The organism is Aquimarina mycalae (assembly GCF_029906345.1).
In the GTDB taxonomy this organism is placed as follows: domain Bacteria; phylum Bacteroidota; class Bacteroidia; order Flavobacteriales; family Flavobacteriaceae; genus Aquimarina.
Window position 1 is genome coordinate 1 of sequence record NZ_JARYGY010000013.1, and the last position, 45,959, is coordinate 45,959.

Genomic DNA, 45,959 nt, shown 5'->3' on the forward strand with positions numbered 1-45,959 from the left:
TTATTTAATACACGCTCTTTTTAGGGGTGGGTCAATTTAAACAGGAATACCCAGGTCACTTTAAATAGGATTCAATGGGTCACTTTCGCAGGATTAAGTGGGTCAGTTTGGCAAGAATTTCCAGCTACCAACGTTCTAAGAAAATCAATATAGGATGTATTGATTATTCTGCTGGAATTTCTATATTAATCAGTGTGCCTCTGTCTTTTGTAGAATCGATCATCAACGTACCTGATAAAGGATTCAATCTGTTTCTTATATTTTTAAAACCAATACCTTCTGTCATATTATTAGCGTCAAAACCAATACCATTATCCTCAAAAAGTAATTGTAATGATGTCTGGTATTGATTAAGGTAAATGTCTATTTGATCAGCTTTAGCGTGTTTTAAGGTGTTGGTTAATAATTCCTGAATGATTTTAAACAACTCTTCCTTTAAAGGGTTTTCTATTTCATTGATCTTTTCTTCTGGATATGGATTAAATGAAATTTTTTGGAAGCAAGGTTGTGTGATAAGTCACGTACCTGATGGTATGTTTCATCAATTTGATTGAGTATTTTAGACTGTATCTTTTCGTTGGCATTGGTGTGAGAAGAAAGTTGCAATTTTATACTGGCTAAGTTTCCACCAATACTATCATGTAATTCTCTTGCAAGACGTGTACGTTCTATATTTTGTCCATCCATCGTTGCTTTAACCAAATTAAGCTCTTGATTTTTTATGAGCCCATAAACTCTTTGAGAATTTACTTCTTTCTGAGATTTGTTTAGTTCTATTTGTGTCTTTAATTTCTGGAAGTATACAAATAGTAACGCTATTACAGGAAGCAATACCACCAGAAAACCTATCAAAAAAGCTTTTTTAATAGTTCGTTGTCTCTTAATTTCACTTTCTTTTAGAAGTTGTTCTTCTTTAAGGGATAGTATTTCTTTTTCTTTTTGTAATGTTTGGTATTTGACCTCCATTTCCTTTACAATTTCCTTATTCTGATTTGTTAGAATCTGGTTAGAAATGGATAGGTATTGTGTCATTAGGTTATATGCATTTTCGTAATCCTTATCAGCAACTTTTAGATCTTTCAACACCATAATTACATCACGCTGCAGTTCAAGTTTATTCCATTGTACAGAATTCACATATGCAGAAGATAATACCATCTCTGCGGTTTCTAAATGCCCTTGATTATAATAGACGATTCCCATACGAATCACAGCATCTATGTAGAGATCATAGAAGTGGTTTTGTAAGGCAAGTTCTTTTACAGAACGAAAATATATCAATGCATGATCGAGATTGTTTTCGAATACATTAATTCTACCTAATTTTAATTGAGTTTCTAATCTGATTTTGTTGTTTTCATAAATGCGTAAACCATCTAATACATCTAGATAAATAGATTTTGCTTTTGTAGCATCTTGTTTAAAAAAATAAGTATCTGCGAGATGTTTTTTTGCGATAATTAATACACTATTGTCTCGAGTTTCTTTTATGCATTTCTCGAATATGGATTGAGCAGTAGTATATTCTTTTTGGTGTAGATATACCAGACCTAATCCAAGTTGGTGTCTGTAGTGCATGCTGCCCATTTTTGAAATAGGAGAGATAGCAATACCTTCCAGGTGATGTTTCATCGCATCATCATACAACCCTTTTTCTAGTTTTCCTTTTCCTAGAATATTATAAGATTTTGAAAGATAAAGATCACGAAAAGAATACTCGTTTTTTTCAGCAAGTATTTCGTTTTTAAGTAAGTTGCCATAATATAGTATAGAATCAGTATTCCCTGCCTGAATATGAATAGTAGCAATGGTATCTATAATTTTTATCTTTTGTAAAAAATCTTCAGTGTTCTTAAGGTCCTGATAATAATGGGTGTCTACAGTCTTAGGAATTTCACCAAAGAAAGAGAACCAATCTTTCTTTTCCTGAGCGTTGATAGAAAATGAAATAAGTACTATAAATACGTAAAAATATGTAGTAGGAATTATATTCATAACATCATACGATATTTTTTGAATCTGTATTTCTTTATTTTTCAGGGTATTTAATCACCCATGGATTTGTGGTAAAATAATTCCACTCCACGTTGGCTAAATCTGCCTCAGGATCAATAAGAACTTTCTGTTTTTTACCATTTATGGAAACCTTACTTTTTACAAATATGGAAATATCTTTTCCTTTAGTTTTGTATTCTTCTTTAAGTCTTTGTGCAAACTGCCACATCGCATCTGGTTTTGTAGATACCAATCGAAGTTGTTTTTTTGAAAGGTATTTATTTTTATCTACTCGAGTTCGTTTTGCATCAGGATCATTTTTGTCAATAATATAAAAATTTGTGTATCCTGATCTTCCTCTCAGCATCATTCTCCAGCTTAATTTATGGCCTTCTTCTGTCCATAATACATCTCCTGGAATTACCCAATGGCGTAATGGCAACCCAAGTTGGATTACAAACCATATGACAAATGCAGGAATTAAAAACCGTTTATAGGATGGAACAATTACTTCTTGCGCATTATAAAACTCCTTTTTGCGCATAAAAAGGTGATGCATTCTTTCTTTAGAAAAGAAAAACACACTAAACGCTAAAGACATATATGGGAAGATCCCAATCTGAAACACAATAGAGTTGAATAAATGGAAAAAGATACTAATGCAAAATGCGGCAACTCGGGTTCTGCGCCACAATAACAATGGAATGATGAGTAGGTCAAATAAAATTCCAAAATAAGTAATACAAATATGAATCCAATGTTGTTGCAATAATTCACCCACAATAGGATAATTTGCTCTGGAAGCCATCAGATTTTTAGCCACAGTATAATCCAGCCAATCTGGATATAATTTTGCTACAGAAGCATAGGTGTATACTATCCATAGCTGAACAATAATAATCAAGAGACACCATCGAGGCATTGCTATTTTTCGCAATGCAGGATTTCGTTTTACATCTATAGAAAAATAGTTACCCGCAGGAAGTGTACTCATCAGAATACATAATAGGAGTAATAAATAATAATGATTGTTGTAAGATGCTTTTTGCATATAATACACACCTGCCCACAGGATAGTATATCCTATCATACTCCAGCGATATTTGAAACCAATCATAATCATGATTCCTAAAATACCCATCAAGGCAAAATAGAAATACATTCCATTTCCAGGAAGTGGTTGCAGGAAATCTAAACCAATAAAATTAAATGTGAATTGAGGATCTACCAGTGTTCGTTTAACCCATCCCGTAAGAATAGCTCCAAAGGATTCTGCTGTAATTAAAAATCCAAAAAAGACCCTAAAAATAATAAGCGCACTATTATCTATTTGAGTAAATAACCAACGATTGATCATACCATAGAATTTATATAATCTCTTGAAAAATCTTCATCTTCCTGCATGGCGTTTTTTAAATCTTCGACAGAGTCAAATTTTTTCTCATCACGAATACGCTTCAGCATTTCGATCTGAATCTTTTTTTCATATAAATTAAAAGAGGCATCAAAGAAATGAGTCTCTATGGTTTGAGATGTTCCATTTACCGTAGGATTGTTACCAATATTCATCATCCCAAAATAAGTTTTGCTATTAATCTGTGATTTTACAATATAGACTCCTTTTTTAGGGATAAGTTTATAATCTTCTTCGATATGTAAATTAGCTGTAGGATACTGTAGTTTTCGCCCTAATTCTTTTCCTTTTACAATCTTACCTGTGAGCATAAAATTATACCCCAGATATTTGTTTGCTTTTCCAATATTTCCATCAAGCAAAGCTTCACGTATTTTGGTAGAGCTTACGGCTACATCATCCACATCTTGTTTGATAATTTCCTCAACCGTAAAGTCATTTTGTATACCGTAAGAGGCAAGATCTGTGATATTAGAGTTGCGATTACGCCCAAAACGATGATCATAGCCTATAATAACATGACGTACATTGAGTTTATCAACTAGCATCTGCTCTACATATTCTCCTGCCGATAAACGAGAGAATTCTTTAGTAAACGGATGAATGACAAGGCTGTCCAGACCAGTTTTTTCAAGTATTTGAATACGTTCTTCAATGGTATTGATAAGTTTGATACTAGTGTCTTTTTGTAGTACCATTCTCGGATGCGGAAAAAAAGTAAGAATCACAGATTCCAGATGGTTTCGGTGTGCCGCTTCGACTAATCGTTCAATTATTTTTTTGTGCCCAATATGGACTCCATCAAAAGTCCCGATGGTCACTACTGATGGTATTTTATTATCGTATGTTTTAGCGTCTGTATAACGTTTCATCCGTTCATTTTTATTTGTTTTCAATTAGTTAGAAGGGATTGATTATAGTACACTATGATTGTTGATGTTTGTGTTGGTGTTGGTGTATCTCATGTTAAGTAGACTGATTTTTGATAAAATCATTACGCTAGATTAAGATTTATGTTACGGTTTACTATGTAGTTTTGCGTATTTATAGGTTATTCAATATAAAATTAATGAAATGTTGTGAGAACTACTACTTATTTTCCGTTAAAGGTGTTCATGGTGTTTGCTAATCCGGCTGTAGCAAAGGATTTAATAAGTGCAATTCCTTTATCTAATCGTTCAGGCATTGCAGCTTCTTCTTCTGCATTCCATTCTCCTAGTACATAATCTACTTGTCTGCCTTTGTTAAATTCTGCTCCAACACCAAATCTAAACCTTGTATACTTCGAGGTGTTAAGCTGAGCTTCAATATCTTTTAGACCATTATGTCCGCCAGCACTTCCTTTAGCTTTTACTCTAATTGTACCAAAAGAAAGATTGATATCATCGGTTACAACCAAGAGGTTTTCAATAGGGACTTTCTCTTTTGCTAACCAGTATCGTACTGCTTTTCCACTAAGATTCATATAAGTACTGGGTTTCAATAAGAGTATTGTTCGTCCTTTAAACTTATAAGTAGTTAGATCACCTAATTTTTCGGTTTCAAAACTTAACGACTCCTCTTTGACCAATGCATCTAGAATTCTAAATCCAATGTTATGACGTGTATTATGATATTTAGGTCCTATGTTGCCAAGGCCTACAACAAGAAATTTTTTCATAAGATCTTCTTGAGTTTCTTTTTTAACATTTTGAGGGTGTTTTGAAAATATTCTTCTCAGTACAGAAAACATTGTATGCTTAATTTTATGTAAAAATAAAAAAAGCACTCTGAAAAAATACTCAGAATGCTTTTTGATTGTTTTTTTACTTAAAAAAAGATTAAGCTTCGGCAGCTGGTGCTTCAGCAGCTGGTGCTTCTCCTTCTGTTTCTTCTTCTTCGTCATCGTCTTCGACAGCAGTACGAGAAGTTTTAACCATACAGATTACAGTGTTATCAGGGTGTAGGATTGTAAAATCTTCACTTGCTACATCTGTAACATATAATTTGTTTCCAATTTTAAGTTCAGTGATATCTCCTTCGATTAAATCTGGTAATTTAGAAGCAAAACCTTTTACTTTGATACGTCTAAGGTTGTAACGTAACACACCACCATTACGAACTCCACGAGAGTTTCCAGTAGTTCTAAAAGGTAAATCTACAGTGATTGGCTTATCGTCAAAAATCTCGACAAAATCAATATGTAAGATTCTATCAGTTACAGGATGAAATTGAATATCCTGTAGGATAGCATTTATTTTTGTACCATTATCCAACGCTATTACCACGGTATGAACGTCTGGAGTGTATACTAAATCTTTGAAAGCAATTTCTGGAGCTCCAAAGTGTACAATAGTGTCTCCACCGTAAATAACACAAGGTACCTGTCCAGCATTACGTAGTGCTTTTGTTGCTTTCTTGCCTACGCTTTCTCTTTGAGATGCATTGATTGTTAATGACTTCATTTTAAAATATATTAATAGTTATTAATTTACATTATAAATTTAGAACTGATAGATTCGTTGTTATGAACTCTATTCATAACGTCTGCAAATAAATCAGCACAAGTAATTACTCTAATTTTACTACTTTCTTGTTTTAAAGGAATTGAATCAGTTACGATCAACTCTTCTAATTTAGAGTTTTCTAATCGTTCGTATGCAGAACCAGAAAGAATAGGATGTGTACAAATAGCTCTTACGCTTTTTGCACCTCTCTCGATCATAAGATCTGCAGCCTTAGTTAATGTTCCAGCGGTATCCACCATATCATCTACTAATACTACATTTTTACCAGTAACATCTCCAATCAATTCCATATGAGAAATTACATTGGCCTTAGCACGTTGTTTGTAACAAATTACTACATCACTTCTTAAAGCCTTTGAATATGCGTATGCTCTTTTAGAACCACCCATATCCGGTGATGCTATTGTAAGGTTGTCAAGGTTTAAGGATTGTAAGTATGGTAAAAATATCGTGGATGCAAATAAATGATCTACAGGTTTCTCAAAGAATCCTTGAATCTGATCTGCATGTAAATCCATGGTTATAATTCTTGTTGCTCCAGCAGTTTCTAGCATTTTAGCAATCAATTTTGCTGCAATAGGAACTCTTGGTTTATCTTTTCTGTCCTGACGAGCCCATCCATAATACGGTAATACGGCTGTAATATGTCTTGCAGATGCTCTTTTAGCAGCATCTAGCATTAGCAACATTTCCATTAAATGATCAGAACTAGGATGTGTAGAACCTATAATAAAAACTCTGGATCCTCTTACAGACTCTTCAAAAGAAGGTTGAAATTCACCATCACTATAGGTAGATGTAATTACATTACCTAATTTTGCCCCATATGCTTGTACGATTTTCTCTGCAAGCACGGTACTTTGGTTACATGCAAAAAATTTTGCTTCTGTAATTGAATTAGGCATAGGGTAAAATGTTGTTTTGTAATGAGTTAAAACTTATTTTTTAAAAACAAGGTGCAAATTTAAAAATTTATTTCTACTCTTACTCTTATTTTATTACTTATTTAATGGATGTGATGAAATATTTTTTTAATTTTGCCGTCCAATTCAATTAAAAATGCTCAAGTGGCGGAATTGGTAGACGCGCTGGATTCAAAATCCAGTTCTTTCGGGAGTGTGGGTTCGATTCCCACCTTGAGTACTAAAAAGCCCTTAGAAACAATCGTTTCTAAGGGCTTTTTTTAATCCTAGAGTTCGGGTTGTGATCGTTTTTAGATAATTAACTATAAACCACACACTAAAAATTCTAGTGTTATTTCACATTATGAATATGTACATCTCTTTGTGGATAAGGAATTGAAATCCCTGCAGTGTCTAATGCATTTTTAGCATCTTCCAATGCCCCAAAGTATACATCCCAATAATCTTCTACAGTAGCAAAAGGTCTAACGACAAGATTAACAGCATTGTCACCCAATTCACTTACTGCAACAGTAGGAGCAGGGTCTTTTAATACTTTGGGATTGTCGGTTAATACTTTCATTACGACATCTTTGGCTTTTTTCATATCATCACCATATCCTATTCCGATATTCAAATCAACTCTTAGGGTTCCTTGAGAAGTGTAATTGATAATATTTCCATTAGACAAGGTTCCGTTGGGTACAATAGCTTCTTTATTTTCTGGAGTGGATAATTTTGTAGTGAAAATTTCAATTTCTTTTACTACTCCTAGAACACCTTGCGCTTCTATTAAGTCTCCAATTTTAAAGGGTTTAAAAATCATGATTAATACACCACCAGCAAAATTTGCAAGAGAACCTTGTAGTGCCAAACCAACTGCAAGACCCGCTGCAGCAAGAATGGCTGCAAAAGAAGTGGTCTCTACACCAACAGTACCTAATACAGCTAAAATCAATACTATTTTTAGAATCCAACCAAGTAAATTAGTTAGAAATTTCTGTAGGCTTTCATCATAATTTCGAGCTGTCATAAGTTTCGAAATTCCTTTCATCATTTTTTTGATAATCCAGGAACCAATAATCCATATAAGAATAGCTCCTATAACTTTAGGGCCAAAATCTACTAAGAAATCTACGCCTTTATCCAACCATTTTTGAATATCCATTTGTCTTAATTTTTTTATTAAAGATTTGTATTGCTTAAAATTAAGAATTTATAACTTCGATATGTGTTGGTCCTTTTTAAGAATCTTAAAAAATCGACAAATGACCATTTGACTCTCTAAAAAGCGATGTTATCCTAAATTTTTTATAAGAGTTCCTACAAAACTTCTAGATTCTTCTTTTTAATTGTACATTAGACAGCAGCAAAATAACCCTAAAATTATGTCAGAATTTTGGCTTTATATAAAGCTTGGTCTAAATCATGTATTGGATTGGCAAGCTTATGATCATATTCTTTTTTTGATAGTATTAACTGTTGCATATACTTTTGATAACTGGAAAAGAATTCTCTTACTGGTAACATTATTTACTTTAGGACATACTACATCGTTGTTTTTGGCGGTGTATGATGTGGTTTCTGTAAACTCAAGATTAGTAGAGTTTTTGATTCCTATTACCATTCTTGCTGGAGCAATATTTAATGTGTTTACAGCAGGCAAAACAACTGGGAAAAATAAAATAGGAGTTTTATATGCTACTACAATTTTCTTTGGATTAATTCATGGACTAGGGTTTTCTAGTTTTTTTAATGCTGTTAGCAGTAATGTTAGTGCTAAAATTCTACCTTTAATTGAATTTGCATTAGGAATTGAACTGGCTCAACTTATAGTAGTATCCATAGTTCTTATAGTTAGTTTTATCATTCAAACAATATTTAGATTTTCTAAAAGAGATTGGATATTGGTGATTTCTTCGGTAGTAATTGGTATGGTGATCCCAATGATAATTGCAAATAAAATATGGTAATTAATTGTCACTAAGGGTTGTATTTGACACATAGTCATAATATATTCGTATTTTAATAAGTACAATTACTATCCAACTATATTATATGCCAAAAAAAAAGCAACTAAAATATGATAAAGCTTATCTTAGGATAGCAAGAGAATGGGGGAAACTATCCCATTGTGAAAGGAAAAAAGTTGGTGCGGTTATTGTTAAAGATAGAATGATTATTTCTGATGGATTTAATGGAACTCCTTCTGGTTTTGAAAATCCTTGTGAAGATGAAGAAGGGTATACAAAGTGGTATGTGCTGCACGCAGAGGCAAATGCAATTTCTAAAGTTGCTGCTTCTACACAATCTTGTAAGGGATCTACGTTATATATAACACTGTCGCCTTGCAAAGAATGTAGTAAACTAATTCATCAGGCAGGAATTAAAAGAATTGTATACCAAACAGGGTATAAAGATGATTCTGGGCTTAGATTTTTAGAAAAAGCTGGAGTAGAAATAGAAAAGATTAATGATTTAGACGATTGATGAGTTATTCAAAAAAATACTTGCCATTATTTATTGGGTTGGCGATGGGAGCTGGAGTTTTTTTAGGAAGTAAACTCGATTTTAGCAACCCATCAGCCAAGTTGTTTTCTTATAATGCTAAAAAGGAAAAATTAAACCGTCTTATTGACTATATAGATTATGAGTATGTAGACGAAATTAATACGGATAGTATCGTGGATGTTACGGTGAACAGAATTCTTGAAAATCTGGATCCTCATTCTGTATATATTCCACCAGAAGAGTTAGAAGGGATTACAGAAAGCATGCAAGGGGATTTTATAGGTATTGGCGTAAGTTATTACCCTTATAGAGATACTATTTCTGTGATACATACTATAAAAGGCGGACCCAGCGAACGCTCTGGAATTCTGGCAGGAGATCGGATACTTATGGCAGATCAGGATACACTTTTTGGTAAACGACTTAGAAGAGATAGATTGGCAGATAAGCTGAAAGGAGAATTAAATTCTCAGGTTCAGTTAAAGGTATATAGAAAAGGTACTGGAGTATTTGATGTAGTTGTAAAGCGAGGAAGAGTACCGCTAAGAAGCGTTGATGCAAGTTATATGCTGAAAGAAAACTTAGGGTATATAAAAGTGAATCGTTTTGCAGAAACAACCTATAAAGAATTTAAAAATGCATTAGATTCTTTATTAGATATGGGTGCTAAAAGTTTAGTTGTCGATCTTAGAGACAATGGAGGTGGCTTTATAGCTCCTGCGCTAAAAATGGCAGATGAGTTTTTGAAGAATGACGCGCTCATTATGTTTACTAAGAACAAAAAAGGAGCTATTGAAAATAATTATGCTACACGTAATGGAAGTTTCGAAGAAGGTGAAGTATTCGTGTTAATTAATGAAAATTCTGCATCGGCAAGTGAAATTTTTGCAGGAGCCATACAAGATAATGATAGAGGTACCATAATGGGAAGACGGTCTTATGGAAAAGGCTTGGTCCAAAGAGAAATGGCTCTAGGAGACGGAAGTGCTATCCGACTTACAATCTCAAGATATTACACGCCAACAGGTAGGTCAATTCAGAAATCGTATAGTAATGGTAACAAAGAATATTTTAATGAATATTTAGAGCGTTATAAAAATGGAGAATTGCAAAATGCTGATAGTATTCAGGTTGCAGATTCGCTGAAATTTAAAACACCAGGAGGTAAAATTGTATATGGAGGAGGAGGAATTATACCAGATATTTTTGTGAGTAAAGATACGACCAGAGTTGGAGAAACATTAGATTATATGCTTCGATCGGGACGTATGGGAGGTTATATATTCGAAGAACTTGATAAGAAAAGAGACTTTTATAATAAACTAACTCAAGAACAATTTAAAGCTGAAGTAGATATCGATGATGATTTTGCAGATGGTTTTCTTGTATATACAAGAAAAAGAGGAGTTGATATCAGTTTAGAGAACTATAGAGAGCAATTAAAGAAATATTTAAAGGCTATTATGGCACAACAGTTATTCGGGACAAGCGCTTTCGAGAAAATTATTAATAAGGATGATAAAATGATCCAAAAAGTTTTATCCTTATCTCAATAGATTATAAAAACGAATATATGTTTCTTTATATCATAAAAACGACACCAATATTAGGTTTTGCTTTTCTTTTCTTTTTAACAGGGATTTTATTGAGACTTTTAGATAATAGCGCATCTCTTTTTCTGAAAAATAAGATTTTTGTGGAATCTTCTTATGTGTCGAAATCTATGATTAAAAAACAAATTAAAAATACTGAAAACGATACAATATTTGTTAAATCGTTAAAAAGAGTGCTTTTACTAAGAAGATCTCACGATTTTCTTATGATATTTTCATTAATATTCTTAATATTAGGGATAATTAGTAATGTATTTTTTGGTGACTAAGAATACATAATGAAAGCCTACAAGCCCTAAAGTATGTCAGAATTCACAGAATATCTAGTAGCAATAGCTATTTGCTCTCCGCTTTTTTTCTTTATAGTTGCGGTAGCATTTAGATTGTTGGACAATAGTGCTTCGTTGTTTTTAGATAATGAAATTTTAGTAGATTCTTCATACGTCTCAGGTGATTTAATAAGAGAGCATATCGAAAATACCGAGGATATAAAGCTGAAAAAATCACTAAAAAAAGCAATAGTATTCAGAAAATTACACAATCTTTTTATGATTTTAGCAGTGATATCTTTGCCACCAGTGATTATAGCCTGCTTTCTAATACCGCTTATAGATTAGATAGTTGGCATGACAACTAATTTCTTACCTTTTTCTTTGTTTATTTTGAATAGCTCTGGAAACCAATAAAATCAATAATAAAATAATAACACAAGCAGAGATTAATATACTAATGAGGGCAGTTTTGCTATCTCCTTTTAGAATATGATTAAAATCCAAAATAGTGGTGTTATATATGATTAAAGCAGATGCTATAGTAATTAGGAGGTAAATAAAATATTTCATTAAAAAAGACCTTTAATATTAGTTGCAAAGAGTTTTACGGCAATTGCGAGCAAAATTACACCAAATATCTTACGGATTACATTAATTCCTTGTTTACCTAGTACTTTTTCTATTTTCCCAGAAGCTTTAAGAACGATGTATACAAATATAATATTGATAACGATAGCGATAACAATATTTATGGGTTGGTATTCTGCTCTAAGTGATAAAATAGAAGTCATAGTACCTGCTCCAGCAATCAAAGGAAATGCTAATGGTACCACCGCAGCAGTTTCTGGTTCATCATCTTTGTATAGTTGAATTCCTAAAATCATTTCCAAGGCTAAAAAGAATATGATAAAAGCACCTGCCACCGCAAACGAGTTAACATCAATACCAATAAGGTTAAGGATCTCTTTACCTACAAATAAGAATAGGATCATTAATATTGCGGCTACAATAGAAGCTTTTTCGCTTTGGATATGCCCTACTTTTTTACGTAAATCAATAATAATAGGGATACTGCCTACGATATCAATTACAGCAAAAAGAATCATGCTGGCAGTAAGAATCTCTTTTAAGTTAAAGTTCATTCTTAGAAGATTTTAATGGTTAGTGCAAAAGTACATAGACTTAGCATTATAAAAGTAGCATAAAAAGATAAATAATCAGTAAAATTTATCTTTCATATAAACTATCTTCGCACTATGTTTCAATTAGGAAAAACCATAATTTCTGAAGATATCATAGAAAAAGATTTTGTATGTAATCTTTCTGCTTGCAAAGGAGCTTGTTGTATCGATGGCGAAGCGGGAGCTCCATTGGAGAAGTTAGAAACTCAAAAACTTGAAGAAATCTATGATATCGTCAAACCTTATCTTAGACAAGAAGGTATCGCTGCAATTGAAAAACAAGGAACTTATATTACTACACCACAAGGAGAATTAGAAACCCCCTTAATTGACGGAGCGGATTGCGCATATGTGATATTTGATGAAAAAGGAACTGCGCAATGTGCGATAGAAGAAGCATATAATCAGGGAGAAATAGATTGGAAAAAACCCATATCCTGTCATCTATATCCTGTAAGAGTACAGGATTACACTGAGTTTTCTGCAGTAAACTATCATAAATGGGAAATATGTGATGATGCTTGTACATTAGGAAAAGAGCTACAAGTCCCAGTATATAAATTTGTAAAACAGGCATTGGTTCGTAAGTTTGGTGAAGATTGGTATATGGAGTTAGAAAAAGTAGCGAAAGATCTTAGAAAATAAATTTCCTTATTTTTATGATTAGATGTTTACTTTTTAATGTTGATTTCCACTAACAAAAAAAACCAAAACAATAATTCACATGAAAACAATTAAAGTACTTGCAACATTATTATTTTTTGTTGCTTTATTAGGATGTAGTGATGATGATGTTGATGACATTGTTATTCCTGATGCCGAAGAAACTGGAATATTCTTAGAACAAGATCTTCATTTACTGTATCTAAGTAGACAAGATGATCTAATCGCAGCAGACATAGCATCTGTTGAAGAAGATTTAGCTAATGATCCTAATAATCAGGATTTGCAAGCGCAATTAGCAGAATTAGAAGAACGACGTAATACAAATACGGCTCAAATTACTTTTCTGAACGGGCAAATTGATGAAGGACTTGAGAATATTGGTATTAGACCTAGAGTTCCAAGATTACCACCAGTGCCGCCACCGCCACTTCCTTGTAGTTGTGAAGATCGTATCAATTTTTCTCAGTTGATTCAAGTTCTTTTATTAGGTAATTCTGAAGGTTTTGCGGTAACCGTGTTCTCAGAAAATCAGGAAGTCCTTGCTGAATTTGGAAATCTTACAGATTTTGAAGACACAGGATTACAAGTGATTTCTATTGGTGACACGATTGATTTCCAAGGAAATGTGACGATACAGATCACTAAGTTCTTTGAACCAATAAATGATAATGTAACTTATTCGTTAGGTGGGAGTATTAACTTATAGCTTCCTTCATAAATAATTAATTAAATTAGCTCTCAATCACTTGAGGGCTTTTTTTATGAAAAATATTGTAGTAACCATGACCCTATTTATGTTTTTAATAGGGTTTTCTCAAAATGAGAATGATTTAATTGATTTTGACTTTTTTTTAAATAAAGGTGGATCTTTCTTGTATTCTCAAAAGGATAGTGCATATTATTATCTTAATAAAAGTTATCAGATTGCTGAAAATATTGATTATCTAGACGGTAAATTGAACGTGTTACCATATTTAACAAAAGCGAATGCATATCATTTTGATCTGGATTCTCTTAAAAGAAATTTAGATAGATTCGAGAGGCTTATTGGTAATAATTCTAGGCTTGATACTATATTATATGGTACCATATATAAAAGAAGATTCTTATTAGAAAAAGGTCAATATTTTTATAAAATCAAAAATTATACAGAATCTATTCGATGGATCACTTTTCTGATAAATGATTTAGAAAAAATACCGAAACAAGAAATAACTGTAGATGAAATCTATGAACTTAATTCGTCATATTCTTTTATGGCTTCGATATATGAAAATATAGGAAAGCTTGAATTTTCTAAAGAATATCATGAAAAGACATTGTCAATTGCAAAAAAATATTCAGATATAGATTTAAGTCGTCAAGTGGCAAATACTAACATGCGTTATGCTCGAGTGTATGAAAAAGAAAAAGACTTCGAAAAAGCGAATACATTGCTTAATGAATCTTTAATGTTTTATGAAGCACAAAAAGATAATCCAAGGTTAAAGAATAGTCTCTTATCTACCTATCAACGTTTAACTCAGAATTATTTGCTTCAAGATAGTATTGCGAGAGCAATTCATACATTAAAAGAGAGTGAAGTATACTATGCAGAAAATGAGTCTTTTAAAAGATCTGCCGAGCTTTTGTATGGCGATATTTATCTAAAAGATTCACAATTTGATAAGGCAGAAGTTTTGTATCAATCGTATCTGTCTAAGATCAAAGAATATAGACAAAATCAAAAACATCAGGATGTTGCAGAAGCTTTTGCTAGATTAGGAAGGTTGTATATGGCTAAAGGAAATGCTAAAAAGGCCTTAGCTTTTTACCAAGAATCATTAATACAATTGGCGCCAAATTTTGAAAGCAAAGAAATTGATAAAAACCCAGATCCTATAAAGGTGTTTTCTAAGTTGGAGTTTATAAAAGTTTTAAAAGAAAAACTCGAAGCTCAGCGATTATTGTTTCAAGAAAATAATGATATAGAGGATATTAAAACAGCACTTATAACTTCATATAGTCTTATAAATACACTCGATCTGTTAAAACCAGAGTTTGAGAGTAAAGTAGATAAGCAGTTCTTGATTTCAGAAATGTATCCAGCATTTCATGAGATGGTTGAAGTGGCATATGATCTTTATATAAGTACCAATAACGCCAATTATATCTCTGATGCGTTTCATTTTATAGAAAAAAGCAAAAGTATATTGTTGTTAGAAGCTACCCGAAGTGCACAAGCAAGCTCTTTTGGAACTATTCCCGAAGATATCATAGATAAAGAGCAACAGTACAGGGCAAATATTATCCATTTAGAAAAAAAAATGTTTAATAAGAAATCTAATACAGTGATTCTTGATTCATTATTCAAGTTAAAGAATAAGTACTATGATTTTATCTCTGATATTGAACAAAATTATCCAAAGTATTATGACTTAAAATATAATGCTGAGGTAGTCAGTTTAGAAGATGCATCTTCTGTAATTATAGAAAATAAAGCATTACTGAGTTTTTTCTCAACGGATACAAATTTGTTTTTGGTTACACTGCAAAAGGATAAGAAGGCATTTTATAAAATACCCTTAGCTGTAGAAGATAGAAATAGAATTGCAAATTTCTATGAGATGTTGTCCAAGATTGATGTTGAAGATATGCCTGCAATTTATGCAGAGGGATATTTGATATATGAGCAATTATTAAAAATACCATTACAAGAACTGGACTCAAAAGAACTGATTATTATTCCTGATGACGTACTAAATTATTTGCCTTTTGAAGCTTTATCAAAATCCGAAACTCCACAGGATTATTTAATTAAGGAATATCAGATTTGTTATGCAAATTCTGTAACAATGCTAAAGGAGCAAAAAAATAAGGTAAAAACAAGTAAAAATCAGCTATTGGCATATGCGCCTAGTTTTGGTAAGGTTTCTACAGACGTTCAATCTGAAAGATCTGATTTTGGGCCATTGTTATATAATACAAAGGAAGTACGTGATATTGTTCAATATTTTAATGGAAAAGCAATTGTAGGTAATGATGCCTCGCTATCATCTTTTTCAGAATATTCTCCAGCTTATAATATTCTTCATTTTGCTACACATGCGGCAGCAAATGATCAATTTCCAGATTATTCTTATTTGGCATTTTCAGTTGATAGTACTGCCGAAACTAGCTTGTTGTATGTTAAAGACCTTTATGGATATGCTATTAATGCGGATTTAGTTGCGTTAAGTGCTTGTCAGACTGGATTAGGAAAGCTTCAAAAAGGAGAAGGAATGTTGAGTTTGGCAAGAGGATTTAGTTATGCAGGAGCGAAATCTTTAGTGACAACACTATGGAAAATTAACGATCAGACAACATCAGAACTGATGAGTAATTTTTATAAAAACCTAAGCAATTCATCTACAAAGGATAAAGCATTGCGAGATGCTAAGCTTCAATATTTAGAAACCGTAGATGATGAATTGCTAAAGCACCCATATTATTGGTCAGGATTTATGATTTCTGGCAATATGATGCCTTTAAAAACAGATAATAACTATCTATGGTGGTTGGTATTATTAAGTATTCCAATATTGGTAATTATTATCCGAAAATTAAAGAATGTATAAGTGTTGCTTAATTTAGTTGATTAAGTAACTGTTGAGCAGATGTTTTTTTGAAACTTCCTTTTTCTGCAAGTTCTTTAAGTATTATGATAGATTCTTCTTTTCGGTTTTCTTTTAGATATGCCAAAGCTAAGTACCATTTCCCTCTTTCTGATAATTGATCACCAAGTGCTATATGTTGCTCAAGTATAGGAATGGCGTCCTTCGTTTTTCCTGATGCTAATAAAGAATTAGCTTGGTATAATAGGAAATAAGGTTTACGAGTGCTTTCAAACAGTTTACTAAATTGATCAGCGGCTAATGGGTAATTTTTACTTTCATAAGAAGTAAATGCAAGGACTTCTTCACTTTCGGTATTCTCGCCGCGTACAATAGGAGTAACTACATTTTTGTATGGCTCAAAATTCTCAGCATATAACTCATTAGTATCAATTGCAAAAGGATTAAGCAGTGTGATTCCTCCAATTGTAGCGATCAATACGATAGAAGCAGCAATCCATAATTTCTTATAATTAAATAAGGGAACGACTTTAGTTTCTTTTGTAGCAATTTTAGCTTCAAAACCCGCCATACTTTCTCTAAGTTGACTTCGATCTTCAGCACCAGAAACTACTTTTATATTTTTCAAGAATTCAACATCGTTTCTAAACGCATCATCATTCTCTAATAAGTCGTTGAACTGATCTCTTTCAGATTGAGTTAGCTCTGTGTGCAAATACTTATCTATAAGCTCTTCTCTTTCCATTTAAGCAGGGGTTTTAATTAATTCTTTTAGGGATTTTAAACAGCGAGATTTCTGACTTTTCACCACATTTTTGTTTTCGTAGCCTAAGTTATCAGTAATCTCATCAATAGTTAGTCCCCGATAATAGAATAAGGTTAACATTTCCTGACAACGTTTTCCAAGATTTTTAAAATGCTGTCGTAACAGTTGTTGTTCTGCTGTCAATTGTGGCTCTTTAAAAAAATCTTGTGTATCCGAGGTTTCTTTATAGTCTATGCTATTTTCATAAGAGATTGTTTTTTTCTGTTTACGCAGATGGTCGTAAATCATGTATTTTCCAATACTGAATAAATATGTTTTAACTGAACTTTTTATATCATCCAGTTTTCCATTAATGGCATGTTCACGTAATGCGATAAATGCATCCTGATATACATCCACTAATGCGTCATGGTCTAAGTCATATTTTTTTGCAAACTGTAAAAAAGCACTACGATATTCATTGTAGATTTTTTCCAAAGCTTGGTTATGACCTTTTTTCAAGGTTAAGAGTTCTTCCTTCATGTTATATAACCTGATTAGGGTAAATAGGTCAATTTTTATTTTCCGTAGCTAAAGTTAACCTTTTTTATAAAAAGCACACAAAGAGATAAAACCAAACAAAATAATTATGAAAACTATAAAGCAAATCATAGGAGTGATAGTAGTACTTTTTCTTTTGTTAACTCCTCAAGCAACCGAAGCTCAATTTTGGAAAAAAGTGGTGAAAACAGCCGAAAAAGCTGCAGAGAAAACTGTTTTAAAGAAGACAGAAGAAAAGGTTTCTAAAAAAACCAGTAAAACGATAGACGATACTGTTGATGGAAAACCTAAAAAAAATAAAAAGAAGAATAAAAAGAATAAAAAAGGAGCTGTTATTTCTTCTGGTGATCAAGATCAACATCAACAAGAAGATGATATAGATACCAACGAAAAGAAAAATCCTTCTTTTGCTGCATATTCTAAATTTGATTTTATGCCAGGAGAAGATATCATCGCATTTGAGGACTTTAGTCAGGATGAAATTGGTGATTTACCTGGACGATGGAATTCTTCGAATTCTGCTGAAGTTGTAACCTTAAATAATGAAGAAGGGCGATGGATGCAGATAGGAGTAGGGAAAGGGTCTTTTGTGCCAGAGTTTATCGCAGAGTTTCCTGATAATTTCACCTTAGAATATGATGTGATTTTTGATTTTGATGTATCTAAATATACGTATCAAAGAGATTTGATGGTGATTTTTTCTGATTTAGTAAATCCAGCATATCAGATGACTAGTTATAGACCAGGAAAAAATGGATTCTATTTCTCTATAGAAGGAGGGAATAGTTACGGCGGAAAAGTGGAGAGTTTTAAATATGCATCAGATCGTAATCTAGATTTGAGATCTGAAAAACAGATCAGTCAATTGCATAAAAACAATCAAGGAAGAGGAAAGAAAATGCATATTTCTATCTGGAGGCAAAAACAACGTATGAGAATATATGTTGATGAGAAAAAAGTGTTTGATGTGCCAAGAGCCTTTGAGAAAGGAGTTGCAATCAAGAATTTAAAATTCTTTTCTAGAATTACTGAAGAAGATATGTATTATTATATGTCTAATATTAGGTATGCTGTAGGTAAACCAGATGTAAGAAATAAATTATTAACAGAAGGTAAATTAGTCACCTATGGAATTACATTTGACACTGGGAAAGCAACAGTGAAATCAGAATCATATGGAACTATTAAAAAAATAGCAAATGTACTTTCTGAAACTCCAGATATCAAAGTGCTAATCACAGGCCATACAGATAAAGATGGTGATGAAGTATCCAATAAAAAGTTATCAGAAAAAAGGGCAGCATCTGTCAAAGAAGTTCTGGTTCGTGAATTTGGTATTGACGATGCTAGATTAGAAACTGAAGGTATGGGAGAAAGTGATCCGATTGCTACAGAAAATTCATCTGAAGCTAAAGCAAAAAATAGAAGAGTAGAATTTAAAAAAATATAAGTCATTTTTTGTTTTCCGATATATAGTGGAGACGTAAAATATACAATAGAACTTTTAAACTCAGAATTGTTTCGAGATTTAGAAACAATTCTGAGTTTTTAGATGTTGTTTTTTCGTTATTTTCTATTTTTTATAGATAAAAATGAGGGTTTTTAACATACGGTTTTGCCGTAAAATTATTGGTTTTTTAATTTTGTTTTTTTGACCCTAAAAACGTTGTCAGCAAGTGAAAAACAGGTGATTGTTGAAGTTACTAACAAGGTTGTTTATATCTTTTGAAATACATATAAACACCTGTAAACTAATAACTTAATCCAAAATCATTAATTAGGGGGTTTTTACTGCTAATTCCCATCGTGTTGAAAACTTTGTTGAAAACGTTTGCTAACTTTTTGTGAAACTTTTAGTGCATTTTTTGATCTTTGTTAGTCCATAGCGGAAACAAAAAAAACATAAAACTAGCTAAAAGAAAAAAGATGAATGCAGTTGAGCCAATCTTGCAAGAAAATAAAGATAGATTTGTAATTTTTCCTATTAAACATCATGATATTTGGGATTGGTATAAAAAGTCAGAAGCTAGTTTTTGGACAGCCGAAGAAATTGATTTACATCAAGACATTACAGATTGGGCGACAAAGCTTACCGATGATGAGCGTTATTTCATCAAACATATCTTAGCATTTTTTGCGGCTTCTGATGGAATCGTAAATGAAAATCTCGCAGAGAACTTTGTGAACGAAGTTCAATATAGCGAAGCAAAATTCTTTTACGGTTTTCAGATTATGATGGAGAATATTCATTCTGAAACCTATTCTTTATTAATCGATACATATGTAAAAGATGAAAAGGAAAAAGATATTCTGTTTAAAGCAATTGATAATTTTCCCGCAATTAAGAAAAAAGCAGATTGGGCACTAAAATGGATCGAATCTGATTCTTTTGCAGAACGTTTAATTGCTTTTGCAGCAGTAGAAGGTATTTTCTTTTCTGGAGCATTTTGTTCAATTTTCTGGTTAAAGAAACGAGGTTTAATGCCAGGACTTACTTTTTCTAACGAATTAATTTCAAGAGATGAAGGAGTGCATTGTGATTTTGCTGTGCATTTGCATAATAATCACCTAGTAAATAAAGTGCCTAAAGAAAGAATTCGTGAAATCATAGTAGATGCTTTAAATATAGAAAGAGAATTTGTTACAGAATCACTTCCTGTAAGTTTGATAGGAATGAATTCTAAATTAATGACTCAGTACTTAGAGTTTGTTACAGATAGATTATTAGTAGAGCTAGAATGTGAAAAAGAATATGGAACTGCTAATCCATTTGATTTTATGGATATGATCTCGTTACAAGGAAAAACTAATTTCTTCGAAAAACGAGTTTCAGAATACCAAAAAGCAGGAGTGCTTAATAAAGATACCGAAGAAAATAAAATAAGTTTTGATGCTGATTTTTAAACTTTAAAAATCGTTTCAAAACAAGAATATATTCATTCTGAGCTAATCAAAAATAGTGTTTCTATTTGCGTAGCGATTAGCTCAGTTTGATAAAGCTTTCTAAAAGCTTTTCCAAAAACAAAAAAACGGCGAAAGTCATATAATTGTATTTTACTTGTAGAAATACTCTGATTATTGTAATCCTGAGATTTCTTTTTAGTATCTGATTTCGGGGGAAATTAAATGTAATTTATTGGTTTTCAGTAAACAATAAGTAGAACAACACAAATTAATATCACATTCTTCTAAAGAAGAATTTTATAAAAACCAAAAGCGTATGTATGTAGTAAAAAGAGACGGTCACAAGGAGCCAATTATGTTTGACAAAATTACCGCTAGGGTAAGAAAGTTATGTTATGGATTGAACTCTTTGGTAGATCCAGTAAAAGTAGCAATGAGAGTAATAGAAGGGTTGTATGATGGAGTAACTACTAGTGAACTGGATAACTTAGCTGCAGAAGTTGCTGCTACGATGACCATCGCGCATCCAGATTATGCAAAGCTGGCTGCTCGTATTTCAGTTTCTAATCTACATAAAAATACTAAAAAGACATTCTCAGAAGTCGTTACAGATCTATACGAATATGTAAACCCAAGAACAGAGAAAAAAGCTCCTTTGATCTCTGATGAGGTGTATGAGGTGATTATGGCTAATAGAGAGAAATTAGATTCTACAATTATCTACAATCGCGATTTTGGGTACGATTATTTTGGTTTTAAAACATTAGAACGCTCTTATTTACTAAAGATTAACGGTAAAATTGCAGAACGTCCTCAGCATATGTTAATGAGGGTTTCTATCGGGATACATCTTAATGATCTGGATGCTGCCATAGAGACTTATGAGTTAATGTCTAAAAAATATTTTACACACGCTACACCTACATTATTTAATTCGGGAACACCAAAACCACAAATGTCATCTTGTTTCTTATTAGCAACAAAAGATGATAGTATTGATGGGATATACGATACATTAAAACAAACTGCAAAGATTTCTCAATCAGCAGGTGGAATTGGATTATCTATTCATAATGTAAGAGCAACAGGTTCATATATCGCAGGAACGAATGGTACATCTAATGGTATTGTACCAATGTTACGTGTATTCAATGATACTGCACGTTATGTAGATCAAGGAGGAGGAAAACGTAAAGGTTCTTTTGCAATTTATGTAGAACCATGGCATGCAGATATATTTGATTTCCTTGACCTTAAAAAGAATCATGGTAAAGAAGAAATGCGTGCACGTGATTTGTTTTATGCAATGTGGATTCCAGATTTATTCATGAAACGTGTACAAGATGATGCAGAATGGACCTTAATGTGTCCTAATGAATGTCCTGGATTATTTGATATCCATAGTGATGCGTTTGAAAAGGAATATTTACGTTTTGAAGCCGAAGGAAAAGGAAGAAGAACTATAAAAGCGAGAGAACTTTGGGAGAAAATTCTAGAATCTCAGATTGAGACAGGAACTCCATATATGTTGTATAAAGATGCAGCAAATCGTAAGTCTAATCAACAAAACCTTGGTACTATCCGTTCTTCTAACTTATGTACAGAGATCATGGAGTATACAAGTCCTGATGAAGTAGCGGTTTGTAACTTGGCATCTATTGCTTTACCAATGTTTGTAAAAAATGGAGCATTTGATCACGAAGAGCTTTTTAAAATTACAAAACGAGTAACTAAAAACTTAAATAAAGTAATAGATCGTAACTATTATCCAGTAAAAGAAGCTGAAAATTCTAATATGCGTCATCGTCCAATTGGATTAGGTGTACAAGGGTTAGCTGATACTTTTATCCAGTTACGTATGCCATTTACCAGTGATGAAGCTAAGAAATTGAATCAGGAAATTTTTGAAACTTTATATTTTGCTGCTGTTACAGCATCTATGGAGGAAGCTACTGCTGATGGACCATATCAAACATATGAAGGATCTCCAATTTCTAAAGGAGAGTTTCAACATAATTTATGGGGAATTAAAGATGAGGAATTAAGTGGTCGTTGGGATTGGGCAAACCTTCGTAAAGAAGTATTGGAACATGGAGTGCGTAACTCATTATTAGTTGCACCAATGCCTACAGCATCAACTTCTCAGATTTTAGGAAATAATGAAGCTTTTGAACCATATACAAGTAACATATATACAAGACGTGTATTATCAGGAGAATTTATTGTAGTAAATAAACACCTCTTAGAAGATCTTGTACAATTAAACCTTTGGAGTGATGACCTTAAGGATGCGATTATGCGTGCTAATGGATCTATCCAGAATATAGATATCATCCCTCAGGATCTTAAGGATCTATATAAAACGGTTTGGGAATTGAGTATGAAAGATATTATTGATATGTCTCGTCATAGAGGATATTTTATTGATCAATCTCAGTCGCTTAATTTATTTATGGAAGGGGCTACTATGGCAAAACTTACTTCTATGCATTTCTATGCTTGGAAGAGTGGATTGAAGACAGGTATGTATTACCTAAGAACGAAATCTGCAGTGGATGCTATTAAATTTACACTTAAGAGTGAAAAGAAAGAATTACCACAACCAGAACAAGTTGCGGTTGCAGCAGCGCAAGTGATGGAAGCACAATCTGCTCCAAAAACACAACCAGAACCTGAAGCAGTACAAGTCACTACAGAAGGTACAGCGTTGACTCCAGAAGAACTTCGTGCAATTATTGCACAATCAAAAGAATCTGAAGGAGATGACTGTTTAATGTGTGGGTCTTAAAAAAGACTCGATTTATATAGGGTAAAAGGGAAGTTTTTTTAAAAACTTCCCTTTTTTAATTGAGCTATTTTAGGAAATTACTCTAAAAACAAGGGTAACAAATAGTATAGAAAAGGTACTTATATAATAGAAGATTCTTTATATTCTTATACAAAGAGTTAAGAAGTACAAGTTTGTTGTTTTCGAGCTCTTTTAAATTTAATGCAACTTACTCATATGGAAGAAATAGCTATCCAGCAACCGCTATGTTCACAATGTAGTGCCGAAATTACATCAACATCCAAATTTTGTACCCATTGCGGTTTTCCAGAAAATGGTGATGAAAAAGAAAAGGCTGTTTTTCATGCAAAAAAAGCAATGAAGAAAAATGAAATCATGGATGATCATAAAAGGATTAGTTCTGCCAGAAATACTTTGTATTGGATAGCTGGGATAAATCTTGTGTTGGGGTTTATTCATTTCTTTGCTTCTCAAGATATAGCAAGCCTGATTGTTCAGATTATTGTTGGAGCTATATACCTAGTATTAGCATATTGGTCTCAGAAAAAACCATTTGCCGCAATATTGTCGGGATTATTATTTTATCTCACGATGATAGCGATTCTTGCAATAGCAGAGCCAGCTACTATTTTTAGTGGTATTCTGTTTAAAATTATTATTATCGCTTTTCTTGCAAAAGGAGTGTACTCTGCATCTCAAAATTCTAAAGAATAAATAATGCATAATATGGTTTGTAAAACGTGTGACGCATCCTTAGAAACTGCAGTTAATTTTTGTCCTAATTGTGGTGTGCCCATTAGTGTCCCAAAAGGAGAAAGTACAAAAGAACATCTTAATTTAGTGATCTCTTTTTATATAGTAATGTTAGGGTTTTTGATCATTAATTACTTTTTGTATAAAGATGAAAGCTCATTACTTCAGGATATCGCTACAGAAAGTGTTTTTGCACTGATTATTATTGGTTTTACATTTTTTGATTTTAAAAATATAATAAAGCTATATAGATTTCCGAAGATTAATTTTTTGCACTTTTTAGGATATCTATTGGTGCCTTTTGCTAGTGCTTTTCTGGTGTATTATGCCGTAGAATTTATTAATGATCAATTGTCTGATGAAACGTATAATTATTATTTGGGATATATTGATTATCCTAACCCTATGTTTTGGGCAGTTCTTTTTGTAGCTATTTTTCCTCCTGTTTTTGAAGAATTGGGATTTAGAGGTTTTCTGTATAATCAATTACTTAAAATCACTAGTACTAAAGTAACAATCATCCTTACAGCGTTTATTTTTGCGTTAGTTCATTTTTCGGTAATATCTCTTTTATGGATCTTTCCATTTGGCTTATTATTGGGATATTTAAGACATAAATACAATACTTTATGGATCGGGATGATAATTCATTTCATACATAACTTCATAGTGTTATATTTGGACTATTATTATTTTGATAGCACATTGTTAGAATTCTGATTTATGATGAACTGGGAACAGCTCCTATCCTTAAAAAGACAAGGAGATACGAATAAGAGATTACGAAAAGAACAAGATGAAACCAGATTAGGTTTTGAAGTAGATTATGACAGAATCATTTTTTCTTCTGCATTTAGAAGTTTACAGGATAAAACTCAGGTAATCCCATTATCCAAAACCAGTTTTGTACACACTCGATTAACACATAGTTTAGAAGTATCGGTTGTAGGACGTTCTCTGGGTAGAGTAGTGGGGAAAAAGATTTTAGAAAAACATCCGCATCTAACTACCATTCACGGATATCAGTTTAATGATTTTGGGGCAATCGTAGCAGCAGCTTCGTTATCCCATGATATTGGTAATCCTCCATTTGGACATTCAGGAGAAAAAGCTATAGGAGAATATTTTGCCACAGGAAATGGGAAAAAATATAAAAAAGCCTTAACTCCCAAACAATATCAGGACCTTATAGATTTTGAAGGAAATGCTAATGGATTTAAAATCCTTACTGAATCCAGACAAGGTATAGAAGGTGGATTACGATTGTCGTATGCCACACTTGGTGCTTTTATGAAATACCCCAAAGCATCCTTACCCAAAAAACCAACTGCTCATATTGCACATAAGAAATTTGGATATTTTCAGAATGAAAGTACTTTTTTCAAAGAAGTCGCTGAAGAGGTAGGTTTGTTGTCACAAGAAATAGCGAATGAAACTATCTATAGTCGCCATCCTTTAACCTTTTTAGTCGAAGCCGCAGACGATATCTGTTATACAATCATTGATTTTGAAGATGGTATTAACCTAGGATTAATACAAGAAGAATATGCATTAGAATATCTCATTAAGTTAGTAAAAGATACTATTAACACATCAAAATATAATAGTCTAACAACCACAGCTGATCGCTTAAGTTACCTTAGAGCATTAGCTATTAATACACTGATCAAGGAAGCAGCAAGTACTTTTGTTGAGTATGAAAAAGAGATATTATCTGGGAATTTTGACATGGCGTTAATTGATAAAAGTAAGTATCAGGCGCAAATCGATGATATTATTAAAATTAGTATTGATAAAATATATCAAAGTGCAGAAGTAGTAGAAAAAGAGATTGCTGGATATGAAATTCTTGCCACTTTATTGGATCGATATTGTACTGCAACAGATAATTTTAATAATGAACAAGATTCTAATTATGATACATTGATCCTGAAAGCTGAAGGAAGTAATTTTGATTATAAAAACGAGGACTTATATACTAGATTGATAAGTATTAGTAATTATGTTGCCAGTCTTACTGATGGCAATGCATTGTTAAAATTTCAGAAAATCAAAGGGTTAGAAATTTAATTATTCTTCAATAAAGTTAATTTTATTGGATACAAAGTATTTTTTTTGTTGTTTTACTGTCGTTTTTTAAGAATTTTTAAATATTTCATTATATAACAATTATGAAACAACAATACATTTTCTTTTTATTAGTGCTTTTTGCTTTTACGGGTACTCAAATTCAAGCACAATCTTCAAATCTTCAAATAATAAAAAGTTATCTATTAGAAAAAGGAATGGCTGAAGAAGATATTTCTGAGCTTCAAGTTCAAAGAGAGTCGTTTTCTAACAGTCTTAAAGCTACTAATGTATACGTTATTCAGCGATATAAGGATATCCCAGTTTATAATGCTATTGGTAGTTTGGTTGTTAAAAATGGAAAAGTAGTTTCGTTTTCTGGTAAGTTTTATAATAATCTTTCACAAAAAATAAATACGACAACTCCTGTTATAGAACCAGTACAGATGATACGTAATGTTGCCGCTGATATTGGAATACAACCAGTAGATTTGGAGGTTCTAAGTGAAAAAAATGATAATGAATTGGTGCTGTTTGATGAGAATATCTCTCAAGAAAATATACCAGTAAATTTGATGTATGTTTTTAAAGATGATCAATTATTATTGTGTTGGAATTTTAGTATTTATACATTAGATGGGAATGATTGGCATAGTATTAGAATAGATGCTGTTAGCGGAGATATTGTGGATCAAACAAATTGGATGACGGATTGTTCTTTTGATAATCATAATAGTACTTCTGTGTCAAAAAACGAAATGAAGAAATCTTCTTTTGGCTTTAATGAGACATCAAATTTATTAATGGGAGGAACTTATAATGTATTCCCGATTCCTTCGGTAGAGAGTCCTAATCATGGAAATAGAGTTTTAGTTACAAATCCATCAAATGCAAATGCTTCACCTTTTGGATGGCATGATACAGATGGAATTACTGGCGAAGAATTTACAACTACTCAAGGTAATAATGTACTTGCTGCTGAAGATATTGATGCTAATAATGTTCCTGGGAGTCGACCTGATGGTGGCGCTGGTTTAGTGTTTGATTTTCCTTTAGATCAAAATGCATTGGTAGAAAATTTTGAAGATGCTTCGATAACCAATTTGTTTTATGCAAATAATGTGATTCACGATGTTTGGTATCAATATGGTTTTGATGAAACTTCTGGTAATTTTCAATTCAATAATTATGGTAAAGGTGGAATAGAGAGTGATGAGGTTTTTGCTGATGCTCATGATGGTTCTGGATTTAATAATGCGAATTTTGGTACACCACCTGATGGATTCAACCCTAGAATGCAGATGTTTTTATGGAATCCTGTTCCTGATCCTGCTATTGATACATTTATAGTTAATAATGGTGCATTAACTGGAGCGTATGTAACAGCAGATAATGTGTTTAATCCAGGTCACGTAGATGCTCCCGAATCCCCTGATGGATTAACAGCAGACTTAGTATTAGTAAGAGATATTATCACGGCAGATTCTAATGACGCAAATGATGCTTGTGATGTGATTCTGAATTTTAGCGAACTAAGAGATAAAATTGCTGTTGTAAGAAGAGGGAATTGTAATTTTGATGAAAAAGTAGCTAGATGTCAAACATCAGGAGCTGTTGCAGTAATAGTTGTAAATAATATGCCAGGAAACCCTACTCCAATGGGTGGAGATGATGGGACCATCACAATTCCTGCTATTATGATAGGAAGTACGGATGGGGAAGCATTAATAACTGAAATGGCAACTACTACGATTAGTGCAACTATCTCAGATGCAGGAAGAAATATTTTTGCTGAAGATAGTAGTTTTGATAATGGAATCGTTATTCATGAATATGGACACGGAATTTCTACAAGATTAACAGGAGGTGCTGATAATTCTGGATGCCTATCTAATGTGGAACAAATGGGAGAAGGATGGTCAGATTGGTTTGCATTAATGATGACCATTGAATCTGGTGATTTAGGTGGGGATTCAAGAGGTATAGGAACATATGCTTCTGGACAACCTATAACAGGTGGAGGAATCAGACCATTTCCGTATAGTACTAATATGACAATCAATCCAGTAACATATGCAAGTACTAATAACCAGGCTTTTTCGGTTCCTCATGGTATCGGTTCTGTATGGGCATCTGTTTTATGGGATCTTACATGGGCTTTAATTGAGCGAGATGGTTTCGATCCTGATTTATACAATGGTACTGGAGGGAATAACTTAGCGATGCAATTAGTTATTGATGGATTAAAAATGCAATCCTGTAATCCTGGATTTGTAGATGGTAGAGATGGTATTTTAATGGCTGATCAAGTCGCTAATAGTGGAGCCAATGCGTGTTTAATTTGGGAAGTATTTGCTAGAAGAGGAGTTGGTTGGAGTGCAAATCAGGGAACAGCAACTAGTAGAACTGATCAAGTAGAATCTTTTGATATACCTCCTTCTTCTCAGTTACAATGTTTATTAAGTGTAGAAGATTTTGAAGAAGATATTTTTAGAATAACTCCTAATCCATCTCGAGGAAATTTTGTAATTAATGTGTCAAGAAGTTTTGGAGAAAGTAATGTGAGCATTGTAGATATTAATGGAAGAGTCGTTTTAGAAGAAGAGATGCTTCTAAATAGCGCATATAATATCAATGCCGAAAATCTAAGAACAGGAATCTATTTGTTGCAAATTGTTACTGAAAATGGTAATAAGTTCACAACTAAGATTGCGATTCAGTAGATAAAACTGCTTTTAGGACAACCTTCTGGATTTTTTCCGAAGAAATGCCACAAATTTCATATAATTCTTGTGTGGTACCGTGATGGATAAATTGATCAGGAACTCCTAAGGTTGTAATTTTATTAGAAAAATTATTGTCATTCGCGAAAGCTATTACAGAACTACCAAAACCTCCTTTTACAACGCCGTCCTCGACTGTAATAATGGTTTTATGTTTTTGAAATATTTGTTGTAGTAAACTTGAATCTAGAGGTTTTACGAAACAAAAATGATAATGACTTACGTTTTCTTCGATCGTTTTTAGTGCATCGGTAATATTAGTAGCAATAGTACCAGTTGATACAATGGCGATATCAGATTTTTTATCAATGAGGCAGGTTCCTTTTCCAATAGAAATTTGTTCCATTGACAATTGCCAATCGATAATTGTACCTCTTCCTCTAGGGTATCGAATAGCTATAGGTTGCTCTAATCCTAATGAACTGGTATAAAGAAGGTTTCGCAATTCAATTTCATTAGATGGCGCTGCAATTATCATATTAGGGATACAATTGAGATATGCGATATCAAAAACTCCATGATGTGTTGCTCCATCAGCTCCTACTATGCCTGCTCTATCAATACAAAATATAACAGGTAAATTCTGTAAGGCAACATCGTGGATTAGCTGATCGTATGCTCGTTGTAAAAATGTAGAGTAAATGGTGCAAAAAGGGATTAAACCTTGTGTGGCCATTCCTGCAGCAAGTGTAACAGCATGTTGTTCTGCAATACCAACATCAAAAGCACGATCTGGCATCTCTTCCATCATGTATTTTAGAGAACTTCCTGTTGGCATAGCAGGTGTAATACCAACGATTTTTTTATTCACTTTTGCAAGTTCTAAAATTGTGTAACCAAATACGTCTTGAAATTTTGGGGGTTGAGCAACAGATTCTTTAGGAAGTAAATCTCCAGTAGTAGCATCAAATTTTCCTGGAGCGTGGTAGGTTACCTGATTTTCTTCTGCTTGCTTTAGTCCTTTTCCTTTGGTGGTAATAATATGTAAAAGTTTTGGTCCTTTTGTTGTCTTTAGCCTTTCTAAAGTTGCTAGAAGTTTAGGTAAGTTATGTCCGTCAATAGGACCAAAATACTCAAAACTCAATGCTTCAATGATATTATCAGTTTTTGGTTTATACCCAACTTTGGCTTTGGTCAAATATTCTTTTAATGCTCCTACACTTGGATCAATTCCAATAGAATTGTCATTTAAAATGATCAACATATTAGTATCAGTTACTCCAGCGTGATTTAACCCTTCAAAAGCCATACCGCTGGCGATAGAAGCATCTCCAATTACAGCAATATGTTGTTTTGTAGTATCTCCTTTTAGTTTTGAAGCGATCGCCATTCCTAAAGTAGCAGAAATTGATGTAGAAGAATGCCCTACACCAAAAGTATCATAGTTACTCTCACTACGTTTAGGAAATCCACTAATACCATCTAGTTGCCTATTGGTATGAAATAGATTTTTTCTGCCAGTAAGTATTTTATGAGGATAGGCTTGATGTCCAACATCCCAAACTAATAAATCATTGGGAGTGTCAAAAACATAGTGCAAAGCAATGGTAAGTTCAATAACACCAAGACTTGCTCCTAAATGCCCTTCTTTAGTGGCAACGATATCAATGACAAAATCTCTCAACTCTTTTGCTAAATATGGTAATTCATCCACAGAGAGTTTTCGAAGATCTGAAGGGTATTTGATATGTGAAAGTAGTGTGTCTTTCATGCTGTAAAAGTACTATTTTGAATTGAGGTGTAACAATTAAGTTCATAACAACTAAGATGATTGATCTGCAAGTGTTATCCATAAGTATAAAAAGGGTTAAAACTATAGACAAACTTGTGCTCAATCAAAATAGGAAGGATTATATTTATTAGCTTTACTTAAAATTCTATGATATATGTTTGATCCTTATGATGACTCTCATTTTATGCGAAAAGCACTTCAGGAAGCTGAAACAGCTTATGATAAAGGAGAGATACCTATTGGAGCCGTAATTGTTGTAGCCGATAGAGTTATTGCCAGATCTCATAATCTTACGGAACTGTTAAACGATGTTACAGCTCATGCCGAGATGCAGGCTATTACGGCAGCAGCGAATTTTTTAGGAGGAAAATATCTTAAAGAATGTACATTATATGTAACTATTGAACCCTGTCAGATGTGTGCAGGAGCTTTGTTTTGGAGTCAAATAGGTAAAATTGTATATGGTGCAAGAGATGAACAACGTGGTTGTATCACCATGGGAACAAAACTACATCCTAAAACAGAAATGATTGGCGGTATTTTAGAAGAAGAATGTAGTGACATACTGAAACGTTTTTTTGTGGAAAAACGTAACCTTAATTGATATTATTCTTAGCCGAATGAAAAATACAATTGCAGAACGGATACAAGATTTTTTAAAGGAGTTCCCTCCATTTAATATATTAGAAAAAGAAGAACTTCTTGAAATATCTGGTCAGGTTAAAGTGTTGTATTTAGAAAAGGATAATTATGTTTTTCAACAAAACGAAGAATGTCATGAAGAGTTTTATATCGTAAGAGAAGGAGCAATAGGGTTATATAGAATTACAGAAAAAGACGAAGACTTGATTGATATTTCTGATGTAGGTGATTTGTTTGGGCTTCGTGTTATGATTATCAAGAAGAATTATAGAATGTCTGCCAAAGCTGATGAAGAATCGATTGTATATGCAATCCCATCTTCGGTATTTAAACCATTCATAGATACCAACAAAGAAGTTAATAATTTTTTACTCGAAACCTTTGCTACGCATGCAAGGGGTTACTATACAGAGACAGAAAAAGGAAAAAAAATAGATAATACTATTGCTATTGAAGCTGCAGCTGATCTTTCATCCTTACGAACCATTTCATACCGAAAAAAACCACTTATCTGTACCCCAAATGATATTGTTAAGGATATAGCTGTGTTAATGAACATTCATAAAGAAAATGCTATTGTGGTAGTGGATAGTGATAAATATCCGCTCGGTATTATTACAGATACAGATCTTAGGGCAAAAGTGGTAACGGGTTTGTTTTCTGCAGAATCTTTAGCTACCGATATTATGACTTCTCCAGTAAGACATATCCTAAAAAAACAACAGTTGCAGAAGCGCAGATAGCATTGATTAAGAATAATATTAGTCATTTATGTATTACTAAAGATGGAACTCGAGGCTCCAAATTAGTAGGTGTTTTTTCTAATCATGATTTGTTAGTGTCTTTTGGTAATAACCCTTCGGTTTTAATTAAGGAGATAAAAAAAGTAAAACGAATACAACGACTTCGTTACATTAGAAAACAAGTAGAGAAATTACTTAAGACATATTTAGAACAAGATATCTCTACCGTACATATACTAAATCTTATTTCTGAAATAAATGATGCATTGGTTATTAGAATTATAGAATTATCATTAAAAGAAATGCCTTCAGATCCTCCAGTGAAGTTTAGTTTTTTAGTACTGGGAAGTCAAGGTAGAAGAGAACAATTGTTAATTACCGATCAAGATAATGCGATTGTATTCGAAAATGTAAGTGAAGCAAAATATGCATCTACACAAGCGTACTTTTTGGAGCTTGCCAGAAAGATTACCAAAGGGCTTCATACTATTGGTTTTGAGTATTGTTCTGCAGAAATGATGGCTAGTAATCCCAGATGGTGTATGTCTCTTTCTAAATGGGAGACACAGTTTAAGACCTGGATGACGACTCCTACAAAAGAAAGTACCTTATTATCTTCTATATTTTTTGATTTTCAGATGGTCTATGGAAATTTGAATATGGTAAATCAATTATCTGATGTTGTTTTTGATGGAGTAAATAAGAGTCAAAGATTTTTAGGGCTATTGGGCGTAAGTGCATTACAAAAACCATCACCATTGGGGTTTTTTAAACAATTTTTGGTAGAACAGAATGGAGAACATAAAGATAGTTTTGATATCAAGAATAGAGCAATGATGATACTAATTGATGGGGCAAGAATCTTAGCGTTATACCATAATCTTAAAGAGGTAAACAATACGCTAGCTCGTTATGGAAGACTGGCTGAACTAGAACCTACAAATAAAGATCTCTTTGAAAGCTGTGCAAAAGCCTTTAGGGTGTTGCTTAAATTTAGAACTCGTCAAGGATTACTTCATAGGGATTCAGGAAGGTTTATCAAGCTGAGCTCATTGAGTAAAAAAGATAAGTTAAAGCTCAAAAGATGTTTTAGGCCTATACGGGATATTCAAGAAGTGCTAAGAGTAAGATTTCAGCTTAAAACATTAATGTAGATGAATTTTTGGATACGTAGAGAAAACAAAAAACAACCAGATTTCTGGAAAGAATACCTTACTCTTTTTAAGAATAGGCATCAAAAGAAGACTATTGATAAGGTTCGTTTTGTTGTTTTCGATACAGAAACTACGGGTTTTGATTATATTGATGATAGAATTTTGTCAATAGGAGCTGTGGCAATTCATAATAATGTTATTGAAGTTGCTGATCATTTAGAACTATATCTTAAACAGGATGTTTTTAATTCTGATACTGTAGAGATTCACGGAATTAGAAAAAACAACGATTTTAATATGATATCAGAACCTGACGCAATTGAAAAGTTTATCAAATATATTGGGAACTCGATACTTATAGCACATCATGCTGATTTTGATAAAAAAATGATCAATAAAGCCTTGCAAAGAATAGGGCTAGGGAAATTACAGAACAGATTTCTGGATACTGGGGTTCTCTTTAATAATACAAAACACATTCTCTATAGTGCAGACAAAAGAACTAAACACTATAGTCTTGATGAGTTGTGTGACGATCTTATGATTTCTAAAAGCGATAGACATACTGCTTCTGGCGATGCTTTTATTACCGCTATTGCCTTTCTTAAAATCACATCAAAACTAAAAACAGATAAAGTTTCGGATCTTTTTTGATCCTGATTTATTAAGTCATCAAGATTTAGAAATTATAATTTGCAACTGTATCTTTAATATTTCGTCTTTTTTTAAAGATTACATAGAAATGCAAAAAGCACCATACCTTTTTATTTTCTTACTATGTTATATTGGGTTTTCTCAAGAGTCGGATAGGTTGCGAGGTAAAATAGTAGTAGATACATTTAAAACTGGAACTATAAATGTTATTAATCTTACCAAAGGTATCGGTACGATTACGGATGGAGTTGGTTTTTTTGAAATTAAGGCTAAAGTTGGTGATGAGATTATTTTTTCTTCAGTGCAGCATCAGCAGAAAACATATATTGTTACTAAAAAAGATTTAAAACAGGCAGGTTTATCTATTAAATTAGAAATCAAAATCAATGAATTAGATGAGGTCACTGTCTCACAATACGATCTTTCTGGTGAAGTAAAAGAAGATATTAAAAAGATTAAAACCTATGAAGATAACTTACCAATGTTTAATGCCCAAGCGCTAGATCTAACTCCTTTTGTCCATGAAAAAGGAGCAACTACAGTAAGGAACACTACTGTGGATCACAGAAAAAATGCTACAGCTTTTAATTTTATAGCAGCGGGTAGAATGATTGCAAGTCTTTTTAAGAAAAAAGATGCTAAAAAAACAAAATATGTTCGGATTCCAGAGATATCGGATTTTTATAATAGCAATTTTTTAGTGCAGGAATTAAAAATACCAGAAACTGAGTTATATAATTTCATTGATTATTTAAATCAACAAAAAGAAACTAAGAATATTTTAAAATCTGGAGATGAGTTAAGAATATTAGAATTTACGATTATGCAAAGTAAAGTTTTTAATGAGAATCTTAGTGTTAAGGATTAACTGCAACTATATATTTTATAAAAGGTCTTTTTGGTATCAGATCGACTAGATGCAAAGAATTACCTACCTCTCTTTATTTTTTATTACTTTTTCAGGTTTAGCTCAAAAAACTTCTATTCTTAAAGGTAGGATCATTACCGATACAATACAATTGGAAGCGATACATGTAGTCAACTATACACAAGAGATAGGCGCAATTACAGATAAATCAGGGTATTTTGATATCATGGCTAATCCAGGAGATAAGATCATATTTTCATCAGTTCAATTTAGTATTAAAGAATATATTGTTACTGAAAAGGATATACAAGAAGAGAATCTTTTGATATTTTTAGAACCTTTGGTTAACGAATTGGATGAAGTACAAATATCTCAATATTCATTATCTGGCGATATAAAAAAGGATATCAAAAAAATCCCAACGTATGAAGATAATTTACCGCTTTGGAACGCTAAACAACTTAAGAATCTTGGTGTTACCAGACCAAATGACGCACAATCACCTGTAGAAAACCTAGTGTTAGGAAATGGAAATAGTCAGGCATCGATATCAATAGATCTAGGATTATTGATTAATCTGATTTCTGGAGTGTTTAAGAAGAAACCAGAAGAAGTAGCTTCAAAAACTCATGTGTTAGATTTTTATAAGGAGGAGTTTTTTATAAAAGAATTGAAAATACCAGAAACAGAGTTTTACAATTTTCTGGATTTCTTAAACGAAGAAACTGGGATGAGATATATCCTTACTTCAAAAGATGGTTTAAAAATATTGGAGTTTCTGATACATCAGAGTGAAAAGTTCAAAGAAAAAAATAAAATAAGAAAATAAAAAAGGCGCTATACCTATAGCGCCGTTGAAACTTAGAGATATTATCTTAATCGTGGATTACGCGCACTTGTGCAGCGATAACTCCTTTTCTTCCTTCTTCTTCCTGATACTCTACTTTGTCACCTTCATTAAGTGCTTCACCATTTAATCCTGAAGCATGAACGAAAATGTCTTTTCCTGTTTCGTCGTTGGTAATGAACCCGTAACCTTTAGATTCATTGAAAAATTTAACTGTTCCTTCCATTGTAATAAAATAATATTTGAATTATAAAGGTAACTTTTAATACAACACGATTTGTTATGAAAATGTAAATATTTGCATAATTTTAGTTATTGTCAGTTTTTTCTTCGCTGTTAAAATCTCTCATTTTTTTAAGATTTTCTTCTGTTAACATATAGTCTTTTACTTTTTTATTTTTCCATCTATGATAGATAAATAGAGGCATTAAAATAAAAGAAGCTCCTAATATTCCTAGGCCTACCCATTTATCTCCAGTAAGGTGATCTCCAGTGTTTTTATAATAATAACCAATTCCTACAAGAAATATTATAGCGATAAAGAGTATGCGAATGACGTATTTCATTTTTTGTATTTTAGAACTAACGGGTAAAATTAATTAACTTCCTTCGATATGCAGTTAATAATTTTGATTTAGAAATAAAACCATAATATTTTCCATCCTTAATAACAGGTAGATTCCATGCTCCAGTATCCTGAAATTTACGCATAGCCGCTTTAGCATCATCATGTTCATAAATAATGGCAGTATCCACTTGTGTCATTAACATTGCGACAGTAGTTTTATGATAGAGAGAAATGTCGAACATAATATCTCTGATATCATCTAGTGTCACAATTCCTATTAAGGTGTTTAATTCATCAACAACGGGAAATAAGTTTCTGTTAGATTTTGCAACTGCTTCACTTAATAAGTGTTTTAAGGTGTTTTCTGGGTTTACAGAAATAAAATTAGTTTCTATGCAGTCATCCAATTTCATAAGCGTTAGCACAGTTTGATCTTTGTCATGAGTCAATAAATGCCCTTGTTCTGCAAGTTCTCTGGTATAGATATTATGTTCAATTCTATTCTTAGAAATAATAAACGATATTGAAGTGGTAATCATTAATGGAACAAATAACTCATAACTAGAAGTAATTTCGGCAATAAGAAATATGGACGTAAGAGGTGCGTGTAATACACCAGCTATAAGTCCCGCCATGCCTAATAAGGTAAAGTTAGCTTCAGAGACTTGAAACCCCATACCTAGATTATTTATTATTTTAGAAACCACATTACCTAATGAACTACCCATAACCATTGTGGGAATTATAATACCTCCCGATCCTCCTGCTGCAAAGGTAGCTGTCATAGCAATAGCTTTAAATATAGTAATACCAGTTAGTAATGCAATGATCATCCAAACACTGCTGGTCATGTTATCAAAAGGAGTATTTCCAATCGCTGCTAGATGATTTCCATTAAGCAGATCATTAATAAACCCTAAACCTTCTCCATAAAGAGGTGGAATAAAGTATAGCATAACACCAATAGCAAAACCACCAATCAATAAACGATGGATTTTTTTAGGGAAACGATCAAAAAAATGTGAAATCCCAAAATACATTTTAGTAAAATAAATGGATGCAATAGCAGTTCCTATTCCTAAAATGATATAAAAAGGAGTGTCATAAATATCAAACTTTTCTATAACATCAAAACTAAATAACACTTCATCTCCAAGAAAAAAATAAGAAGTAATAATCGAAGATACAGAGGCAAACAATAATGGTAGTAAGGAAGCTAAAGTTAGATCAAGACTAAACACCTCTACAGCAAAAACCAAACCAGCTAGCGGAGATTTAAAAACAGCAGAAATTGCTCCAGCTGCAGCACAAGCAATTAATAAAAAGCGGGTTTTGGTATCTAACTTAAATAATGTACTTATGTTTGAACTTAATGTGGAACCAGAACCTACTGCAGGACCGAGCAATCCAACAGAACCTCCAAAACCTACAGTAATTGGAGCAAGAAGTAGTGGTAAATATCCGCTTAATGATTTTATTTTTCCATCTTTTTTGGAAAGAGAATATAAAATCAATGGAATAGCAGATTGTACGTTTCTTTTAATAATAAACTTAGTAATAACATATACAACAAGAAGTCCAATGACTGGAATAACAAAATAAAATGAAGTTTGCCAGGAAATAATATCACTTTCCAGAACAACCTGAATCAAATGCGTAATGTTTTTTAGTAAAAGAGATATAAGACCAGCACAAAACCCAACAAATATGCTTAGAATAAGAACAAAGTTTTTATTAGGAATATGACGATATCGCCAAATCAAAAACCTATGAAGTAGTGTCTTTTTTTTAGTAGGCATGTATAGGTTAGTCTTGGTTTCGATTAAAGGTAATAAAAAATCCCGCTTTTGGCGGGATCTTTATTTTATATATCTAGTTTGATACTTAATTCTTTAAGCTGTTCCTGATCAATATTGGCAGGAGCATCGATCATCACATCTCGGCCATTATTATTTTTAGGGAAGGCTATAAAATCTCTAATAGTTTCCTGACCTCCTAGAATAGCTACTAATCGATCAAACCCGAAAGCAATTCCTCCATGTGGAGGAGCTCCATATTGAAAAGCATCCATTAAAAAACCAAATTGTTCTTTAGCTTCTTCTGGTGTAAAGCCTAAATGATCAAACATTAATGCTTGGGTTTCTTTATCATGAATACGGATGGATCCTCCACCAATTTCATTTCCGTTTAAGACTAAATCATAAGCATTCGCTCTTACATCACCTGGTTTAGAGTCTAATAATGGAATATCATCAGGTTTTGGTGAGGTAAAGGGGTGATGCATCGCGTGATAACGTTCTGTATCTTCATCCCATTCTAATAAAGGAAAATCAACTACCCATAATGGTGCAAATTCTTCTGGATTTCTCAATCCTAATCGTTCTGCCAATTCCATACGCAATGCACTTAATTGACCTCTAACCTTATTCTTTGCTCCCGAAAGTACACAAATCAGATCTCCTTTTTTGGCACCAGTTACTTCTGCCCATTTAGATAAATCTTCCTGGTCATAAAACTTATCTACAGAAGACTTAAAGCTACCATCTTCATTACATTTTACGTAAACCATTCCTAATGCTCCTACTTGTGGACGTTTTACCCAGTCAACAAGTTTGTCGATTTCTTTTCTGGTATAAGAAGCTCCACCAGGTACAGCAATTCCTACTACTAATTCGGCTTCATTAAAAACTTTGAATTCTTTATGTTGAGAAACAACATTAAGTTCGCCGAATTTCATCCCAAAACGAATATCTGGTTTATCATTACCATAGGTTTGCATTGCTTCATCATAAGTCATTCTTGGAAAATGCTCAATATTGATTCCTTTGATGTCTTTAATTAGGTGTTTTGTTAACCCTTCAAAAATGTGTAAAATATCTTCTTGTTCTACAAAAGCCATTTCGCAGTCAATCTGCGTAAATTCAGGTTGTCTATCCGCTCTTAGATCTTCATCTCTAAAACATTTTACAATCTGAAAATATTTATCCATTCCACCAACCATTAATAATTGCTTAAATGTTTGTGGAGATTGTGGTAAAGCATAAAACTGACCTTCGTTCATACGAGAAGGCACTACAAAATCTCTCGCTCCTTCTGGAGTAGATTTTATAAGATAGGGAGTTTCCACCTCTACAAATCCTTCATCAGATAGATAGTTACGAACCTTCATTGCTACTTGATGACGAAACATCAAGCTGTTTTTTACAGGATTACGTCGAATATCTAGATAACGATATTTCATTCTAATGTCTTCTCCACCATCTGTTTCATCTTCTATGGTAAACGGAGGAACCAATGCTTCATTAAGAATTTCTAACTCTGTTACTAAAATTTCTATATCTCCAGTTGGAATATTTGGGTTTTTAGACTCACGTTCGATAACGTTTCCTTTAACCTGAATCACAAATTCACGACCGAGTGTTTTAGCTTTTTCTACAACAGCAGCAGGAGTACGTTCTTCATCAAATATTAGCTGGGTAATACCATATCGATCTCTAAGATCAACCCATATCATAAACCCTTTGTCTCGTGCTTTTTGAACCCATCCAGAAAGGGTTACTTGTTTATCTATATCTGAGGTGCGTAATTCACCACAAGAATGACTTCTATACATAGCTATTTGTTAAGGCTGCAAAAATAAGAAGTTAATATTAAATATATCTAGTTTTAGTAAAAATGAAGCTTCTGATCTTGCAAGAAAGCTTTTTTGTTAAATTTATGTGTTACACGTAATATATTTGAGGTTTTTGTATATAGACGTTAAGTAACCAACACTTTTTTAACTAACACACGTTAGCTTTAACATTTTTTTATAAGAATCTTTTAATAGATTTAACCAAAATTATAAACAAATCATTATGAAAAAACAATCACAAATTAGCAAGGGGCTTTTGCTATTCTTGTTTTTCTTTCCGGTCGTGCTTTTCGCGCAGGAAACTATTTCCGGTAAAGTAGTCAATGAAGGTACTGGAGAAGGAGTACCTTTCATCAACATCGTAGAAGACGGTACCAATAACGGAACTGCGAGTGATATTGACGGTAATTTCTCAATTACAGTCAATAGTTTACCGGTATCATTAAGAGTATTTTCTATCGGATTTACTGAGAAATTAGTAACTGTCGAGAATGCAGGAGAAATTACTATTCAAGTTGCTGAAGCTTTAGAAGCTTTAGAAGAAATAGTAGTAACTGGATTAGGTTCTTCTATCAAAAGAGCGAATTTGGCCAATGCGGTCTCTACAGTATCCTCTGAAGAACTTGTAGGTAATACGAGTCAAACAACTGTAGATGGAGCATTATATGGTAAAGTAACGGGTGTTAATATTACAGCATCTTCTGGAGCACCTGGAGGAGGTTTTGCATTAAGGTTAAGAGGTATATCTTCTATTAATGGTAATAACCAACCGTTAATTATTGTAGATGGTGTATATGTAAACAATGTGGAGATACCATCAGGATTGCGTTTTGCATCAGGTGGTAATAGAGGTAATGAGGAAAATTCTGGAAACAGATTGGCTGATTTAGATCCTAATGATATTGAAAATATTGAAGTTTTAAAAGGTTCGTCTGCTGCAGCTATTTATGGTCAGCGTGGTAATGCTGGGGTTGTTATCATTACAACAAAACGAGGTAAAGGTGGAAGAACTAAAATTAGTTTTAGCCAAGATACAGGAATTAATGTAATTCAAAATAAACTTGGATTAAGACCTTGGACTGCACAATCGGTTGAAGATACATTTGATGCTACTGAAAGACAAAGATTCGAAGATGCAATAGCTAATGGAGGTCTTATAGATTACGAAGATGAAATCTATGGTAATACAGGTTTTATTACAGATACAAGAATAAATGCTACAGGTGGAAATGAAAAAACTAAATTTTATGTAGGAGGTTCTTATCGTGATGAAGAAGGTATTATTAAAAATACTGGATTTGATAGATTTTCTTTAAGAGCAAATATTGATCATAAAATTTCTGAAATCTTTGATTTTACTTCGACTACTAACTACGTACGAAGTAATTCAAGTAGAAGTTTTACGGGTAATGAAAATGAAGGAGGATTAAGTTATGGATATACGTTAGCGTTTACGCGTCCTTGGTATAATTTATTTCCAGATGCAAACGGAAATTACCCTAATAACCCTAATTATCCTGGGAACCCAATTTTTGTTAGAGATCAAGCAAAAAATGAAGATACTAACAATAGAATAATCCAAGGATTTAAATTAAACACAAAACTTTTTACAAACGATAGAAATAGAGTACGATTCCTTATTAATGGAGGTATCGATTATTTGGCTAACGAAACGTATGTTTTTGTTCCTAAAGAACACCAAGCACAAGTAGGTGGACAAGAAGGATTTATTTCTCAAGGTAAAAATAACTTTACTCAAATTAATGCTCAGGCAATTGCGATTTGGGATCATGATTTATTAGGAGATGATTTAGATTTAACAACACAGGTTGGTATTACATTTCTAGACCAAGAAGCTAATTTAGTAAACAGTAGAGGTTCTAATTTATCAGTGGGTCAAACGAATGTTGATCAGTCTGTAAATCAGGTAATAGATCAATTTCTCTCTAGTGAAGAAGATTTTGGTTATTTCGGTCAGATCGAAGGTAACTATAAGAATCAATTCATTGCTACTTTAGGATATCGTTTAGATAAATCTTCTAGAAATGGAGATCCTAATAAATTCTATGGTTTTCCAAAAGCATCGTTAGCGGTAAATATTTCTAATTTTGAGTTTTGGAGTTTAGATGCAATAAACCAATTAAAATTTAGAACTGCTTATGGAGAAACAGGTAACCCTGCAGCTTTTGGAGCAACTTTTACAAGTTTAGGTTCTTCTAATATTGGAGGAAACGGTGGAGCATCTGTTGCTGGATTGAATGGAGATCCTGATGTGGAGCCAGAAACAGCTAGTGAATTTGAAATTGGGCTTGATATAGGTGTATTAAATAATAGAGTTTCTTTTGAAGCGACATATTATAATAAGAATGTAAAAGATCTGATTTTATCAAGATCATTACCGGCATCTTCTGGTTTTACTACAGAAACTACAAACCTTGCAGATCTTAGAAATGAAGGGGTAGAATTAGCAGTTAGAGCAGATGTGTTTGACAATGATAATTTTTACTGGAACACAGGGATTCAATTTTATTTAAATAGATCAGAAGTTACTAGATTAGACGTTCCTGCTTTTGCACAACCAGGAGCTGGTTTCGGAACAGGTTTAGGAACATTTTTTATTGAAGAAGGTCAACCAGTAACTCAGTTAGTAGGTAATATTAATGGTACCTTAACTCAGGTTGGAAATGTAGAACCAGATTTCCAAATGGCATTTAATAACCAAATTACGTTGTTTAAGCAATGGGATCTTTCTTTCTTATTACAATGGAAAAAAGGTGGAGATAACCTAAACTTATCTAGATTCCTTACGGATTTAGGAGGAACAAGTCCTGATTTAGAAACAGCAGAAGGACAAGCCCGTTTAGCATCTCCAGCAAATGCTGAGCGTTTTGTGGAGCCTGCAGGATATGTAAGATTAAGAGAAGCGGCTATATATTATAGAATACCATCAGGTAATATTAAATCATTATTTGGTGATACTGTAAGTGATATCAAACTTGGTTTATCAGGTAGAAATTTATTTACTATCACTGATTATAGTAGTTATGACCCAGAGGTTTCGGTAAATGGAGGTGCAGGTTTATCTAGTGGTATAGAAGTAACTCCTTTCCCAAGTTCGCAGCAGTTTTACTTGCATTTAAATGTTAATTTTTAATAGAAAAAATAATGAAAAATATATTTAAGATAGCGATTAGATATACAAGTGTGGTATTCTTTCTCGCTTTTGTAACTACTTCTTGTTCGATAGACGAAGTGGTTGATCCTAATGGACCTAGTGTTGGAGGTGTACTTGTTGGCGCTTCAGTTGCTCAGTTAAATGAGTTGGCAGTAGGTGTGGAGTCTACAACCAGAAATGGTTTGGGAATCGAAACTACAGCAAGTGGTACTATGGCTAGAGAATTGTATTTATTTGATGCTGATCCTAGAAATACAGGAGATTTATTGGGTAAAGAAGGTATTACTCTTGATAATAATTCCTTTTATAGTACAGCACAATGGAGCGGAAGTTATAGATGTATTAAAAACGCTAATATTCTTATAGAATCAGTAAATAATACTACTGCCGTTTCAGATCAGGAAAAAGCTGGTTATATTGGATATGCTAGAACTATCATAGCGTATGAGTTGATTCAGATTGTGAAATCTTATGGAATGGCTAGAGTAGATGTAGTAGATCCAAACAATTTAGGACCAGTTCTAAGTACAGGTGAAGTATTAACCTTTGTAAGAAGTTTATTAGATGAAGCCAATACAGATTTGGGGAATGCAGGAACTGCATTTTCATTCACTTTAAGTAGTGGTTTTGACGGATTCGATACTCCAACTACATTATCTCAGTTTAATAGAGCTGTCTATGCTTTGGCAGCCGTTTATGATGGAGACGGTGCAGGAGCTTTGACTGCTTTGGGAGCTTCTTATTTTGATCTTGCAGGAGATTTAACAACTGGACCTAAGCATGTATTTGGTTTAGGTGGTGGAGACATAGCAAATCCAGTATTTAGAGTGGCATCTGTTTCTGCAGCTGAACCTAATAACGGAGATCAGATTATAGTGCACGATAGCTGGATCAATGATGCTGAAGCTGGAGATACAAGAGTTACTACAAAAACTGCAGTAAGACCAGATCCAAGTATTCAAGATGGATTGACAGGAACTAATGAGACTAGATTATATGCTTCTAATGTTTCTGATATAGATATCCTTAGAAATGAAGAATTGATCTTAATATATGCAGAAGCTAGTATATTAGCGAATAACTTGCAGGATGCAGAGGATGCACTTAATGTGATTCGAAATGCAGCTGGATTGGCAAATTATGGTGGATTGCAAAATGCAGCAGATTTAACAACTGAAATGTTAAACCAAAGAAGATATTCGTTATGGGCTGAGAATCATAGAATGTTTGATTTAAGAAGATACGGTTTATCTAATACTTTACCAATTGATAGAGTAGGAGATCAGGTGTTTAATATGCTTCCGATACCATTATCAGAAAACTTATAACATCTTTGTTATCATATTACGAAAACGCCGCAGATTTGCGGCGTTTTTTATTTTCAGAATTGTGTAAAATTTATGGGATAAGAATTTATTCCACAATAATCTTTCTCACATAGCTTTTTTCTGGAGTTTCGAGCAGTATAAAGTATATTCCTGAAGGTAGTATTCCTTCCAGATTAAATGGTATGTTATATTCGGTTTGTTGTTGATCTTGATGTTGATATAACAAGCTGTTATTGGCGATGCTAAATAGTTTAATATCAATAGGAGTTTGTTTATCAAAAGTAAGTTCAATTGTAAAGTTTCCTTTGGTAGGATTTGGATACATCAGGTATTGTTGCAATCCATTTTGATTTTCCTGTTCTCTATCAAAAGCTGCTTCTCTAACAGAGATTGTTTTGGTAAAGAATGTTTCACAATCTCCGATAGTTGTTATTAATGTAATTTGATATTCTCCCGCTTGTTCAAATAATATTTCAGCATAGTTAGTTGTGATTTCAATTTGCTGAGCTTGTTCAGGTAGTATCCATTGAGTTGTATCTGGTATAGGGTTACTCACATCTACGATGACAAAGCTTTCGTTTACAAAAATATCTGTCGATACTACAAACTCAGCGGTAATTTCATTTTCCAGAGCAATAATTTCAATGGTATCTGTACTGACACATCCTAATGCTGTTGTTACAAATAGGGTATAAGTTCCACTTTGTGATAATGTTACTTGTGCATTTGTATCTGTAAAGCCATTATCAGCTTGCCAAAGGTATGTAGCCAAAGAATCGTTAATTGAAGCATCAATAGTATAGGTTTGTCCCAGGCACAATGTTTTATCAGGTCCCAGATCTATGATGAGCTCCTGAGGATCCACGAGTTCAAAATCTCTAATGATAGAACATCCTTTACTATCAAATATTTCTACAGAATATTGTCCAGATGCGAGTCCAGATATATTTTGGGTATTAGCTCCATTATCCCAAAAGAAAGTATATGGAGGTGTTCCTCCAGTAGGTGTGATATCAATAGCACCATCATTTCCATTAAAACAAGTAGGATTCGTAGCTATAAAAGTATTCGTTAAGGGTTGTGGAGGAACCAGGGTAATATCATCACTACTGCTACAACCACGACTATCCTGTACAGTCACCGTATAAGTTCCTGGTGGCACATCTGTCAGATCAGGATTTGTACCATTTCCATCCTCCCAGAAATAAGTGTATGGAGGTGTTCCCCCTATAACATTGCTTTGGATGTTCCAGTCATTTCCATCACCACAAAGTATAAAATCAGCAGTTAAGCTTAGTTGTAGTGCATCAGGTTGTGTAAGCTGCAAAGTTGTACTCTGAGCTGTATTATTATTACTAT

The 45,959-nt window shown here is 32.9% G+C and carries 40 protein-coding genes and 1 tRNA gene; 23 read left to right on the top strand and 18 right to left on the bottom strand.

Annotated features, from left to right (window positions below; translation table 11 throughout):
• Positions 1 to 163 precede the first annotated feature (163 nt).
• From QBK95_RS22160 to QBK95_RS22190, 7 genes are all read right to left on the bottom strand, one after another.
• A complete protein-coding gene (locus QBK95_RS22160) occupies positions 164 to 427 on the bottom strand; it encodes a sensor histidine kinase (RefSeq protein ID WP_280936752.1) in 264 nt (87 codons plus the stop codon).
• Positions 428 to 447: 20 nt separating this feature from the next.
• Positions 448 to 1,995, bottom strand: a complete 1,548-nt coding sequence (locus tag QBK95_RS22165; RefSeq protein WP_280936753.1) for an ATP-binding protein — start codon at positions 1,993 to 1,995, stop codon at positions 448 to 450.
• A gap of 34 nt (positions 1,996 to 2,029) precedes the next feature.
• A complete protein-coding gene (locus tag QBK95_RS22170) occupies positions 2,030 to 3,352 on the bottom strand; it encodes an HTTM domain-containing protein (protein ID WP_280936754.1) in 1,323 nt (440 codons plus the stop codon).
• Positions 3,349 to 4,281 (bottom strand): bifunctional riboflavin kinase/FAD synthetase, encoded by a 933-nt coding sequence (locus QBK95_RS22175; protein WP_280936755.1) that lies wholly within the window; start codon positions 4,279 to 4,281, stop codon positions 3,349 to 3,351. The genes QBK95_RS22170 and QBK95_RS22175 overlap by 4 nt, the downstream gene beginning before the upstream one ends.
• Positions 4,282 to 4,502: 221 nt before the next feature.
• A complete protein-coding gene (pth, locus tag QBK95_RS22180; RefSeq protein WP_280936756.1) occupies positions 4,503 to 5,141 on the bottom strand; it encodes an aminoacyl-tRNA hydrolase in 639 nt (212 codons plus the stop codon).
• Positions 5,142 to 5,229: 88 nt separating this feature from the next.
• The gene (locus tag QBK95_RS22185) at positions 5,230 to 5,853 is read right to left on the bottom strand and encodes a 50S ribosomal protein L25/general stress protein Ctc (protein WP_280936757.1); all 624 of its coding nucleotides are present in this window, start codon (positions 5,851 to 5,853) and stop codon (positions 5,230 to 5,232) included.
• A gap of 26 nt (positions 5,854 to 5,879) precedes the next feature.
• Complete coding sequence (locus tag QBK95_RS22190; protein ID WP_280936758.1) at positions 5,880 to 6,821, bottom strand: ribose-phosphate pyrophosphokinase; 942 nt, start codon at positions 6,819 to 6,821, stop codon at positions 5,880 to 5,882.
• 156 nt (positions 6,822 to 6,977) lie between these two features.
• Between QBK95_RS22190 and QBK95_RS22195 the strand changes: the two genes are divergently transcribed.
• A tRNA-Leu gene (locus QBK95_RS22195) sits at positions 6,978 to 7,059 on the top strand.
• Positions 7,060 to 7,170: 111 nt separating this feature from the next.
• Here the strand turns inward: QBK95_RS22195 and QBK95_RS22200 are convergent.
• Positions 7,171 to 7,986 carry a mechanosensitive ion channel family protein gene (locus QBK95_RS22200; RefSeq protein WP_280936759.1) on the bottom strand — a complete coding sequence of 272 codons (816 nt, stop codon included), beginning with the start codon at positions 7,984 to 7,986 and terminating at the stop codon, positions 7,171 to 7,173.
• A 220-nt stretch (positions 7,987 to 8,206) separates the two neighbouring features.
• On the opposite strand from QBK95_RS22200, the gene QBK95_RS22205 reads away from it, so the two are divergent.
• The 4 genes from QBK95_RS22205 (at position 8,207) to QBK95_RS22220 (ending at position 11,559) form a co-directional block, all read left to right on the top strand.
• Positions 8,207 to 8,791, top strand: coding sequence for a HupE/UreJ family protein (locus tag QBK95_RS22205; RefSeq protein WP_280936760.1), 585 nt, complete (start codon positions 8,207 to 8,209; stop codon positions 8,789 to 8,791).
• 85 nt (positions 8,792 to 8,876) lie between these two features.
• Positions 8,877 to 9,308 carry a deoxycytidylate deaminase gene (locus QBK95_RS22210; protein ID WP_280936761.1) on the top strand — a complete coding sequence of 144 codons (432 nt, stop codon included), beginning with the start codon at positions 8,877 to 8,879 and terminating at the stop codon, positions 9,306 to 9,308.
• Positions 9,308 to 10,885: a S41 family peptidase gene (locus QBK95_RS22215; protein ID WP_280936762.1), complete on the top strand. Its 1,578-nt coding sequence runs from the start codon at positions 9,308 to 9,310 to the stop codon at positions 10,883 to 10,885. Before QBK95_RS22210 ends, QBK95_RS22215 begins: the two co-directional genes overlap by 1 nt.
• 359 nt (positions 10,886 to 11,244) lie before the next feature.
• Positions 11,245 to 11,559, top strand: coding sequence for a hypothetical protein (locus tag QBK95_RS22220; RefSeq protein WP_280936763.1), 315 nt, complete (start codon positions 11,245 to 11,247; stop codon positions 11,557 to 11,559).
• 24 nt (positions 11,560 to 11,583) lie between these two features.
• Here QBK95_RS22220 and QBK95_RS22225 read toward each other — a convergent pair whose 3' ends face one another.
• Together QBK95_RS22225 and QBK95_RS22230 are read right to left on the bottom strand one after the other, a co-directional pair.
• Positions 11,584 to 11,784, bottom strand: coding sequence for a hypothetical protein (locus tag QBK95_RS22225; RefSeq protein WP_280936764.1), 201 nt, complete (start codon positions 11,782 to 11,784; stop codon positions 11,584 to 11,586).
• Positions 11,784 to 12,356: a MarC family protein gene (locus tag QBK95_RS22230; RefSeq protein ID WP_280936765.1), complete on the bottom strand. Its 573-nt coding sequence runs from the start codon at positions 12,354 to 12,356 to the stop codon at positions 11,784 to 11,786. The genes QBK95_RS22225 and QBK95_RS22230 overlap by 1 nt, the downstream gene beginning before the upstream one ends.
• A gap of 114 nt (positions 12,357 to 12,470) precedes the next feature.
• On the opposite strand from QBK95_RS22230, the gene QBK95_RS22235 reads away from it, so the two are divergent.
• The 3 genes from QBK95_RS22235 to QBK95_RS22245 all read left to right on the top strand — a co-directional run bounded on the left by QBK95_RS22235 (position 12,471) and on the right by QBK95_RS22245 (position 16,657).
• The gene (locus QBK95_RS22235) at positions 12,471 to 13,040 is read left to right on the top strand and encodes a DUF3109 family protein (RefSeq protein ID WP_280936766.1); all 570 of its coding nucleotides are present in this window, start codon (positions 12,471 to 12,473) and stop codon (positions 13,038 to 13,040) included.
• 79 nt (positions 13,041 to 13,119) lie between these two features.
• Positions 13,120 to 13,767, top strand: coding sequence for a hypothetical protein (locus QBK95_RS22240; protein ID WP_280936767.1), 648 nt, complete (start codon positions 13,120 to 13,122; stop codon positions 13,765 to 13,767).
• A gap of 55 nt (positions 13,768 to 13,822) precedes the next feature.
• On the top strand, positions 13,823 to 16,657 hold the full coding sequence (locus QBK95_RS22245; RefSeq protein ID WP_280936768.1) for a CHAT domain-containing protein: 2,835 nt from the start codon (positions 13,823 to 13,825) through the stop codon (positions 16,655 to 16,657).
• A 7-nt stretch (positions 16,658 to 16,664) separates the two neighbouring features.
• Here QBK95_RS22245 and QBK95_RS22250 read toward each other — a convergent pair whose 3' ends face one another.
• Positions 16,665 to 17,399, bottom strand: coding sequence for a tetratricopeptide repeat protein (locus QBK95_RS22250; RefSeq protein ID WP_280936769.1), 735 nt, complete (start codon positions 17,397 to 17,399; stop codon positions 16,665 to 16,667).
• A complete protein-coding gene (locus QBK95_RS22255) occupies positions 17,400 to 17,942 on the bottom strand; it encodes an RNA polymerase sigma factor (protein WP_280936770.1) in 543 nt (180 codons plus the stop codon).
• A gap of 106 nt (positions 17,943 to 18,048) precedes the next feature.
• On the opposite strand from QBK95_RS22255, the gene QBK95_RS22260 reads away from it, so the two are divergent.
• From QBK95_RS22260 to QBK95_RS22290, 7 genes are all read left to right on the top strand, one after another.
• A complete protein-coding gene (locus QBK95_RS22260; protein ID WP_280936771.1) occupies positions 18,049 to 19,410 on the top strand; it encodes an OmpA family protein in 1,362 nt (453 codons plus the stop codon).
• Positions 19,411 to 19,886: 476 nt separating this feature from the next.
• Positions 19,887 to 20,864: a ribonucleotide-diphosphate reductase subunit beta gene (locus QBK95_RS22265; protein WP_280936772.1), complete on the top strand. Its 978-nt coding sequence runs from the start codon at positions 19,887 to 19,889 to the stop codon at positions 20,862 to 20,864.
• A gap of 316 nt (positions 20,865 to 21,180) precedes the next feature.
• On the top strand, positions 21,181 to 23,652 hold the full coding sequence (locus QBK95_RS22270) for a ribonucleoside-diphosphate reductase subunit alpha (RefSeq protein ID WP_280936773.1): 2,472 nt from the start codon (positions 21,181 to 21,183) through the stop codon (positions 23,650 to 23,652).
• A 201-nt stretch (positions 23,653 to 23,853) separates the two neighbouring features.
• The gene (locus QBK95_RS22275; RefSeq protein ID WP_280936774.1) at positions 23,854 to 24,366 is read left to right on the top strand and encodes a zinc-ribbon domain-containing protein; all 513 of its coding nucleotides are present in this window, start codon (positions 23,854 to 23,856) and stop codon (positions 24,364 to 24,366) included.
• Between the two features lie 12 nt (positions 24,367 to 24,378).
• Positions 24,379 to 25,125: a CPBP family intramembrane glutamic endopeptidase gene (locus QBK95_RS22280; RefSeq protein WP_280936775.1), complete on the top strand. Its 747-nt coding sequence runs from the start codon at positions 24,379 to 24,381 to the stop codon at positions 25,123 to 25,125.
• Between the two features lie 6 nt (positions 25,126 to 25,131).
• The gene (dgt, locus tag QBK95_RS22285; RefSeq protein WP_280936791.1) at positions 25,132 to 26,475 is read left to right on the top strand and encodes a dGTP triphosphohydrolase; all 1,344 of its coding nucleotides are present in this window, start codon (positions 25,132 to 25,134) and stop codon (positions 26,473 to 26,475) included.
• A 101-nt stretch (positions 26,476 to 26,576) separates the two neighbouring features.
• On the top strand, positions 26,577 to 29,195 hold the full coding sequence (locus QBK95_RS22290) for a T9SS-dependent M36 family metallopeptidase (protein ID WP_280936776.1): 2,619 nt from the start codon (positions 26,577 to 26,579) through the stop codon (positions 29,193 to 29,195).
• On the opposite strand, the gene QBK95_RS22295 is transcribed toward QBK95_RS22290, so the two are convergent.
• On the bottom strand, positions 29,176 to 30,966 hold the full coding sequence (locus tag QBK95_RS22295) for a 1-deoxy-D-xylulose-5-phosphate synthase (RefSeq protein ID WP_280936777.1): 1,791 nt from the start codon (positions 30,964 to 30,966) through the stop codon (positions 29,176 to 29,178). The genes QBK95_RS22290 and QBK95_RS22295 overlap by 20 nt on opposite strands.
• A 175-nt stretch (positions 30,967 to 31,141) precedes the next feature.
• Here QBK95_RS22295 and QBK95_RS22300 point away from each other — a divergent pair, with 175 nt between their 5' ends.
• The 6 genes from QBK95_RS22300 to QBK95_RS22325 all read left to right on the top strand — a co-directional run bounded on the left by QBK95_RS22300 (position 31,142) and on the right by QBK95_RS22325 (position 35,877).
• Entirely contained in the window at positions 31,142 to 31,591 is a 450-nt protein-coding gene (locus QBK95_RS22300; RefSeq protein ID WP_280936778.1) for a nucleoside deaminase, read from the top strand.
• 16 nt (positions 31,592 to 31,607) lie between these two features.
• Positions 31,608 to 32,372 (top strand): cyclic nucleotide-binding domain-containing protein, encoded by a 765-nt coding sequence (locus tag QBK95_RS22305; protein WP_280936779.1) that lies wholly within the window; start codon positions 31,608 to 31,610, stop codon positions 32,370 to 32,372.
• Between the two features lie 2 nt (positions 32,373 to 32,374).
• The gene (locus tag QBK95_RS22310; protein ID WP_280936780.1) at positions 32,375 to 33,526 is read left to right on the top strand and encodes a DUF294 nucleotidyltransferase-like domain-containing protein; all 1,152 of its coding nucleotides are present in this window, start codon (positions 32,375 to 32,377) and stop codon (positions 33,524 to 33,526) included.
• Positions 33,527 to 34,180: a 3'-5' exonuclease gene (locus QBK95_RS22315; RefSeq protein WP_280936781.1), complete on the top strand. Its 654-nt coding sequence runs from the start codon at positions 33,527 to 33,529 to the stop codon at positions 34,178 to 34,180. It abuts the gene before it with no gap.
• 88 nt (positions 34,181 to 34,268) lie between these two features.
• A complete protein-coding gene (locus QBK95_RS22320) occupies positions 34,269 to 35,048 on the top strand; it encodes a BamP family beta-assembly machinery protein (protein ID WP_280936782.1) in 780 nt (259 codons plus the stop codon).
• 49 nt (positions 35,049 to 35,097) lie between these two features.
• Entirely contained in the window at positions 35,098 to 35,877 is a 780-nt protein-coding gene (locus QBK95_RS22325; protein ID WP_280936783.1) for a BamP family beta-assembly machinery protein, read from the top strand.
• Between the two features lie 46 nt (positions 35,878 to 35,923).
• On the opposite strand, the gene QBK95_RS22330 is transcribed toward QBK95_RS22325, so the two are convergent.
• From QBK95_RS22330 to aspS, 4 genes are all read right to left on the bottom strand, one after another.
• Positions 35,924 to 36,121 (bottom strand): cold-shock protein, encoded by a 198-nt coding sequence (locus QBK95_RS22330; RefSeq protein WP_280936784.1) that lies wholly within the window; start codon positions 36,119 to 36,121, stop codon positions 35,924 to 35,926.
• Positions 36,122 to 36,203: 82 nt separating this feature from the next.
• Complete coding sequence (locus tag QBK95_RS22335; protein ID WP_280936785.1) at positions 36,204 to 36,461, bottom strand: hypothetical protein; 258 nt, start codon at positions 36,459 to 36,461, stop codon at positions 36,204 to 36,206.
• Positions 36,462 to 36,477: 16 nt separating this feature from the next.
• Positions 36,478 to 38,262, bottom strand: a complete 1,785-nt coding sequence (locus QBK95_RS22340) for a chloride channel protein (RefSeq protein WP_280936786.1) — start codon at positions 38,260 to 38,262, stop codon at positions 36,478 to 36,480.
• Between the two features lie 65 nt (positions 38,263 to 38,327).
• Positions 38,328 to 40,076 (bottom strand): aspartate--tRNA ligase, encoded by a 1,749-nt coding sequence (aspS, locus tag QBK95_RS22345; RefSeq protein WP_280936787.1) that lies wholly within the window; start codon positions 40,074 to 40,076, stop codon positions 38,328 to 38,330.
• A 244-nt stretch (positions 40,077 to 40,320) separates the two neighbouring features.
• Here aspS and QBK95_RS22350 point away from each other — a divergent pair, with 244 nt between their 5' ends.
• Both QBK95_RS22350 and QBK95_RS22355 read left to right on the top strand, forming a co-directional pair.
• The gene (locus QBK95_RS22350; RefSeq protein ID WP_280936788.1) at positions 40,321 to 43,251 is read left to right on the top strand and encodes a SusC/RagA family TonB-linked outer membrane protein; all 2,931 of its coding nucleotides are present in this window, start codon (positions 40,321 to 40,323) and stop codon (positions 43,249 to 43,251) included.
• An 11-nt stretch (positions 43,252 to 43,262) separates the two neighbouring features.
• Positions 43,263 to 44,600: a RagB/SusD family nutrient uptake outer membrane protein gene (locus tag QBK95_RS22355; protein ID WP_280936789.1), complete on the top strand. Its 1,338-nt coding sequence runs from the start codon at positions 43,263 to 43,265 to the stop codon at positions 44,598 to 44,600.
• Positions 44,601 to 44,685: 85 nt separating this feature from the next.
• Here QBK95_RS22355 and QBK95_RS22360 read toward each other — a convergent pair.
• Positions 44,686 to 45,959: T9SS type A sorting domain-containing protein (locus QBK95_RS22360; RefSeq protein ID WP_280936790.1), on the bottom strand; the 1,274-nt coding region annotated here is incomplete at its 5' end.

Coding starts and splice junctions, on each gene's coding strand:
- QBK95_RS22170 (WP_280936754.1), bottom strand. CDS start 3,352: ATGATCAATCGTTGGTTATTTACTCAAATAGATAATAGTGCGCTTATT.
- QBK95_RS22250 (WP_280936769.1), bottom strand. CDS start 17,399: ATGGAAAGAGAAGAGCTTATAGATAAGTATTTGCACACAGAGCTAACT.
- QBK95_RS22240 (WP_280936767.1), top strand. CDS start 13,120: ATGAAAACAATTAAAGTACTTGCAACATTATTATTTTTTGTTGCTTTA.
- QBK95_RS22205 (WP_280936760.1), top strand. CDS start 8,207: ATGTCAGAATTTTGGCTTTATATAAAGCTTGGTCTAAATCATGTATTG.
- QBK95_RS22230 (WP_280936765.1), bottom strand. CDS start 12,356: ATGAACTTTAACTTAAAAGAGATTCTTACTGCCAGCATGATTCTTTTT.
- QBK95_RS22225 (WP_280936764.1), bottom strand. CDS start 11,784: ATGAAATATTTTATTTACCTCCTAATTACTATAGCATCTGCTTTAATC.
- QBK95_RS22305 (WP_280936779.1), top strand. CDS start 31,608: ATGAAAAATACAATTGCAGAACGGATACAAGATTTTTTAAAGGAGTTC.
- QBK95_RS22255 (WP_280936770.1), bottom strand. CDS start 17,942: ATGAAGGAAGAACTCTTAACCTTGAAAAAAGGTCATAACCAAGCTTTG.
- QBK95_RS22275 (WP_280936774.1), top strand. CDS start 23,854: ATGCAACTTACTCATATGGAAGAAATAGCTATCCAGCAACCGCTATGT.
- QBK95_RS22300 (WP_280936778.1), top strand. CDS start 31,142: ATGTTTGATCCTTATGATGACTCTCATTTTATGCGAAAAGCACTTCAG.
- QBK95_RS22235 (WP_280936766.1), top strand. CDS start 12,471: ATGTTTCAATTAGGAAAAACCATAATTTCTGAAGATATCATAGAAAAA.
- QBK95_RS22340 (WP_280936786.1), bottom strand. CDS start 38,262: ATGCCTACTAAAAAAAAGACACTACTTCATAGGTTTTTGATTTGGCGA.
- QBK95_RS22215 (WP_280936762.1), top strand. CDS start 9,308: ATGAGTTATTCAAAAAAATACTTGCCATTATTTATTGGGTTGGCGATG.
- QBK95_RS22270 (WP_280936773.1), top strand. CDS start 21,181: ATGTATGTAGTAAAAAGAGACGGTCACAAGGAGCCAATTATGTTTGAC.
- QBK95_RS22165 (WP_280936753.1), bottom strand. CDS start 1,995: ATGAATATAATTCCTACTACATATTTTTACGTATTTATAGTACTTATT.
- QBK95_RS22185 (WP_280936757.1), bottom strand. CDS start 5,853: ATGAAGTCATTAACAATCAATGCATCTCAAAGAGAAAGCGTAGGCAAG.
- QBK95_RS22245 (WP_280936768.1), top strand. CDS start 13,823: ATGAAAAATATTGTAGTAACCATGACCCTATTTATGTTTTTAATAGGG.
- QBK95_RS22330 (WP_280936784.1), bottom strand. CDS start 36,121: ATGGAAGGAACAGTTAAATTTTTCAATGAATCTAAAGGTTACGGGTTC.
- QBK95_RS22295 (WP_280936777.1), bottom strand. CDS start 30,966: ATGAAAGACACACTACTTTCACATATCAAATACCCTTCAGATCTTCGA.
- QBK95_RS22200 (WP_280936759.1), bottom strand. CDS start 7,986: ATGGATATTCAAAAATGGTTGGATAAAGGCGTAGATTTCTTAGTAGAT.
- QBK95_RS22335 (WP_280936785.1), bottom strand. CDS start 36,461: ATGAAATACGTCATTCGCATACTCTTTATCGCTATAATATTTCTTGTA.
- QBK95_RS22260 (WP_280936771.1), top strand. CDS start 18,049: ATGAAAACTATAAAGCAAATCATAGGAGTGATAGTAGTACTTTTTCTT.
- QBK95_RS22350 (WP_280936788.1), top strand. CDS start 40,321: ATGAAAAAACAATCACAAATTAGCAAGGGGCTTTTGCTATTCTTGTTT.
- QBK95_RS22175 (WP_280936755.1), bottom strand. CDS start 4,281: ATGAAACGTTATACAGACGCTAAAACATACGATAATAAAATACCATCA.
- QBK95_RS22220 (WP_280936763.1), top strand. CDS start 11,245: ATGTCAGAATTCACAGAATATCTAGTAGCAATAGCTATTTGCTCTCCG.
- QBK95_RS22315 (WP_280936781.1), top strand. CDS start 33,527: ATGAATTTTTGGATACGTAGAGAAAACAAAAAACAACCAGATTTCTGG.
- QBK95_RS22325 (WP_280936783.1), top strand. CDS start 35,098: ATGCAAAGAATTACCTACCTCTCTTTATTTTTTATTACTTTTTCAGGT.
- QBK95_RS22280 (WP_280936775.1), top strand. CDS start 24,379: ATGGTTTGTAAAACGTGTGACGCATCCTTAGAAACTGCAGTTAATTTT.
- QBK95_RS22320 (WP_280936782.1), top strand. CDS start 34,269: ATGCAAAAAGCACCATACCTTTTTATTTTCTTACTATGTTATATTGGG.
- QBK95_RS22265 (WP_280936772.1), top strand. CDS start 19,887: ATGAATGCAGTTGAGCCAATCTTGCAAGAAAATAAAGATAGATTTGTA.
- QBK95_RS22290 (WP_280936776.1), top strand. CDS start 26,577: ATGAAACAACAATACATTTTCTTTTTATTAGTGCTTTTTGCTTTTACG.
- QBK95_RS22190 (WP_280936758.1), bottom strand. CDS start 6,821: ATGCCTAATTCAATTACAGAAGCAAAATTTTTTGCATGTAACCAAAGT.
- QBK95_RS22210 (WP_280936761.1), top strand. CDS start 8,877: ATGCCAAAAAAAAAGCAACTAAAATATGATAAAGCTTATCTTAGGATA.
- dgt (WP_280936791.1), top strand. CDS start 25,132: ATGAACTGGGAACAGCTCCTATCCTTAAAAAGACAAGGAGATACGAAT.
- pth (WP_280936756.1), bottom strand. CDS start 5,141: ATGTTTTCTGTACTGAGAAGAATATTTTCAAAACACCCTCAAAATGTT.
- aspS (WP_280936787.1), bottom strand. CDS start 40,076: ATGTATAGAAGTCATTCTTGTGGTGAATTACGCACCTCAGATATAGAT.
- QBK95_RS22355 (WP_280936789.1), top strand. CDS start 43,263: ATGAAAAATATATTTAAGATAGCGATTAGATATACAAGTGTGGTATTC.